Source organism: Streptomyces sp. NPDC001070 (assembly GCF_053598835.1).
This window is the reverse complement of sequence record NZ_JBSFLB010000044.1, coordinates 1-53,313: the sequence shown is the minus strand read 5'-3', so window position 1 is coordinate 53,313 and position 53,313 is coordinate 1. Positions and strand designations below refer to the sequence as shown.

Genomic DNA, 53,313 nt, shown 5'->3' with positions numbered 1-53,313 from the left:
GCGTTCGAGCTCAAGGACCCCGGCCACCCCGCCAGCATCGTGGCCCGGCGCTTCAAGGACGCGCTCACCGACTTCTTCCGCACGGAGGCCCGGCGCGGCGGCGCGCGGGATCCCGAGCTGCTGGCCCGCCAGCTCACCATCGCCTTCGACGGATCCAGCTCCCGTACCGTGGTCCAGGACCAGCCCCTGGGCGGACTGGCCGTGGCCACCGCCACGGCCCTGCTGGACGCTGCGGGAACGGCCTGACAGCTCAGAGCTGCCGGACCGGACGGATCTCGGGGGTCAGCGCAGTGCGACCTCGCCCGCGTGGACGGCCCGCAAGGCGCGCTCGACGGTCTCCTGGTTCTCGCCGACCGGAGCCACGTAGCCGATGACGTCGCGCACGGCGTCCTCCCCGAGCGTCCGGCCGATCACCCACGCGGCGAGGTACTGGGACGCCAGGCAGCCGCCCGCCGTGGCGATGTTGCCCTCGGCGTGGAACGGCGCGTCCAGCACGGTGACGTCGCAGGCCTCGACAAACGGCCGGGTCTTCATGTCGGTGCAGGCCGGCATGTCACCCAGCAACCCGAGGTGCGCCAGCACCAGCGCGCCGGAGCACTGCGACCCGATCAGTTGTCGAGAGGGGTCGAGCGGCAGCATGGAGAGCAATCGGTCGTCGGCGACCACGTCGCGGGTCTTCACCCCGCTGCCGATCAGTACGACGTCGGCCTCGCTCACGAAGTCCATCGGGCGCTGCCCGGTCACCTCGACGCCGTTCATCGACGTGACCACGGGCGTCGGCGTCGTGATGAAGGCCTCCAGGCCATCCTTGCGGCAGCGGTTGATCAGTGCGGAGGCGATGAAGCTGTCCAGCTCGTTGAACCCGTCGAAAGTGACCACTGCGACCTGCATCACAACTCCTCCCACTCTGGCGTCAGATCTCCCGCGCCGGGATCGGGAGACCGGCCCTGCGGGACCGTTCCGGCCGAGGTAGTCCTCCGCCGGGTGGCGGCGGATCTTCACGGTGCCCCCAGTCTACGAGGTACGGCAGAGGGCCGGCGCCCAGCGCCTCCACCGTCGAGCGCCGCCTGGACCAGCTCGGCCGGACCGGCACGTTGCGTTTCCGCTGCGACTTCGCCCGCCCGCTGGGCGGCCGGCCCGTCGCCGTCACCTTCTGGGCCACGGTCCCACCCGCCGACCTGCCGCACATCGGCCATGCCCTCATCCGGCTACCCGACACCCGCGCCTGCCTCGCGCTGAGCGGCCCCCACAACCTCGTCCTGCAGGCCCATCCCCGCTCAGTCGAGGACGTGCTCCATTCCGCGGCCCGTACGAGCTCACCGAGCGGGGAAGCCGAGCCTCAGAACGATCTCGCCGTCGTCGATCTCCCCGGTGGGCTCGAACCCGAACTTCCGGTAGAAGGGCCACGGTTCGCCATCACCGGGCTCGTAACTGGTCAGCAGCTCGGTGGCACCGTCCTCGCGAACCAGGGCGGCGATCTGCGTGAGCGCCTCTCGGCCGATCCCTCGCTTCTGGTACCGCTTGTCGATGAGGAGGCGCCAGATGAAGTGCCGTCCTTTGAAGGGACCAGCCGGCGGTTTCCACGAAAGCATCACGAAGCCGACCGGCTCGTCGCCGCGGTACACGGCGCGGTACCAGGGATTGGCCTCCGGCTTCTTCGCCGCCTCCTTCAGCGACTTGGACACGGAGGCGACGAACTGCTTCTGGTCACGTCGGACGCGGAGGGCGCGAACGGCATCCCGGTTGTCATCGGTGATCTCCCGTAGGTGCACACCTGGGGACTTCATGCCACACCCCTTCCCGGATCCGGCAGGCATCCGGCTGCCGGGTCGTCCCGGGCGACGCGAGAGCCGTCACGGGCGGGCATGCCGATGCGCGCACGCGGTGTCGCGGACGCCAGGTCGGACGTCTTCGCAGCGTATTCGAGACAGGCGATCCGGAGCGGGACTGGCGCGCCGGGCTGTGATCACCTCCGAGGCAGTCCCTTGGTGAGGGCGGCAGCGGCCGTGGGTCGCGAGGTGGATCCGTGTGGTGTTCGGGCGGGTCCATCCAGGGTGTGCCGACGAGTTGCACTCCGGCAGGGGAAGCCACCGCAGTTGCGATGCGCCCTTCGGGAATACGTACGGCTCTCTCACTGCCCGGCAACGCCCGAAAGGGCCCGTCCGCAAGGTGACGGGCCCTCATCGACGCCACCACCGAACTCGTCGTGGCCGGGCGGTGCTGCGACGTCGACGGCAGGCAGCGCTGGCGGCATGTCCTTCACCCGGTCAGCGCTGGGTGCCCGCTTGGCTCAGGTCGATCCAGTCGCCGTTGCCCGCGGTGCGCAGGCGTTCGGCGAGGCCCGCGTCGTCGAACGCCTGCTCGATGTCGTCGCGGGTCTCACTGAAGTGCGCCCATCCGTCGCAGTGGGCGGCGACGACGACCGGTGACCCCAGTACGGAGGCGGCGGCGCCGGCCCGCTGCGCGGTCAGCGTCAGGGGCCGGCCGCGCATCTTGGACGGCACGCGCGCCGCGCCGACGAACAGGACGGCCACGTCGATGGGCGGCATGCGGCGGGCGATCTCGGCCACCACCGCGAGCGAGGCGTTGTCGCCGCTGATGTAGACGGTGGGCAACTCGTCCCCCGTCAGGACGAAGCCGGTGACCTCGCAGTTCACATGGCCCTGCTCGTCGCGTTCACCGTCGTCGGGACCGTGCTGGGCGGGGACGGCGTGAACGGTGACGGTGCCGCCGGCCGGGCGGGGCAGCTCCACGCTGTCCCAGACCGACAGCCCCTGGGCCGGCGCGCCCAGACGCCGCGCGGCGGAGGGTCCGGTCAGCACCAGCGGCGACCCGAGGGCGAAGGCGCGGCCGCGGGTGTCCAGGTTGTCGGGGTGGAGGTCGTGGCTGACCAGGACGGCGTCCACCGGCCCGAGGGCGTCCTCGGTGACGGCGGGCCCGGCGGTCTTGGTGAGGTATCCGTGGTCGCCGGGGTCGTCGAAGGTGGGGTCCGCCACCAGGCGCAGTCCGCCGATGTCGATCACGGTGGTGGGGCCCCCGAGGACGCTGACTGCGCCAGGGCGGCGGGCGGGGCTGATCCGGTCGGTCATGACGGCACCTTCGCTGTTGGACTGGTCGCAGAGGACCCGTCGCCGGGCCCTCGGTGACCTCACCACACCGACCGTGGGACCGGCGGCAGGTGAGCAATGGGATTTTGTGGAAGTTGTTCACCCCGGGCGACTCGGCGGGAACTGCGCACGCCACGGGCCCGTGGAAGACGCGTCCACGAGCGGTTCCTCATGCCGGTCGGTCGGGGGTACCCGAGGCCGGCTCGTGTCCCGCAGCGGTGTGATGCTGCCGGAGGGGCTGAATGGCCGGCGGCCGGCGGTGGCACCGCACCACGGTGGCGGGGGCGCTGCTGGAACTGCCCAGCCCTCGGGGCGGCCCGCCGCGCGTCACCGGTGGAGGCGGCCGACGATCCCGGCGTGTTTCGGGGCCGTCCGCGCTGTCCGCGAGCGGCGTGGCTTCATCGCCGGGGTCGACTCTCTCCAGAGGCCGCGTTGAGGGCCGCGCCTTCGTGGCGCACGGGCCGGCCGCCACCCGCCGGCGGCGGGTGCGCGATCACGCGGCGCTCCGGCGTGCGGCGCTGCGCATGGTGTGGCGTTCGGCAGGCGGCTGCTCGGCCCGTATGTCCGCGAGGAGTGCGGTGATCGCGGTCATGATGTCCTCGGTGGCCTCCTTGAGGACATCGGGCGTGAGCTCCCGGCCCTCGTGGCGGCTGAGGTCGACCGGCGGTCCGGCCACGACGTGGACGGTCTGCCGGGGGACCAGCCACACGCGGCGGTTGCCGCGGCCTCCGCGCGCGTACGGCGGCGCGATCCGGTGGGCGCCCCACTGGGCGACCGGGATGACGGGCGCGCCGGTCGTCAGGGCGATGCGTGCCGCACCGGTCTTGGCGGTCATCGGCCACAGCTGCGGGTCGCGCGTGACGGTGCCTTCCGGGTAGACCGCGACGCACTCCCCCTTGTTGACGGCGTCGATCGCGTTCCGTAGCGCGAGTGCGGCGTCGGCTGTTCCGCGGTGGACGGGGATCTGGCCGGTCTTGCGCAGCACCATGCCGACGAAGGGGATGGTGAAGAGGGAGGCCTTGGCGAGAAGGCGGGGCGGCCTGCCGCTGTTGTACTGGAAGTGCCCGTAGGTGAGCGGGTCGAAGTAGGAGATGTGGTTGACGACGGTGATGAAACCGCCTTCGGCAGGCATGTGTTCGTGCCCGCGCCACCGGCGTTCGACGAGGATGAACAGCACCGGTTTCGCGATGGCCGCGGCCAGCCGGTACCAGAAGCCGTAGGGATTGTGCGATCTGCCGGGCACCCCGGGTCCTCCTTTGCTTGCGCGGCGCGATCGGGCCGCTTGGTCGTGTCGCTCCCCGGTGCATGGCAGACCGGTGGCCTGTCAGGTGCCCGCGTCAGCCCCCGGTTGCCGTGGGATCCAGGCCCACAGGCGGGCGATTGCCGTCGTGCACTCCGTCGGCCGGTCATGGCGCGGGAGGATGCCCACCAGGCACGAAGGCACGGTTCGCGGCAGCCCCGCAGGGGCCTCGTGGACGTTGCGCATGGATTCTCTCGTGGGGGTGGGGATCCGGACTCGCGTTCGCCGCGGCGCGAACCGCCACGGGGCCGACAAACTACTTGACTCCGCAACATCCTAGGCGTCGTGTGGTTCGTCGATCAACTGTCGACCTTCGCGGGTGCGGGGGAGGACTCCCGGATTTGCTTGTAGCGTCAATCAATCGTAGGGTTTAAGCCTCACCTGTTGGGGACCGTCGGACGTGATCGAGCGGAGAAGCGTCTGACGTCAGGTCCAGGGGGACGGGGCGGGCCCGCCGGTCAATCCGGCGGGCCACCCGTATGCGGCGCGCCCGAGAAGTCCCCCGCGTACCGGATCGTGGTGGGCGTCTGCGGCGCGACGGAGGAGAGCTTCGGCGGTGCGACCCAGCGCGGTGGCTCGGGCCCGCCGGCAGGTGGCCGTGGAGCGGGCCCGGGTATCACGCCCGCAGCTGCACGGACATGTGCGAGGACAGTGCGCGGAGGAAGTCGGGCGCGTCGAAGATCGCGCCGGCGGAGGCGACACCGACGGTCGTGGTCCGTCCCGTGAGGATGCGGTCGACCGCCTCCGCGACGAGCGGCGCGGTGACGGCGTAGATGTCCTGCCCCTTCGCCACGGCGCGCCGTTCGCTGCCTCCGGAGCGCACGACGACATCGACGAGGAAGGTCTGCGCCGACCGCCCGTGCTCGTCGGCCGGGGCCGGCGGCGGCGTGTCGGGGGCCGACAAATCCCTGGCCGCCTCGGTCGTCATGTAGGTGCGCACTTCGGGGACGGACAGGTGGCTGGGAACGGTGACCACGTCGGCCATCGTGAACTCCCCGATGACGGCGCGGGGGCCCATCGGGCCGGGAAAGGGCCACGTGAGGGTCGGCGGGGCGTCGTGGCGGTATTCCAGTCGCCCGTTCGAGTAGCGGACGCGTCGCCCGTCCCGTCGCTGCCGGGAGACCGCGCCCGCGGCACGCGTGCCGGCGGTGGGGTGCCAACTGTTCAGCCCGTAGGCGATGTGCACCTCGTCCGCCGCCGTCCAGTCGCCCATCGCGGCGGTGGTCAGCAGGTCCCCGAGGCCGCCGTAGAAGGCCATGGCGGGCACGATCACCGCTCCTGCCGCCTGGGCGCGGTCCGTGAAGTGCGCGAAGGTATCGGCATTGGCCTCGATCTCGGCGGCCACGTCGACGTACGGGATTCCGGCGCGCAGTGCCGCCTCGATCACGGGGGCGGCCGTTGTGGCGAAGGGCCCGGCACAGTTGACCACGGCGGCCGCACCGGCCAGTGCGCGGTCCAGCGAGGCCGGGTCCTCGACCGAAGCCGGGACGGCGTCCAGTCCGGATTCGGATGCCGCGAGTACCTTCAGCTTGTCGGCATCACGCCCGGAGAGAATCGGGACGAACCCGCGATCCAGCAGTTGTGCCACCACGAAGCGCCCGGTGTGTCCGTACGCGCCGAACACCGACACCTTGAGCCCCGAACTCATGAATTCCTCCCCCTCATTGGAATGATCTGCTGCGATCAGCCGGGGATATCCTCGCGAGGGCGGGCACCGGACCGCGAGTGTCTGGAACGCCATGCCCCGTACAATTCCGGACATGGGCACTGTCGCGCTGGCCGTCACCGACGGGATGCTGCACTTCGAACTGTCCGTCGCCTACGAGGTCTTCGGCTCCGCCCCGGTCGACGTGGCGGGCCCCTGGTACGACCTGGCCGTCTGCGGGCCGGGCGCCGTACGGGCCGGCCGGTTCCGGCTGGAGCCCGACCACGGCCTCGACCGGCTCCCGGACGCCGACACCGTGATCGTCCCGGGCTGGGCCGACGTCGACGAGGACCCACCGGCCGAACTGGTCGACGCCGTCCGCGCGGCCCACGAGGCGGGCGCACGCGTGGCCTCCCTGTGCACCGGCGCGTTCGTGCTGGCAGCCGCGGGCCTGCTCGACGGGAGGCGCGCGACCACCCACTGGGCGCACACCGCAGTCCTGGCCGCCCGCTACCCCCGGGTCACGGTGGACCCGGACGTCCTCTACGTGGACAACGGCACCGTGCTCACCTCCGCCGGCAAAGCCGCCGCCATGGACCTGTGCCTGCACATCGTCCGCCTGGACCACGGCTCGTCGGTCACCAACGTTGTGGCCCGACGCCTGGTCGTGCCGCCGCACCGGGACGGCGGCCAGGCCCAGTTCGTCCCCACCCCGGCGCCCGCCCCGGACAGCCACCCGCTCGCCGAACTGTTCCCCTGGGCGATCGAACGGCTGGACCAGCCGCTGACCGTGGAGGACCTGGCCCGCCAGGCACGGATGAGCTCGCGCAACCTGGGCCGCCACTTCCGGTCGGTGACCGGCACCACCCCGCTGCAATGGCTGCTCACTCAGCGGATCCGCCACGCCCAGGAGTTGCTGGAGACCACCGACGACAGCGTCGACACCATCGCGTCGGCCACCGGCATGGGGACCGCCACGACGCTGCGCCGGCACTTCAACCGCACGGTCGGCGTGCCTCCCGACACCTATCGCCGCACCTTTCGCTTGCGGAGCCGCCCCGGCTTGGACGGCAGCGAGCCACACCGCCGACACCCCTGAACCCTGGGGGCGGAGCGTCCGGGATGGGCGCCTTGCTGTCCGTGGCGGTGGCCTCGTTGCGCAGGTCAGGGGCTACCCTGGCGACTTCGGGTCCTGCCCGTACGAGAGGGGGTGTGGTGGGGATGGCCGTCCGGGGTCCTTCGCCGAATACGCCCTCACCACACCGGACTTGCTGGTGCCCAAACCTTCGGGGCTGACGTTCGAGCAGGCGGCGGCCGTGCCGGTGGGGGCGGTGACCGCGCTGCGCGGCATACGGACCGTGGGACGGGCGCAGGCCGGGCAGCGCGTGCTGGTCAACGGGGCCGGTGGCGGCGTGGGCACCTTCGCCCTGCAGATCGCCGCGGCCCTGGACGCCGAGGTCACCGCGGTGTGCAGCGCCGCCAACGCCGACCTGGCGCGCTCATTGGGCGCCGCGCACGTCATCGGCTACGTCCGGCAGGACTTCACCGACGCACGCGCACACTACGACCTGATCCTCGACAACGTGGGCAACCACCCGCTCAGCCGGCTGCGCCGGGCACTCACCCGCGAAGGCACCCTGGTGGCCAACGGCGGTGGCTCGCCCGGCCGCCTGATCGGAGCGGTGGGTTCCATGCTGCGGCTGTTCGCGGCCAACACGTTCGTCCGGCAGCAGCTCCGCGTCATCCTCCCGGCAGCGCCGGCAGGACCCACCCAGGAAGACCTGCTCGCCGTCACCGCGCTCATCGACGCCGGCCGGCTCACCCCGGTGGTCGGCCAGACCTACCCACTGGCTGCTGCGGCCGAGGGCGTACGCCATGTGGAGCGGGGCCACGCCGGCGGCAAGGCCGTGGTCACGGTGGCGTGAGCGCATTTGCCGGTCTGGGTCGACCAGGTCGGAGCCTTGCCCAGGTGCGTACGGGGGTGCGCTTGCGCCCCTACAGCGCTGTGGCGGCGGGGAAGCTCAGTTCGAGCCGCCCGTCCAGCCTGGCGACCCGGATGCGCGACCCGCCCATCCAGTTGGGGAACAGGCTGAGGCTCACGTCGCGGCTGAGCGTTCGCTTGTCGACCGCGCGGGATCTGCCGGCGTGGGAAACGAATTCTCCGCCCTCGGTTCTCAGGCGGGCCTGAGGGACGACGGCCTGCGTGTTGCCGGGTCAAATGGCCATCGGTTGAGGCTGCTTGCCCACGATGGTCAGGAATTCCTCGGTGGTGAGGATGGCGTGCGCGTACGCGGGCGCGTTGACGTCGAAGGTCGCCTTCATCTCGTCCCAGTTGAAGGCGCCGATGGCGTCGCGGATGAGCGTGACGTGGTATCCGAGTTCCTGGCCGAACCGCGCTGTGGTGTCGACACAGGTGTTGGCCTTCATGCCGATGAATACGACCTTCTGAATGCGGTGCTGCTTCAGCAACATGTCCAGGTCGGTGTTGGCGAAGCCGCTCGAGGCCCAGTGCTGGCGCATGACCAGCTCTTCCTCGCGGGGTATGAAGTCGGGGTGCCACTCGGCTCCCCAGCTGCCGACGGCGAAGGTCTGCCCCTGGACGACGCGCTGCTGGGTGGGGGACAGGTGGTCCCACGTACGGTAGTCGTCGGGTGTCGTCTGGTGGTGGGGCACGATGAAGACGCGGAAGCCCAGTTCGCGTGCCGCAGCGAGCATGGCGCGCATGTTGTCGAGCAGGCCGATGCCTTCCGCCACCTCCTTTGCGGACGGCCACAGCTTTCCGCCTTCGGACAGGAAGTCGTTGTACGGGTCGATGATCAGCAGGGCTGTCTCGTCCGGAGGATAGGCGTTCGCTCGGTCGTTCATCGCTTCCTCGCTCCTGTCGCGTCGCGGATGCGCTACGTCTCCGTGTCACGCGGTGGCCGAGTTTCATGACGGCGGCTTGCGGGCTCGATACAGACGTCGATTGGCCGCACAACTTGTCACGACGTGGGTAACGCCCTGCTGCCCGAAGTTAAAGTCTAAACCGGTGCCGGTGAACCCGCTCTCTGCCGGCTGTTCGGGCGATCATGTGTAAAAGCAAATGACCAGGACTGACGCAGTGGAAGTGCCGCAGGCGAATTTCCCTGCCCCATCCCTGGTCGGCAATCCAGGACCACGCGGTGGCGGCCGTCCCCGCCGCGATCGCGGACGGCGCGCTGCGGGTCGGCGAGCAGGCGGTTCTGCCGCTGCACGCTTCCCGGTGGAGCGGGTCGCCGAGGCCCACGCGGCTGTGGAGCAGGGCGCCGTCGGCAAGGTCCTGATCGAGCTGCCCTGATCGTCCCGGACCGATCGAGCCGGGGCGGGATGTCGCCCCCGCCCACTGACGGCGAACGGGAGGGGCCGGCCGAAACCGGCCGTCCGGGTGGTCACCCGGACGGCACTGGACGCGGGCCCGGCGCTCGGGGGCCGCGAGCTCCGCAGGTCGATGCGCACCACCCCTGCACATAGGGGAGTGGCGGTGCTCGGTACGGTGGCCCGGGTGCGGACGTCCCGCGCCTGAAGGCAGATCAGTACTGCCGGCGCGGGCACGACCGGACAGCGGCCGGGCACCGAGGTGATCGGCCCGCCGGGATCGTGTCGGCCCGCCGCGCGGCCGCTGGGGGCGTCACCGCCACCGCGAGCTGGTCGCGATGGCCCGCAGTTGGGCCAGTGTCAGGATCGGCGTGGTGCGGGTCGAGGGGGCGTTCTGGCTCGGTGCCTGCCACTGCATGATGGTGACGTAGAGCCCGTCAGGATGCAGTACGTTCACCGCCTCGTGCCCGGGGTCCGTTCCGGGTGGTGCCTGCCGGGACTGGATCAGGGTGCCGTCGGCCAAGGGTGTCGTGCCGGCGAAGACGTGGCTGCGGATCGCGGTGGTGTCGGTCTGCCGTGAGACGTGCACCTCGAGCAGCGACTTGCCGTGGCCGTCGTCCACCCACAGCTGCCCGGACTGCCGGCCGTTGGGCGGACTCGAATGGGTCAGGCCGGTCGGCAGCAGCGCGGTCAGGGTGGCAAGGGCGCGGTCGGCGGGCAGTGCGCCGGTGAAGGTCGGCTTCGGGGTGGCGGATGCCGTGTCCGTGCCGGTCGTGGCCGAGGCCGCCGGACCGGCGAGCGTGGGGTCGTCTGTCCGCCCGTCGGACAGCAGTCCGGGAACGACCGCCGCGCCGAGCCCGACGAGCGCGAGTACGGCTGCTCCGCTCACGCCGACGGCCGCGGCGCGGCGGCGGCGCCTGCGCCGGCCGTCGCGGACAGCGGCCTGCAGAAATGCCGGGGTGCTGGGCGGCTCCAAGGTCAGGAGGGTGGCGCGGAGGGCTTCGGTGAAGTCTTCTTCGATGGGCATGGCGGGTCACCGCGTTTCGGGGGTCGGTGCGGAGGGCTGGGTAGGTGCCGCGGCACCGGGGTCAGGGGCTGACGAGCTCGGACAGGTCGTGGCCCAGAAGGTCCCGGATCCGGGCGAGCGCGCGCATGCTCTGGTTGCGTACCGCGCCCGGCCGGACCTGGAGGATCGCGGCGGTCTGCTCGACGCTGCGGTCCTCCCAGTAGCGCAGGAGCAGCACGGCCCGGTCCCGGGCGGAGAGCCGGCCGAGAGCGTCGAGCAACGTGACCCGCAGCGTGGCGTCGTGCTCGGTGGCGGCGCCGGAGTCCGGCAGGGTGTCGGTGGGCTGCTCAGAGCTGCTGCGCCGGCGGCGGTAGGACAAGTAGGTCCGTACGAGGACGGTATGGGTGTAGGCCGCTGGGTCGTCCACGTGCGCGATCTTGCGCCAGTTGGCATACATCCGGCCCAGCGTGTCCTGCACCAGGTCCTCCGCCAGGTGTACATCACCGCTGGTGAGCACACACGCAGAGCGGAACAGAGGTGCGAATCGCGCAGTGGCGAACGCCATGAAATCCTCTTCGTACCGGCGCTTCATCCGAGATCCTGTTCGTCGTCCACACTCTGAAGACGCTGTGGCCGCAGGGTTACGTCCCACCCGGAGGAGCAGAAATCCGGCCGCCTCGTGGGAACTTCCCTTCGGCGACGTCGGCGTCGGGCCGGAGTGGGGTCGGGACTGGGACTGGCGCGGTGGCTGTAGCTCCAGTTCCAGTGCGGGCCGCTTCAACCGGTGCGTGCGATTCTCCCGCACCGAGATCGCGTCGGACCGATCGGGCCGGCCACTCGGCCTGCGCCCGCGGTTCCGGACGCGGGGTGCGACGGCCCGATCCGCCGCCGGGCGGAACGACAACGTGCGGGCGGCGCGGAGCCGGCACGGTTGCCTGGTCAGGCGTCCCTCGAAACGAGCCGCACCCGTCCCAGGGCTGAACGGTGACGTACGCACCCGGACAGCTCTCTGACCAGCGGCGACAACCTCGCAAATCGAGACGGCGTTCTCGGCGTCACCGTCCACCCGTGCGGGGACATCCAGGTATGACCTTCCTCGGTGTGGACATCGGCACATCCAGCAGCAAGGGCGTCCTGGTCGACGCCGGCGGCACGGTGATCGCGACCGCGGTGCGCGAGCACGCCGTCTCCCGTCCGAGACCAGGACACGTCGAGATGGACGCCGAGGCGTGGTGGCAGGAGTTCCGCGGCATCACCCGCGACCTGCTGTCCGTCGGCGAGCGGGTTGAGGCGGTCGGCGTCAGCGGCATGGGCCCGTGCGTCACCCTGGCCGACGCCGCGAGCCGGCCGCTGCGCCCGGCCATTCTCTACGGCGTGGACACGCGGGCCGTGACGCAGATCGCCCGGCTCGAGGCCGAACTCGGCCGTCAAGCCGTCCTCGACCGGTGCGGCAGTGTGCTGTCCACGCAGGCGGTGGGGCCGAAGGTCGCTTGGGTGGCCGAGCATGAGCCGGAGGTGTTCACCGCCGCACGGCGGCTGTTCATGCCGGCCTCGTTTCTCGCCCACCGGCTCACCGGCGCCTATGTGCTCGACCATCACTCGGCCAGCCAGTCCGTCCCCTTCTACGACACCAGGGCGCAGGACTGGTACCGCCCTTGGGTGGACGCGGTGTGGCCGCACGCGGACCTGCCCGAGCTGCGCTGGCCCGGTGACCAGGCCGGAACGGTGACGGCCGAGGCGGCAGCGGCGACCGGGCTCTCCCCGGGCACGCCCGTCCTCACCGGAACCATCGACGCCTGGACCGAGGCCGTCAGCGTCGACGCGACACGACCAGGCGACCTGATGCTCATGTACGGCACGACGATGTTCCTCATCGCCACCGTCGCCGGGCAGCCGCGCGTTCCTGAGCTGTGGAGCACCGTCGGGGCCTTCCCCGGCACCCGCTCTCTCGCCGGCGGCATGGCCACCTCCGGGGCGGTCACCGACTGGCTGCGCGGCCTGTTCGGCTCACCCGAGCGCGCCGTCCTGCTGGCGGAGGCCGCGGACAGCGGCATCGGCGCACGCGGTCTCGCGATGCTCCCGTACTTCGCCGGCGAGCGCACCCCGATCGCCGACCCCGACGCTCGCGGGGTGATCGCCGGCCTCACCGTCGAGCACACCCGCGGCGACCTCTACCGGGCCGCGCTGGAGGCCACCGCCCACGGCGTACGCCACAACATCGAGGCCATGCGACACGCAGGCGCCGAAGTCGAGCGGGTCGTCGCAGTCGGCGGAGGCACGCAGGGCAGGCTCTGGACACAGATCGTCTCCGACGTCACCGGGCTGCCCCAGGACATCCCCAGCATCACCGTCGGCGCCGGCTACGGCGCCGCCCGGCTTGCCGCCCAACTCGCCGACGAAGCGGCAACCGCGACGTGGAACCCCGTACGCGAGCAGCGCGTACCGGACCCGGCCGCGACGTCCGCGTACGACCGGCTGCACAGCCTGTACCGGGGCCTGTATCCGGCGACACGCGACACGGTCCACGCCCTCGCTCGGCTCCAGCGTGAAGCCGAAGGAGCGGCGAGCGCCGAGCGGGACAGCTGACCTTCGGCGGCCTGGGTTCGCCAGGGGGAGCTCAACGGGGCCACTGCGGGGGCCTGCGCGTGGTGCCGCCGCGATGAGCCGGATCTTTGGTCCCGAGCCCGCCGCGGAGACGGCCATCGAACGGCGGCCACCGATGTTCCGGAGACGTGAGACTTGCCTCTCACGAAATGTGAGAGGAAACTCTCACGTCATGGACCTCGGCAATCGTTTGGGCGACATCGAGATCACTGATCCGCAGACGATGCGGGCGCTGGCGCATCCAGTGCGGCTGGCGATCCTTGAACGCCTGCAGCGGCACGGGCCGGCGACGGCGACGCAACTCGCGCCCGACGTGGGAGCGACCCCGTCGGTGACCAGCTGGCATCTGCGGCATCTGGCGAGCTTCGGGCTGGTCCGCGATGCCGAGCCAGGCCCGGATCGCCGGCAGCGGCGGTGGGAGGCGGTGGCGCGCGGCTTCCGGTTCGAGGCGCCGAGGGATCCAGACGACGAGGAGGGCATGTCGGCCGCGCGGGTCCTGTCCCGGGAGATGTTCCTGCGCTCCGGAGACCTGGCGAACCGGTGGGCTGCCGAGGTCGAGCCCGAGCTCGAACCGGCGTGGCGGCGGCTTGCGGGGCTGGCCAACACCCGCGTCGTCGTCTCCGCCGACGAACTCGCCGCCATCGAGGACGCGATCGAACTCGTCCTCGCGCCCTACGTGACGCGTGACGAGGCCGCGCGTCCGGCCGACGGCCGCGGCGTCCGGCTGCTGCGGTACGTCCTGCCCGAGGGCGCCGAGGATCAGACCGGCGGCACGTCATGAGCGCCACGGACCGGGCATTACCCGTATCGCTCTGGCGCGACAGGCGGTTCCGGCGCTTCTGGGCCGGCCAGTCGATCTCACAGTTCGGCGACCGGATCACCGAACTGGCCCTGCCACTGATCGCGGTGGGCGCGCTGCACGCTTCGGCGAACGAGGTGGCCTGGCTGACCGCGCTCATCTGGACGCCGAACCTGCTCGCGATCGTCCTCGGTGCCTGGGTCGACCACCGCATCCACAAGCGGCGCCTGATGGTTCTCGCCGACCTGGTCCGCGCCGCAGTGCTCGTCTCCCTCCCGGCCGCCTGTCTGCTGGGGGCAGTGACCCTGGGCCAGTTGTATGCCGTCGCTGTGCTGACGGGCGCTGCCGGGGTGCTGTTCAACACCGCCTATCCGCCGTTCTTCGCCCACCTGGTGCCCCGGTCGTCCTACGTCGACGCGAACAGCAAGCTCAGCGCCAGCCGGTCCGCGTCATACGTTGCCGGCCCGGCGATCGGCGGTGCTCTGGTCCAGGCGTTGACCGCTCCCGTCGCCGTCGTCGTCGACGCCCTGACGTACCTGGCGTCCGCGGTTCTGGTCGGTCGGGTTTCGATCGCCGAACCTCCAGCCGCCCACGACCAAGCGGCACCCCCGCTGCTGCGGCGTGCCAGGGAGGGACTGGTGTTCGTCGTCCGTCACCCGGTGCTGAGGGCGAGCCTCGGGTGCGCGGCGACCGTCAACTTCTTCACCTTCGTCGCGGGCAGTGGACTGATCGTCCTGTTCGCCAACCGGAACCTCGGACTGACCGCGGGAGTCATCGGCATGGCGTTCGGGATCGGCGCCACCGGCTCGCTCCTCGGCGCGGTGATCGCCCCGAAGATCTCGCGACGGTTCGGAGTCGGTCGCAGCATCGCCGTGGGCGCTGTGTCGTTCCCGGCACCGATCGCCATCGCCGCTGCTGCGGGCGGCCCTCTCTGGGCGCGCGCCGGATCCTTGGCCGTGACCGAGTTCCTCTCCGGCGTCGGCGTCATGCTGTTCGACGTCAACCTCAACTCCCTTCAGGCGGCCGTGATCCCCGATGGCATGCGCAGCCGCGTCGCGGGCGCCTACGGCACGATCAATTACGGCCTACGCCCTGTGGGCGCCGTCCTCGGAGGCCTCCTCGCCACCCTCATCGGCCTCCGGGCGACCCTCCTCATCGCCGCTGTCGGCGGAGCGCTGTCGCTGCTCTGGCTGCTGCCCTCGCCGATACCACGCGTCCGCTCCCTGACTTCCGGCGATCCGGTGGCTCCGGACAGGGACTCGGACTCGAAGGCAGGCGACGTTCCGTCGCCGGCGTCGCGATAGGATCGCCGGCCGTAACTCGGCAAAAGCGGCACCAGATCGACTGATTCACCTTTCCGGGTCGGTGGCCTGACGGCGGGCGAGAATTATGCCCCCGAGCTTGCTCTCGGCTGAGGTGAGAGTTCTGTGTGTCTCGACGGCGAAGCCGGCATCGTTGAGCCACGCAAACATCCGGTCGTGCTGCCGACGATGGACATAGACGTTCATCGGGTGCCCGCCGTAGCCCTGAGTCTTCAACTGCGACTCGTCACCGACGTGGAAGCCGAGTAGCAGTGGCCCGCCGGGCCGAAGCACTCGCCGGAATTGCGCGAAGACCGAGCCGATCTCGTCGTCGGGGATGTGGATCAGCGAGTACCAGGCGACCAGGCCGGTCACCGAGGCGTCGGCGAGGGCGAGGTCCGTCATGGAGCCGAGATCGAACCGGAGGCCGGGGTGATCACGCCGGGCCACCTCGATCATTCCGGACGACAGGTCGATCCCGAACGCGTCCACGCCCAGTTGACACAGGTGAGCCGTGATCCTCCCCGTCCCGCATCCCACGTCCGCAACCGGGCCCCCGCCCTGGGCGCGCACGATGTCGGCGAACAACGCCAGGACAGCGCGTTCCTCGGGCGCTTCATCCAGAAGGTGACGTGTCAGGTCTGCATAACCAGCAGCGACGGTGTCGTATGACGTCCGCGTGTCTTCCAGCCAGCCGTCAGTGTCCGGTCCCGTTCCCACGACCGCAGGCTACCCAACAGCCCAAGCGGGATGGCCCCTTGGTTCGGAGAAGGATGGACGACATCAACCGATGACGGTCTTCCCCGTGGTCGTCGGGACCGGACGAGCCACCCAGGCATTTCTCTCCGTACTGCTCGCTCGGCACCTCTTCGAGATCCAGCGGGTTGTGGTCGTGCACCACTCCTTCTGCGGTGGCAGTGCCGTTACCGGCGAAGGCGTGAGTGCGCGAGCCTTCGCGTCGACGGCACCGATGACGACTGCGGGCGACGTCGCATCCTCGTGCTCGGGTTCGTGGAAGGGCGTGTCGGTATCCAGCTCCCATGTGCCGCGCCGGTCGGCCTGGTATGCGGCCCTGCCTGCCGGCGCCCCGTCCATCACCAGACGTCGCATGGCCGGATCGTTGTTCTCGAACATCGGCGGCCGCCCGCTCTCGAGTGCCTGTATGTGGATGCGCTCGTGGACCGCCACGCCATGGGAGGCGGCGGCGTCCCGCCACGGTGGGAAGCCGCCGCCCACCCTCCGTCCCAGCCCTTGCTTCATCTATCGAATGTCGATAGGTTTCCATCGTAATTCGATGGAGGGATGGGTCGTGGGAAAGCTGACAGTACGTGCGCTGCGCGCCGTGCTCGTGGTGGTGCTCGCCGGCACCGTGTTCGTGCAGGCAGGGATGGTGTGGGCGTTGATCGCCGACCCGGAGGACGGGTCGCTTCCGCTGACCCCGCTGCGCGTGATCACGATCCTGGGCATGGTGTCGGTCCAGGTCGCCCTGGTCTGCGTATGGCGGCTGGTGTCGATGGTGCGACGCGGAACCGTGTTCTCCCACGCCGCTTTCCGGTACGTGGACGGCGTGATCGGCGCGATCGTGGCGGCTGCTCTCGTGTGGTTCGCGGTCACGGCCATCAATGCGCCCGGCCAGCGGGACGACCCGGGCGTCACCGTCATCATGGGCGGGATCGGCCTGGCCATCCTGGGGGTGGCGCTCATCGTGCTCGTGCTGCGGATGCTGCTCGCCCAGGCCGTCGCGCGCGACGTCGAAGCGGCGCGGATGCAGGCCGAGTTGGACGAGGTGATCTGATGCCGATCGCCGTCGACATCGACGTGATGCTGGCCAGGCGGAAGATGTCCGTGGGCGAGCTCGCGGACCGCGTAGGGATCACGCCCGCCAACCTGGCGGTACTCAAGAACGGCCGCGCCAAGGCGGTGCGCTTCGCGACGCTCGCCGCGCTCTGCGAGGTGCTCGAGTGCCAGCCTGGCGACCTGCTGCACTGGGAGGCCGAGGACGGCGCGGGCGGATGACGTGCCCCAGGGCGGGCGTGAAAACGGACCATCTCGCCCCAAGAGACCGGTGAAAAAAGTCTCTGGCTCCCGCCTGGCGAAGCCTCGGTCCGCGAGGATGGTCTGCCCTGCGTGAACGAGGCGGTGGTGGCGTTCCAGCAGCGCGGTCATCGCCTCCCGCTCGCCGACTTGGTGTCGGCCAGGCACCGGGTCACCGGCACGCCTCGGCGGCGTCCGGCAGGCAGAGCCGGAGGTCCCGGAAGAGCACGGAGCCGCGACTACGGCGCCGGGGCCGGCAGTCACGCCGCTGAGGTTGGACTCGTGATGCCGGATCGACAGGAGTGGGCGAAGCCATCGGTGAGCGGGACGGCGGGCAACACACCGTTGTGCAGGCGCCGTACCGGTGATGTAGTGATCACGGCGCGCAGGCCGCCCGCCAGCGCCGCGCGGTTCCCCGCAGCGCGCCGGGGGAGCCCCGGTGCCTACTCCTGGAGGGCGTAGCGGAAGACCCGCGAGTCCCGCACCTGGAAACCGAGCCGCTCGTACAGCCGGTTCGCGGCCTGCCGTGACGGGCGCGAGGTGAGGTCCACCGTGCGGACTCTCGCCGCGTCCGCCAGGCGCAGCGCCTCCTCCGTGAGGGCGGCGCCGACGCCGTACCCCCGGGCGGCCTCGTCGACCACCACGTCCTCGATCCAGGCCCGCAGCCCGGTCGGAAGGGGGAACATCACCAGCGTGAGCGTCCCGACGACCCGGCCGTCGACCCGGGCGACCAGCACCGTGCTGGCGTCGGCGGCGAGGACCCGCTGCAGGGAGTCGTGGTCCAGCGGGGCGGCACTGCTCGACAGCTGGGGCAGGAGGCGGGCGAACGCCTCGACCATCTCGTCGTCCGCCTCGCGGACGACCGCAACCTCAACGCTCATGATCCCCACTCTATTCAGTGCGTCACGGCACCGGGCCGCATCAGGCGTGCCCGGGGCGCGGCCCCACAGGGGGCTGCCGCGACCAGTCTTCGGAGCAGCCGGGCGGCAGGCCACCACTGCTGGTCCAGACGGTGGACGGGTCTCCCGGCAGCCCCGCCGCCTGGCCGGGGGACGCCACCTGGATCTGCCTGCTGCTGAGTACCCGGCGGGAATCCCAAGGCGCCGGGGCATATCAGGAAGTTGATGCCTGCAGTTCGGAAAGCTGGGCGGCGGGCCAACGGAATTGGCCGTGAAGGTCGGTTTCAGGTAGCGCGTGCGGGTCTGCGAAGTAGGCGCCACGGTCACCGTGTTCCCCTTCGAGACGTCGAAGGTGTATGGCGTCGCCGGTGCGATGATCCACCGGTCGTGGCGGTTCGTACTGCCTTCGATGTCGATGGTCTGGCGACGCATGTTCCACTCCGCGACGGGCGGCAGGTCCAGCACCAGCCGGCGGACGTCGGCGGACGCGCCGAGGTCTGCCTCCAACTGTTGGGGAGGCGCGTTGTTGGGGCTTTCCCGGCAGGACCTGCTGTCCCCGGCGACGGTGGTTGGAGGGGACAGGGTTCTGCGTGAAGCTGCCGGCAGTCACCATCCTGTGCCGTGCCGGGTTCGTGCTGCCGATCGGGGGTCGACTGGGAGCAGGCGAAACGACGACCCATGAGGCGCCAGGCCCTTCAGCAGAGCGGTCGGCACGGGGTCCTCCGGCTCCAGCGCGCAGGCGCCGGGCGCAGCCTGTCCAGCCGATCGGTATTCACGGAGGTATACGCGGGTGCATACTGCGTGTATGGCTGACACCACCGTGAAGATCGACACTGAGACGCGGGACCGCTTCGCGGCCCTGGCCGCGGCCCGTGGCCTGAGCGTGCGCGCCTACCTTGCCGAGCTGGCCCTCGCGGAGGAGAACCAGGCGAAGCTGGGCAGGGCAACCGATGCCTTCCGCGCGGCCGTGAGGCGTCCCGGCTTCGCCGAGGGCTTCGACCGTGACTTCGGAGGTGCGCCCGCACGGGCCCCGCACCGGGCGGCCTGACCCTTGGACCTGCTGATCGACCACCGCTGGCTCCTGGAGCGCCAGGAAGACCTGCTCGGGAAGGACCTCGGGGTCCGGGACTACTCCGGCCTCGTCGCCGCCGTGGCGCGCCACCGCGTGAACACCCCGAGCCTCGACGTCGACGCGCCCGACGCCTACTGGCGGGCGGCCGCGCTGCTGGACACGATCGTGCTGCAGCGACCCCTGCCCGCCCGCAACGAGCTGTACGCCTACGGCGTCGCCGTCGCCTACATCCAGGCCTCGGGCGAGACGGTGGACGCCTCCTACGAGCAGTGGCGCGACCTCATCACAGACCTCCGCTCCCTGCGCCTGACCGTCTTCGACGCCGCCGACCGACTCCGCTCCTGGCGGACCCCGCCGCAGTGACTGCCGCCGTGGCCCCGCCTCTTGCGTGGCGGCGCCACGGCGGGGGCGCGTGGCAAGCCGGCCCGTGGCACCGGACTCCCGGCTCCATGCATGCCCAGTGGGCCACCATGCGAATGCGAGGTACTCCGTCGCCGCCCGATTCCGTGGCACCCGCGTCCGCGACCGCCGGCCGGGTCGGGCCGACTGGGCGGCGGACCCCGTCTCGGGAGACCGCGGTCAGGTGTCGAGAGCCCTCAAAGTCGCGTGGACCAGGGGCAGCAGTTCCGCCAAATCCACCGTCGCGAGCTCGTCCAGCGTCCCCGCGCCCCGGGCCAGCAGTACCCCGAGGAATGCGGCGGCCGCCACTTCGGCCCGCAGCTGCGGCCGGTCCAGTCCGTCGCGGGCGAACCGCTCGCGCAGCGGGTCGACCAGGCGGAGGTGGAGCTGGGCGCGGGCGGCGTCCTGCACGGTGGGGTCGGCGTGGGCGTGGACGGCCGACCAGAAGACGGGGCCGGCGCTACGCCGGTTCCTGCGTTCGAAGAGAGCGCGGAGGCGTTCGGGGTCGAGCAGGTCCGGCGGGGGCGCGTCGCCCATCTCCGCCCGCAGCACGGCGATGTACAAGGCGCTCTTGTTGCCGAAGTACCGTGCGATCAGGGCCGGGTCGACGCCCGCGCGCTCCCCGATGTCGCGGGTGGTGGTGCGGTCGAAGCCCCGCTCGCCGAAGAGTTCGCCCGCCGCCTGCAGCAGCAGTTCGCGGCTGCGCACGGAGTCCCGCCTGCGGGACGGCGTGCCGTCGGTCACCGCACCACCTCCTGCACTTCGTCGTCGCCCGGCGTCCGAGGCGCAATGGCCGCGCCCGGTAGGGGGGTTGCGACCGCGCCACGTCGACGTCGCGGCGGCAGGACCGCGGTCACGACGATCATGGCCAACCATACCGCGCAGGCCAGCAGGGCGGCCGTCCGGTAGCCGTCGCCCGTGGGCAGCGCGTGGCCTGCGGCGGTGTGGGCCTGCAGGACGGTGGCGCTCAGCACGCTTCCGGTGGAGTAGCCGACATAGCGCAGCACCTGGTTGAAGCTCATCGCGCTGCCTGTCTCGTGCGCGGGCACGGAGCCCACGATGAGCCCGGGCAGCAACGCGAACAGCCAGCTGATGCCGAAGCCGGCCACCGCCATGACGGCGAACAGCTCCCACAGCCGGCCGTGAGCCAGGGCGAAGGCCAGCACGGCGGCCAGGGAGACCGCGCACCCGACCGGCAGCACCAGGGCGATTCCGGCCCGTCGAGCCAGCAGCGGCACGATCCGGCCGGCGGCCATGCTGGCGAGGGAGTACGGCAGCAGTACCAGCCCTGTGACGGCCACGGAGGCACCGAACCCGTAGCCGGCCTCGCGCGGCGTCTGCACGAACCTGGTGACCGACGACAGCAGAAGGTACATCCCGAGACCGGCCACCAGCGCCGTCACACTGGCGGTCAGCACATTGCGGTCCCTGATCAACCGCAGGTCGACCAGCGGCTGCGAGGTCCGCAGCTCGTGCACGACCCATGTCCCGAGCAGCAGTGCGGAGATCCCGGCCAGGGCGAGCAGCCGCCCCGAGGTCCAGCCCCAGAGCTCGGCCTCGCTCAGCGCGAGCAGCAGCCCGGCGAGCGCGGCGCCGAGCAGCAGCGCACCGGGAACGTCCAGGCGCGGTGCGGCACGGCGCGGTGACGGCGGCAGGACCACGACGGCGGCGGTCAGCGCGGCGGCACTGACCGCCGCTCCGAACCAGAAGCCGGCGTACAGCCCGAAGGACTGGGCGATCAACCCGGTGACCGGGTAGCCCAGGCCGACCCCGGCGACGGTGGTGATCGACAGCATCGCCACCGCCGGGCGCGCCCGCTCCGACGGCAGGGCGTCCCGGGCGGTGGCGATGGCCAGCGGGATGAGGCCAAGGCCCAGGCCCTGCAGCGCCCGTCCGGCCACCAGACAGCCGATGCCCAGCGGCAGCGCCGCCAGGACGCAACCGGTCAGCACCGCCATCAGTGCGCCGAGGATCACCGCGCGGCGGCGCGGTCCGTCGCCCAGCCGGCCCATCACCGGTGTGACCACCGCCCCCACGAGGAGGGTGACGGTCAGCGACCACTGCGCGCCGTTCAGGGAGACGTGCTCCTCGGCGGCGATGGTGGGCACCAGCGGGGCGCCGAGGCTGCTGACCACGGCGACCAGCATGCCGAGCGATATCAGTACCGGGACCAGAGCGCGCTGCCGCCCGGACCGCGGCTCTCCCGTTGGTGGGCTCTCCACGACTCTCCCTGGATGTCATCAAATGATGTCATCAAGTGTAGTCATCGAGTGATGGCATCTATTCCACGGGCCGGGCTCACAGGGCCCCGCCCGTACAGGTGTCCGGTGTGGGGGCTTCGCGTGCGCTCAAGGGTCCAAGTTCCGGACCGCGGTGCGTCGCCGGCAACTGCGTCGCCGTCAACCGGTCTTCAGGGCCCTCGCCGGAGGGGCTTGACGAAACCGCACGGGGGCTCGTCGTCGGGGTGCGGGTGGCGCGAGGTACGGGCGGGGGTCCGCGGGCCGGGTCGGCGTTCGGGTGGCATGCACGGGCCGGCCTCGGTGTGGGTGCCGCCGCTGCCGGGACGGTTTTCCCGGCTTCTGATACCGCTTGGCGCGTCGCAAATACCGCGGCTTCGCGTGCTACCCGGCGGTGACGAGTCCGATGAGCAGCAGGGCGATGTCGTCCATGCGGGGGGCGGTCTGCCGTGCGTGGTCGATCAGGGCCGTGGCGAGCTGGTCCATGGGCTGGGGCGGGGTCTGGGCGAGCTGGGCGGCGAGGGCGGCCATGGCGTCGTCCAGATCGCCCCCGGGGGTCTCGACGAGTCCGTCGGTGTACAGGGCCAGAACGGTGCCGGGCTCCAGCGGGATCTCGGTGGTGGGATAGTCCGCTTCCGGGTCGATGCCGAGCAGCAGCCCCGGCGGCACACGGAGGACCTCCGTGTGCCCGTCCGGGTGCCGCAGAACCGGCGGGGGGTGCCCAGCGCTGGCCAGGACGGCCCGGCGGTGTGCGAGGTCGAGCTGGGCGTACAGGCAGCTGACGAAGCGGCCCGGGTCCAGGTCGACCAGCCGGCGGTTGGCCTGGGCGAGCGCCTGCGCGGGCGTCGCCCCGCTGGCGGCGTGGGAGCGGATGGAGAGGCGGCAACGGCCCATGAGTGCGGCGGCGGTGACGTTGTGCCCCTGGACGTCGCCGATGACGGCGGCCGCGGTGGTGTCGTCCACCCGCACCAGGTCGTAGAAGTCGCCGCCGATGTCCATGCCGCGGACCGCGGTCAGATAACGGGCGGCCACATCCAGTCCGGGAAGGTCCGGCAGCGAGTCGGGAAGCATGGCGGCCTGCAGGGTCTGCGCCAGCTCCTTGCTGGTGTCGTACAGGCGGGCCCGTTCCAGCGCCTGTGCGATCAGTCCCGCGAGCGCGGTCAGGACGGTCCGCTGATTGCCGGAGAAGCGGTGGGGCCGGTCGAAGGCGAGCACGCACAAGCCCACCGGGCGTCCGGAGGCGATCAGCGGCAGATAGGCCCAGGCATGCAGACCGTCCTGGCGGGGGGCGAGCGGGTAGGCGCGGACCACCTCCTCGAAGGTGGCGAAGAAGTTCGGCACGCCGCCGGCGAGGGTGCCGACCGTGGCCGGGGAGGTCACTGTCGCTCCGTCGAAGAGCCCCGGGGGATAGGGGTTGTAACCCCGGCAGCCGATGAGGCGCAGCCTGCCGTCCTCGATCACGAACAGGGCCAGGGTGCCGGCGTGGAAGGCCGGCAGCATCTCGTCGGCAACCAGGTCGACCACGTCACCCACACCGACGGCCTCGGAGAGGGCGGCGGCCAGGTGCAGCACCTGATAGAGCTCGCCCAAGGGGATCGGCTCGGCCTCGGGCACCCCCGTCCCGGCGGGCGCTGCCGTGGAGGTGCGGCCGGGATCGGCCGGCACGATGCGGACGCTCACCCCGGAACCGTCGGGGTAGAGCTCGAATGCGAGCCACCGGTCCGGCGGGACCATGGCGGTGAAGAATCCCGGCTGCCGACTGACCACGGCGGCACGGAAACGGTCCTCGAAGGCCGGGTCGGTGGACCAGGGCAAGGCCTGCCAGGGGCGCCTGCCGAGCAGATCGGGGATGCTGCCGCCCAGCAGATCGGCGGCCGTGGCGCTGAGGTAGGTGAATCTGCCCTCGAGGTCGAGGGTGCAACTGCCTCCCGGCAGGCGTTCGGCGAAGTGCGCTGCGGCCTGCGCCTCGGCCGGCTCCCACGTACGGGTGGGTGGCCGGGGCAGCGTGCGCGGCAGCGCCGCGGGAGTGACCGGGCTGCCGTCGTCGGCGGCGTCCCGCAGGAACCGCCCCAGGCGCCTACAGACGGAGCCCACCAGATCGGGGTCCGGGTCGGCAAGTTCGGCGGTGTCGCAGCAGGGCCAGAACAGCAGCAGCGCGCCCCAGGCGGTGGCGCCGGTGAGGATCGGCGCCGCGGCCACCGCGAAGTGGTACGGCAGGGCGATCGCCGTGCGCGGGTAGCGACGGGCCAGCTCCTGGGGGTGGCCCAGCCACACCAGCCGTCGCTCGCGCACCGCCTCCGCTACCGGAACAGGACTCGCCAGCCCCACCCCAAGCCAGGGCGCCAGATACTCCGCGGGCATGCCGGTGGTCACCTCGAGCCGCAGCGCCTGCCCGTCGGGCGCCAGCAGGAAGACCGCTCCCGCGTGCGCGCCCGTGTCGCGCACGGCGAGGTCCAGCAGCCGGTCCAACTCCGCCCGGAGTGCCGACCTGCCGGCGTCGGGAGGGGCGGCCCCGTACGCCTGAGCGACGCCGTCGTCCCGTGCAGGGCGCATAGCACAACCGTACGTCCGGACCGGCTCCCCCTGCCCGCAGGGCGCGGCCGCCGGTCCGGCTCCTCGCCGGCCTGCCGTGGGGACAGCCGCCGCGCCGGCCCCGCCCCGGGCCGCGATGTGCAGTATTCGGGTCTCAACCAGCTCCTTTTCCCTCTTTGGGAAGAGGAGCACGAAACTTTGGAATGCGTGCACCGGGAGGCGCTGCGAGTGGCGCTGGGTTTCGACCAGGGAGCACCGCCCGAGTGGTCTCTCGTCTCCGATGCCGCCTTGGTACTGCTCCGCCATGCCGCTGTCGCAACGCCGATTCTTTTGATCGTCGACGACCTCCAGCGGATGGATGGGCGAGCGCGGCAGTGCTGGGATTCGTAGCGCGCCGGCTTCAGGGAAGCCGCCTCGGGTTCCTGGCCGCTGCCGGCAAGGAAGGCCGCGGTTACTTCGGAGGCGGCAGATATGCCGAACACGAGGTCGCGCCGTTGGACGCGCAGACGTCGCGGCTTCTGGTCGACTCACGTCATCCGGACCTTGCCGGGCCCGTCGCGGAGTGCGTGCTCACCGCCGCCCAGGGCAATCCGCTGGCTCTGGTGGAACTGCCGGCGCCGCTGAGCGGACCGCAGCGTTCGGGACTGGAGCGCCTGCCTGACCCGCTGCCTCTCAGCCGGCGTCTTGGCGAGGCTTTCGGCTCGCGTGTGGCGGACCTGCCCGGGGACACGCGTCGTCTGCTGCTGGTGGCCGCCCTGGAGGGGGCCGGCGATCTGGCGTTCTGCAGTCCGCCGCACTGAGGCTCGCTGTCGCGCGGCTCTGGCGATCTTCGAGGAACTACGTGCCCGGCCATGGGCGGACCGCGCACAACGCGTGCTCCAGGCAAGCGGATGGATGGCCAAGCGCGCCGACGGCACGGACGCCGTCAGGCTCACCCCGCAGGAACGGGAGATCGCCCACCTCGCGGCCTCGGACCTGACCGACAAGCAGATCGCCGAGCGGCTCTGTCTCTCCCCCCGCACCGTGGGGGGTCACCTGGGCAGGGCCTTCCCCAAACCGGGGATCACCTCCAGGGCCGCGCTCCGCGATGCCCCGACCACCTTGGACCGGCGGTAACCGCGGGGGCACGTCGTCCCCCATGGCCTGCATGTAGGGGCAAGGGGCCGTGCGCCACGAGGCAAGGAGCCAGAGCCGGCTCACACCTACGGTCGAAGTGTCCCAGCGGGGGTGACCGTGAGGAAGTGACGCCGATGACGGACATCGAACAGTTCGAGGAGGAGCGGGACGACGAGCGGCCGGTACGGCACCTGGCCGTCGCGGGCGTCCTGGCGTGGATTCCCGCGGTCATCGCGCTGTGCGCGCTGTGTGCGACCCTGCCGTTGTACAGCCATCCGAGCTTCGCGTGCGGCCTCGCGCCGCTGGTCACCGCGGCGGCCGTGACGGCTGTGCTGAGCCGTCTGAAGAACAGCTACCGTCACCGGGCGGCGCTGGCGCGTGCGGTGTCCGACACCGTGCAACGGGTTCTGCTGCGGCCTCTTCCCGGGCGTATCGGTGCTCTGCGGCTGGCCTCGGTCTACCGTGCCTTTGGGGGTGTGGGGCAGGTCGGCGGCGACCTTTATGCGGTCGCGCGGACGAACGGGGCGACCCGGCTGATCATCGGTGATGTGTGTGGCAAGGGCCTGCCCACGTTCGGTGACGTCGCGGCCGTGCTCGGGGCCTTCCGTGAATGGGCCCCGCGCACCGCCACCCTGGTCGAATTGTCGGCGCGTTTGGAGGAGAGCTTCCTGCGCCACCTGGCGGAGAGCGACGACACAGCACGCGCGAGGGACGAGCGCTTCGTGACGGTGCTGCTGCTGGAGGTGCCGGACGGCGAGCGGTTCGCCCGTATGGTCAACCACGGTCATCCGCCACCCATTCGGGCTCACCGGGGGTCCGTGGCCCTCGTATCGGGCTGCCCCTCACCGCCGCTGGGCCTGCACGGTCTGAGGGATATCGGCGCGATCGAGGAGCGCTTCGAACTCGCTCCGGGAGACGGGCTGTTGCTGTACACCGACGGGCTCATCGAGGCTCGCGACGCCGCTGGGCGCTGCTATCCACTCCTGGACCGTGCGACGGCATGGAGGTGGATTCGGCAGGGCGTGGCGTACCACGAATGCCTGCCGGAAGCGCTTGGGGAGATTCTCCAGGACCTCGTCGCTCACGCCGGAGCCCTGCCGGAGGACGACCTCGCGATGGTTGCGCTGACGCGGGTCGACGGGGGACCGGCTGCCACTGCGCTTCCCCGGCCGGCCGGGGAAGCACGCGGCGAAGACAGCGGATACCTGCAGAATTGATCGATTGCCGACTGTCGAGGGACCCCTGTCCGCGTTGCCGCTGACACCAACTGGGAGCTCACATGGTGCAGCGGCGGGCAGGACTGAGCGTCTGCCGCCACATGGGTGGCAGCTCGCGCCGTCGATTCATCTGGGCACGCCGGCCTTCTTGCGTAGGAAGGCCGGCGCGCCGGGCGTCCTGTGTCGCCGACGCGGTCGTGCGGTTGTATTTCTCACCAGCGGCTCGTCGCCAGAAAGCGCGATATCCCCATTGCGCACTGCGTCACTTGGCCGGCGAGTTCCTCCACCCGGTCGGTGGTCAGTCTTCGCGTCGGCCCGCCGAGGGTCACCGCGGCTATGACGGTGCCGTCCGCAGCGTAGACAGGTGCTGCCAGCGTGTTCAGGCCGAGCTCTTGCTCTTCGCTGGTGAACGTCCAGCCCTGCAGGCGAATCTGCTCCAGTTGGATTCGCAGGATTTCGGGTTCGACGACTGTCCTTGGCGTGAAGCACGTCAGCCCCTCGTCCAGTACGAGCTTGAGGGCGCTCGGTTCGTAGGCCATGAAGACCTTGCCGGCAGCACTGCCGTGCAAAGGCCGCATTTGGCCGACGTAACCGGAATGCGCAGGGGTGTGGATGGAACTCGCCCAGGCCAGTGTGACGTGGTGGCCGCCCCGGCGGATCTGCAGAGCGCAGCATTCGCCGGTGCGGTCTCGTAGCGCTTCCACTGAAGGCCTGGCCGCCCTCAGGAGGTCCGAGGCCGCGTCGGCCGAGGCCGACCACCGGATCACGCGCAGACCGACGCTGTAGAAGACGCCTTCGCGCTGCAGCAGGTTCTCGTCGACCAATGTGTGCAAGATCCCCTCCACGGTCGATGAGGGAACACCGGTCATACGGACGATTTCCCATGCGAGCAAGCGCGGAGTGTCCACGGAGAAACAGTCCAGAATCTGTGACGAGTCCCGGAGAATTTGTGCAGCGGCGTTTGCGGCCCCTGTTCGACAGGTCGTCATGTCCGCCTCCTCGTGTATCGTGGTGCCGTTACGAGGTGTTGGTCGCGAAAGTCTTCTTGCCATCGGCTCCAGTGGCTGTGCGCGACGAACCGGATCCCCGTGGTTGGGCATGGGGCCACCTGAGCTGTCGGCTCCTGGCCGGACTCGGATATGCCCCGTCCGGTCTGGGCGGCGGCCCACACCGGGATTGTGGTCACAACGCCGGAGTCCTTGTTCTCGTGGCACCTTGCCGCATATCGACCCGAGTTGCCCACATCGACCCGGAGCTCATGGTCGCGGTAGCGAGCTGGGCTCGGCGGGCCATACACCCAGGTTGCCCCCCTGCCTTCCGTATATACCCTGCAAAAAGTTCTTATAATGTTTTCTTTGGCGTGCTGCTTGGGCGGCGAGTTGTGCACGCCAGACTCCGGCGAACCTTTGACACCGGATGAGTTGTCGGGGACTGCGCAGATAGGCAAGAGGTCATGCGCCGGCAGGCAAGGAGCCGGCCAGGTCCGAACTTACGGTCAGGAGCGAGCGGCCCGACGTGTGTGGGTCCGGTGATCGTGAAGGGCGACGCAGATGACGGAGACGGAAGAGCTTGAGAACGAGTGGAGCGGCGGACGGTCGGTTCCTCATCCGACTGTGGCGGGCGTTTGCCGCGGTGCTGCCGGGACGTTGGGTGAGCCATGGCGGACTTGGTGACGCGGCTGGTGCCGGATGAGTTGTGGGTTCTGTTTCGGCGAGTGGTACCGCCCACTGAGGTGGAGCGCCCGCAGGGCGGGGGCAGGCGTCGCACGGGTGACCGCGAGACGCTGGCTGCGATCATTTTCGTGGCCACGTCCGGGTGCCCGTGGCGGCAGCTTCCGCCGGTGTTCGGCCCGGCCTGGCCCACGGTCTACCGGCGTTTCGCCCAATGGAGCGGGAATCAGGTCTGGGCCCGGCTCCACGAGGTCATGCTCCATGAGCCGGGTGCCCGAGGTGAGCTCGACTGGCCGTGCTACGCGATCGACTCGGTCGATGTCCGGGCGGCACAGGGAGCGAGTGACCGGTCCGGCTCCGACCGGCCGCCGCAGGCGCACGCCCGTCCATGAACCCGTGCCGGGCGGCGACCTCGGGGAACGCTTCGAACCGGCGGCAGGTGGGGTGCCGCCGCGCTTCCCCGGCCGGTGCTCGGCGCGGGCAACGGCTGCAGTGGTTGGGCGTTGGCGATGCCCTGATGCGGCCGATGCCCGTTGTAGAACTCCTCGAACTCCCGTAGCGCCTGCAGGAGGTGGCGCTGGTTCCAGATGACGGTGCGGTCCAGAAGTGTTTCCTTACCGCCTGCTCATGAGGGAGACGACGCGGCCCATACGGGTGCGACAGGTCAGAGGTGCGCGAGTTTCTCCGGGTTGAGGACCCTGCGGTACTCGGTGATCAGGCCGTCCTTGATCTGCACCGTGTCAACGTAGTGAACGCGGCCTTCCCGGTGGACCAGGAGGGCCGGCTCGCCGCCGGCCTCGACGATGTCGATACGGTCCGGACGCCAGGTCTCCCTGCGGGCGCGTGCGGACTTGAGGACGTCGTACGACCGGCGCGCGGCCACCGTGACCAACCAGGCCCACAGAACTGAGCCTGTGTCAGTTCGGCAAGGTGGGCACCCTGTTGCTGGGCGCACGCGGCCCCGGTCGCAAGGGCCGGCGGTGGAGCCTGTCGCTGGAGGATCGGGTTCCGCTGGTCGAGGCGTACTGGCGGGCGGCAGGTTCTTGATCTCGCAAGGAGCGAGCATATACTCGTTTCGCGTTCGGTTCCGGTGCCCGGCCCTGACGGGTGGCCCGCGCCGGCTTCAACTGCCGTGCACGCGGCACAGGTTCTCAGGTGATCTGGATATTCATGCGCGTACTCACGTCCAACGTCCCGTTGACCGGCCACTTCCTGCCACTGCTCCCGCTTCTCCCGGGCGTTTCGGAGGCAGGGGCACACTGCTGCTTCGTCTCCGCAGCCACCATGGCCAGTACCGTCGAGGCGGAGGCTTTTGAGTTCATCCCTGGCGGCCCGGCTGTGGACGAGACGATCGCCGAAGTGACCCGTCGTACCGGCCTCAACCTGCTCACCCATGGGCCACCGGCGCGCGTCGCGGGGGTCTTCGCCGGGGCGCGCGTCGACATGTCCGGTGCCCGGCACGATGACCGCCGGGATTCCGCGGGCCGCCGCCCTGAAGGTGGTGCCGGAATCGCTGTGGTGCACCACGACGGACACTCCGCCGAGCAACTCCCCGGTGGACATGAAGGTGACCGGTTCGCCCCGGCCCGGCTCGCGTTCGAAGTCGTCGGCCAGGACGCCTCCCGATGCGGCGACTTGGTGCACCTCCAGGGTGCTCAGGGACTTGAGCAGCGAGGGAAGCGCGGCTGCCGCCCCGGAGACGTGGCTGAGACTGATAAGTACACGGGGCGTGTTGTCGGGGCCCTGATGGGTTCCGGCCGCAGCGCGACGCGTGCGTGGGGTGGCAGCGCGCCGCCACGCTGCAGGCTGGAGGACAGGTGTCCAGCAGCCAGCGGCCTGCAGCTGCCGGCCGAGCCCGCGTTCACCGCGGCGGCACATCGCCAACGCGGCGAGATCGCCGCGATGCCCTCGGCTTCACAGGTGGCTGAGCATGCGACCCTTCGCGATCAGGCCGCCGCCCGTGCACAACATCCACGACACGCTCACGGGACGAACTCAGGCATGGGGACTCACCACACGTTGACGATGTGATCGCCCAGCGCATCCTCACCAGTAGACGCGGCTGATCCCGGACCGACGTCCGGGTTCCCGACAGCAGGTTCACCGCCCGACCGCCGTCTTCTCCGGCATGACAGCGCTCAGGGCTGTCATGCCTCCACGTGGGGGGCCGGCCTCAGAGCGGTGCAAGCCCAACTGTGAAGTATCCAATCTTAGCCCGGAACGGATGAGAGTCCATGACCTTTTCCTTGACTGAGCTGGACCCGCACGATCCGTATTGGAACAAGCGCGGTGCGTTCTACGTACCGTCCGGAAAGGGCCCGACGGTGTGGGCCGCGGGAGATGTTTACACGATCAAGGCCACAGGCGCGCAGACCAACGGCGGGCTGGGCTTTATCGAGGCCACGGTTCCCGCGGGCGGCGGCCCCATCGCACATGCTCACCCCGAGCAGGAAGAGACGTTCTACATCCTCGACGGCGAACTGGAGTTCCTGGACGGCGACCACGTCTTCACGGCCGTGGCAGGTGACTTCATCCACATCCCCCGAGGGGTTCGTCACCGTTTCACGAACAAGCGCAACCACGCCGCCAAGATGATCTTCATTTTCACGCCTCCTGGCCTGGAACAGGTCATCGCCGATCACGCGCTTCCCGCCAGACCCGGTGAGGCGCCGCCGTCGGTACTCGACGACGACCAACTTGCGCGATTCGACACCATGTCCCGGCTCGCGAAATCGATCGTCCTTCCTGAGCCGTCCTGATCCACGTGCCACCTCCTCCGCCCTGGTCACGACGCGTCAACGAGGGCGGATGGTCGTCGCCATGAACGGCAACATCCCCCCGAAGGCCGGCCCGGACCTCCTGGTCCGCGCCCGAGCCTCCAAGAGAACTCACCGCTATCGCACAGAGGAGAACCAAGCATGCTTGAAGGATTCGAACACGGCTACGCCGAAGTGAACGGCACCCGGCTGCACTATGTCATCGGGGGCGAGGGGGAGCCGCTCGTCATCATGGACGGATGGCCGCGCACCGTGCACGGCCTCCACAAGATCCTTCCCCTGCTGGCGAAGCGCTTCCGCGTCATCGCCGTGGAGTACCGCGGCATGGGCGAGTCGGACAAGCCCGCCGGCGGATACGACAAGAAGAACATGGCGAAGGACGTGTACGAGCTCGTTCGCGGCCTCGGCTATGAGAAGGTGAACATGGCCGGTGGGGACATCGGGGCGATGGTCGCGTACAGCTTCGCCGCGAACTACCCGCACGCCACGAAGAAGCTGGCCATCTGGGAAGGGGGACCCTTCTCCCAGATATTCATCGATTTCATCAGCCCCTTCCCCAAGCCGGAGGAGCCGAACCCGTGGTGGTACCCGCTGAGTCAGGTCGACGGCCTGCCCGTCCAGCTGCTTTCGGGCCGGTTCCGGCACATCATTGACTGGTCGACCGAGCATCTGGCGCTTCACCCGGAGCGGATCAGCGAGGAGAGCCGAGCCCTGTACGCCGCGGCGTATGACGCACCCGACGCGGTGGCCGCGGCCTTCGGCGTCTACCGGACGTTCCACCAGGACCTGGCCGACAACAACTCATACGCGCCGCTGACCATGCCGGTCCTGGGACTCGGCGGCCAGTATGTCGCCGTGGTGCAGGCGATGATGGAAGGCAAGGCCACCGACATCCGGTACGGCACCATCGAGGACAGTGGCCACTACATCGCAGAGGAGCAGCCGGAGGCGCTTGCCGTCGAGCTGGAAAAGTTCTTCGGCTGACGATCGCCCTCCTGACACGGCTGCGATACCGCCTCACCAACTTCGGGACCGAGTTCGGCGAGGCGTGCGGGCGATCGAAAGCAGGCCCGGGGCCCGGCAAGAAGGCCGGGCCCCGGCAGGGCAACGCATGCTGGCTCTTCGAAATCGGTGGGGGTTTGAGCACTGGACGGGGTTCCGCTGCGGACTCTGACTGATGGATGCCCGCAGCTCTCGTAGATCATGTTGTTGTCGAAGCAACCCCGGCAGCCAGCGCTTACGCACCCGCTGCGCGACCACCCGTCGAGCCCGTGGACACCTCGATGCCCGCTAATTTCGTTGAGCCCGCACCCTGCAATCGTGTTGGCTAGCGGCACCGGACTGTCAGTACCGCAGGTATCCGCTTGGCTGTAGCAGGGAGTCAAACGTGCAGGACATTGTCGTCGACCCCGTTGCCCACAATCGGGCAGCCTGGGACAAGTATGTCCAAGAGGGCAACGAGTGGTCGAGGCCGGTGAGTGCTGAGGATGTCGAGCGCGCCCGCAGGGGCGACTGGTCGATTGTTCTCATCGGGCGTGAGCCAGTCGACCGCTCCTGGCTGCCGACGGACCTGACCGGCAAGGACGTGTTGTGCCTGGCCTCCGGCGGTGGCCAGCAGGGTCCGATCCTCGCCGCCGCAGGGGCGCGGGTCACCGTATTCGACAACTCACCCCGCCAGCTCGGCCAGGACCAGATGGTGGCGGCGCGCGACGGACTCGAGCTGCGCACCGTCCTAGGCGACATGCGCGACCTCAGCGCCTTCGGTGACGCAACATTCGACGTCGTCTTCCATCCGGTCTCTAACCTATTCGTACCAGACTTGGCACCGGTGTGGCGTGAGTGCTTCCGCATCCTGCGACCGGGCGGAACTCTGCTCGTGGGCTTCCTCAACCCTGACGTGTACTTGTTCGACCACGAGGCGCTCGACGAGCGCGGCGAGCTGATCGTCGTGCACAAGCTGCCCTACAGCGATGTCACGCAGTACTCTGCCGAGGAACGCGCCACGAAGTTCGGCGCGGATGCCCCTCTTGAATACAGCCACACCCTCACCGACCAGATCGGCGGGCAACTCGCCGCGGGGTTCGTCCTCACCGGCTTCGCGGAAGCGCCGCACCAATCCAACGCATCCGCTCCATACATGTCGAACTATTTTGCGACGCTGGCGGTCAAGCCGGGCTGACCCAGCCGTGGGGCCGGCCGAGACGGCCGTGCCTGAATGGCCAAGTCCTTGTGCGGCAGTGCCACCGTCGGACGGGCGCCTGTTCCGGCCACAGGGCGCGCGACGTTCCCTGCGGGGCGTGGCAGGACCCGGCAGCCGCCACGCCCCACCCCGTTCCGCAGAGGTTTCCCCGTCCGGTGGAGCGCCAGGTTCCTCGGCAAGCAACACCCCGAATTTTCTGAACAACAGTCCGTGATGGAACTCGTTGCGCCCGAGGTCGAATGTGAAAAGGTGAACGACAATGATGGAATTCTGCGATTCCATTGTCCGGACCAGGATTTCCGTCGGGCGTGGGAGTGTCTCCGGGGGCTGACCACCGAGAGGTGGTGAGCGCCGCGCTGCGGCGGAAGTACCCACCGTGAACGTGCTCATCTGGTGCCCTGGCAAGCAGGCTGGCCGCCGTTGGGCGAGTATGGATTGCGAATCTTCCGGAAAGCGGCTTGCCGGGTTTATTCCGCGGGCCATCTGAGATATCATTTCTGACCGTGGCGGGTACCAGTCGGAGCGGAGTTCCTGCCGGGATCGGTCTTGATGAGACAGCGGCATCGCCATGATCTGGGAAATACTGGTCCTGGGTTTCGTACTCAGTCTCGACAATTTCCGGGTATCGATCGCGCTCGGCACCGTCCCATTCGGTCTGAAGCGCGCGGTGCAGGTTGCGCTGACCTTCGGGCTGTGGGACGCGATCATGCCCCTGGTCGGGCTGTTGATCGGTCGCCGGATCGGTCAGTCCGTCGGGGACGTCGCCGACTTGGTGGGCGCGGCTGCGCTCGGCGGCTACGGTCTCTACCTGGTCATCTCGGCCCTTCGGAACCCCGAGCCGGATGAGTTGTACCACCCGTGGGCGCTGTTCGGCATTCCGTTGACACTCAGCCTGGACAACCTCTTCGCCGGGGCGAGCCTGGGGGTCCTGGGACTCTCGCCCTGGTTCTCGGCCGCCGTCTTCGGAGTCATGACGGCGGTGATGTCGCTGGTCGGGCTGCGACTCGGACGGGCCGCGGCGCGCTTCATCCGGATCCGCTCGGACCTCCTGAGCGGGGTCACCTTGATCATCGCCGCTGTGGCGCTGCCGTTGTGGCTCGGTGGCTAGTCCGCTCCACCCGGGAGGCGGACCGGCCGGCGAAACCCGTGCGGGCGGGGAGTCAGCGGACGATTGCCGGCCCGCGAGCCGGCGTTGGCGGCCCCGACCGCCTGGGCGACCAGGTCGTGGTCGGGCGACAGGTAGCAGACCGGGTCGGTGCGGGCGGCGTCGCCAGTGAGCAGGAAGGCCTGGCAGCGGCACCCGCCGAAGTCCAGCTCCCGGCGGGCGCAGCTCCGGCAGGGTTCCGGCATCCAGTCGGTCCCCCGGAACGCGGTCATCACCGGGGACTCGGCCCAGATCCGCTCCAGCGGCTCCTCCCGTACGCTGGCCCGCGGAAGCGGCAGGGACTGGGCGGCCGGGCAGGGCAGGACGTCCCCGTTGGGCGTCACGGTCAGCTGCCGGGAGGCCCAGCCGCCCATGCAGGGCTTCGGGTAGCGGCTGTAGTAGTCGGGGATGACGTAGATGACGTCCATGCGGTCCCGCAACCGCTCCCGGGCGGCCCGCACGACGACCTCGGCCGCCTCGAGCTGGGCCCGGCTCGGCAGCAGCGCGTCACGGTTTCGCCAGGCCCAGCCGTAGTACTGGGTGTTGGCCAGCTCCACCCGGTCGGCGCCCACCTCCTCGGCCAGCCCGAGCACGTCGGCGACGTGATCGATGTTGTACCGGTGGAGCACCACGTTCACGGTCAGTGGCCAGCCCAGCTCCTTGACCACGCCCATCGCCTCGATCTTGCGCTGGAAGGACGGGACCCCGGCGATCCGGTCGGACATGGCGGGCTCGTGGGCCTGGATGCTGATCTGCACGTGGTCCAGGCCGGCGGCCCGCAGCTGCTCGGCCTTTCGACGGGACAGCCCGAGGGCGCTGGTGATGAGGTTGGTGTAGAGGCCCAGGTCGTGGGCGTGCGCCACGATCTCCACCAGGTCGCGCCGCAGCAGCGGTTCCCCGCCGGACAGGTGGCACTGCAGCACCCCCAGGTCACCGGCCTCGGTCAGCACCCGCCGCCACTCGTCGGTGGCCAGCTCGTCCCGGTAGTCGGCCATGTTCAGTGGGTTGGAGCAGTACGCGCAGGCCAGCGGGCAGCGGTAGGTGAGCTCGGCGAGCAACCCGAACGGGCTATCCATCGTCGAGCTCCATCCAGCGCCGGGCGACGAGCCGGGTCAAGAACTGGCGCACCTCGTCCGCGGGGACGGTCCGGTAGCGGGCTCCCAGCTCGGCCACGATCTCGGCCACGGTGTGCTGACCGTCGCACAGTTCGAGGATGGCCGCGCCGCTGCCGTTCAGAACCACCACCGTCTCGGGGTGCAGCAGGACCTTGCGCTGCCTGGTCCGGCAGAAGGTCAGGCGGACATGGCGCGACAACCGGGGCCGGTCCGAGCCGGACACCGCGACGCCGGGTCCGGTCCTGGTTCCGCTCCGGGGCGTTCCGGTATGGGTCGGGTTCATGGTGGTCACTCCCGGTAGGCCTGGTCGATGGCGTCCATCAGGCTCCACAGGACGTCGCACTTGAACGACAGGGCGTCGACGGCGCGCGCTTGGGACTCGGTGGAGAGGCAGTGCGCGGTGACCACTTCGAGCGCGTGCTCGCAGTCGCGGGGAGCCTGTTCCAGGCGGGTGCGGAAGTAGGCGAGACCCTCGGGGTCGATCCACGGGTACCAGCGCTCGAATGCGGCCAGCCGCGCAGCCATCAGGTCGGGTGCGAACAGCTCGGTGAGCGAGGACGCCACCGCCTCCACCCACGGGCGGCTCCGGGCGAAGTTCACGTAGGCGTCGACGGCGAACCGCACCCCGGGTACCAGGTGCCGGTGGTCCAGGACCTCCTCGCGGGTCAGCCCGGCGGCCTCGCCGAGGCGCAGCCAAGCCTCGATGCCGCCCTCGCCGGCGGCGGTGCCGTCGTGGTCCACGATCCGCCGGATCCAGCGGCGGCGGACCTCGAGGTCGGGGCAGTTGGAAAGGATCGCGGCGTCCTTGCGGGGGATGTTCTCCTGGTAGTAGAAGCGGTTGGCCACCCAGCCTCGGATCTGGCGATCGCTCAGCCGGCCCGCGTTCATCCGGACGTGGAACGGGTGCTGGTCGTGGTATCGCCGCGAGTGGGCCCTCAACGTCTCGACGAAGCCGTCGGCGCCGGTTCTCGTGGTTGCTGTCGTCACGGCTCTACACCTGGACCTCGAGGCCGTCCATGGCCACTTCCACGCCGCTCTCCTGCAAGGTACGCCGCTCGGGTGTGTCCTCCAGCAGGATCGGGTTGGTGTTGTTGATGTGCACGTAGATCGTCCGCCCCGCGCCCAGCGACGGGAGTTGCGCGAGGCTGCCGTCCGGGCCGTCGACGGGCAGGTGGCCCATCTCCCGGGCCGTCTTGCCGGCCAGCCCGAGCCGCACGAGCTCGTCGTCGCGCCAGCAGGTCCCGTCGATCAGCAGGCATCCGCAGCCCTCGATCTCCGCGCGCAGCGCCGGTGTCAGCGATTGCACCGCCGGCAGGTAGACGAGCGTCCCCCCGCCGCGCTCGTCCGTCAGCCGGTAGCCGACGACGCGGCCCTGGTCCGCCTCGGCTCCGAACCGGGCGCGTTTGGCGGTGGGCACGTCGAACGCGCGGCAGGACAGTCCGTCCGCCAGGGCCAGGTCGGTGCCGGGCATCACCGCCCGCCACTCGACGGGGCAGTAGCGCTCGAGCGTGCGCAGGATTCCCGAGCCGTCACACAGGGTCTTGTGCGCCGCCGGTGTGGTGTACACCCGCAGGGCGCGGGCCTCGCGCAACAGAAGCAGGCCCAGTGTGTGGTCCAGTTCGGCGTCGGTGAGCAGCACCGCCTCCAGCGGCGTCGTCCGGTCGCCTCGCGGGTGCAGGCCCGGGAAGGCCTCGAACTGGGCGCGGAGGTCGGGTGAGGCGTTGACGAGGAACCACCGGCGGCGGTCGGCGGTGACGGCGATCGACGACTGGGTGCGCGGGGAGCAGGCCCCGGAGCGGACCGCGGCGCACACCGGGCAGCCGCAGTTCCACTGCGGGGAGCCGCCCCCCGCCGCTGAGCCCAGCACTCGCACCAACACGCCGGCACTCCGTTCGTCGAAGGTCCGGGTCCGTCGACGGCCCGGCCGTCTGTGGGTGTCCGAAAGCCGCAGCGGGGGCGCCGGACGTGGTCCGGCGTGCCCCGCGTCGGCTAGTCCTCCAGCCGGGCGACGTACATCGTCACCTCGGCCGCGACTGCGATCTCCTCGAACTCGGGTGTCTCCCACACAGCGAGCTGGGATTCCATGAATCCACCTCCTCTCTGCCCGGATACGGCAGGCTCCGGTCGCGCGCTACGACCATTCGGGGAGGGCGAAGGTGATCAGGGCGCTTCCGTGCCCCGCGCCGAGCATGCCGGGGAGGAATCCCTCGGCCCACCCGCCCCAACCGACCGGCACGGCGATGTACTGCCTGTCGTCGACCATGTAGGTGGTCGGGCTGCTGTGGTGGCCGCTTCCGCACTGGAACTGCCACAGCCCCTGTCCGGTGCGCGCGTCGAGCGCGTTGAACTCGCCGGAGGGCTCACCGGCGAACACCAGGTCACCGCCGGTGGCCAGAACCGAGGCGCACATCGGGAGTTCGTTGCGCCAGCGCCACTTCTCCTCGCCGGCGGCGTCGAACGCGCTGATGGACCCCGCCATGTCCTCGATGTCCACCTGAACGCCCGCGCCCCAGTACGGGATGCTCTCCTTGAACTCCCGGCGCCGCCGGGTGGCCGTGGCGCCGGTGTCCTGGACGGGCACGTAGAAGAGCTCGGACTTCGGGCTGTAGGCCGCATGGGTCCATTCCTTGGCGCCGGCCGGACCCGGGTAGAAGTGGACGGGTTCTCCTTCCTTGTCCGGGTACAACTTGGCCGTCACCCGGCCGTCCCTCGTGATGGCACCCCATGTGATGCGGTCCACGTAGGGGGTGATCCCGACCCTCGCGCCGTTCGTGCGGTCGAGCACGAAGAAGTAGCCGTTCTTGTCGAAGTGCCCGAGCAGTTTGCGCCCGTCCTGCTCGAACAGGATGCACTCGGCGATGCTGTCGTAGTCCCACACGTCGTGCGGGGTGCACTGGTAGTGCCAGCGGATCTGACCGCTGTCGACGTCGACGGCGATGACGCAGTCGGTGAAGAGGTTGTCGCCCTCGCGGACAGCTCCGTCGAAGTCGGGCGCCGGGTTGCCGGTGCCGACGTACAGCAGGTTCGTCTCGGGGTCGAAGGTGCCGGTGACCCAGCAGTTCGCCCCACCGCGCGCCCAGGCCTCGCCGGTGGCGGGCCAGGTCTCCGAGCCCGGCTCCCCGGGCTTGGGCACCGTGTAGCACCGCCACTGGTGCTCGCCGGTCTCGAGGTCGAACGCGTCGAGGTGGCCGCGTACGCCGAACTCGCCGCCGGAACTGCCGACGATGCACATGTTCTTCACGATCAGCGGGGCGAGTGTGGCGCTCTCGCCGGCCCGGACATCACCGTAGGTCTTGTCCCAGACCCGCTTGCCGGTGGTGGCGTCGAGTGCGAGCAGGCGGGCGTTCGGCGTGACGGAGAAGACCTTCCCCTGTGCCACGGCGACCCCGCGGTTCACGTTCCCGCAGCACAAGGACACGTCGAAGGGGACCGCGTGCTTGTACCGCCAGATCTCCACACCGGTCTTCGCGTCGAGGGCCCAGACCCAGCCGTCCCAGCCGGAGAGGAACATGACCCCGTCGACGACGATCGGGGCGGCCTCGAACGAGTAGGTCGACGCGCCCGCGATCAGGCCGGTCGTGCCGGCCTGGAAGACCCATGCGGGGACGACGTGCTTGACGCTTTCCGTGTTGATCTGGTCCAGCGGGCTGTACCGCTGCCCGTTGTAGGCGCCGTAGTAGGTGAGCCAGTTGTGTGGTTCCTCGCGGGCGTTGAGTATGCGCTGGTAGTCGACGTCGGCCACCACCGGCGGCGCTACGTCGCCGCCCGCGACCTTGCCGCTCAGCAACCCCTGGTCGACGGCCTCACCCGCGTCCACGTAGTCGACGGACATCTGCTCCTCCTCCTTCTTCCTACGGGCGTGGTTGCTCGGGGCGGTCGAGGCGAGCCTCCGGCGGAGCGTCTCCCAGGACGACGATGGCCCCGGTCAACCCCCGGCCCTCGTCGTTGCCCGTGGGCGAGCAGTACCAGTAGTAGCCCGGTCCGTCGAGGTTGAGGGTCGCCCGTCCACGCGAATGGTTCACCAACCAGATGAACTTCCGGTCGCCGTTGCTCGGCAGGAGCGCGCAGTGCGTGTTGAGATCGTCATTGAGGAGCTCGAGCTCGATATCGCCTCCATGAGGCATGACCAGAATAGAGGGATCCCAGGTCAGCTCATCCGGGTGGATCCGAATGGTGGCCTGCATGGTGCCGTCCGGTTTCTCGGCGGCATACCCGATGCTCCCGGTTCCCAGCACCTGACCCAGCGCTGCTTTGTTCTGTTCGGCCAACCCGATCTTGTCCAGCAGGTCGGATCGCTCCTGCATGGTCGTCATCCGGGCTTCACTCTCCTCATGCCGAATAGCTGTTTCCATTTCGCGGCGGCCGCGCTGACGGCGGTGCATCGCGACCGGTCGCAGACCTTCCTCCGAAAATTCTCCGAATTGACGCCGAATTCATTGCTGTCATGTCGGCGGCCGGCGTCCGGCTGCAATCGGTGGTCAAGGGGCGCGTCGCGCCGGATTGAATCACGTTGAAAAGCGGAGAATTCGCTACCCAATAAGCACGCTACGCCGGATGAATCACACCGACAAGGGTGGGCGCGAGTGCGGGCCGGCTCGTGCCGTTCGTCCGCGACCGGCTACCGTTCGTCCCCGATATGCCACCGCTGGGATCAAGCGAGGTCGTACCGATCGAGGCTCATGACCCTGTCCCACGCGGCGACGAAGTCCTTCACGAACTTCTCCCGTCCGTCGTCGCTCGCGTAGACCTCCGCGACGGCACGCAGTTCGGAGTTCGAGCCGAAGACGAGGTCGACGCGGCTGCCGGTCCACCTGACCTCGCCGGTGGCCCGGTCGCGCCCCACGAAGGTTTCGGCGGCCGCGGATGCCGGTTCCCATTCCGTGCCCGTGTCGAGCAGGTTCACGAAGAAGTCGTTGGTCAGCGACCCGGGCTCCGAGGTGAAGACGCCGAGCGGCGACTGCCGGTGGTTGGCACCGAGCACCCGCAGGCCACCCACCAGGACGGTCATCTCGGGCGCGCTCAGGTTCAGCAGGTTCGCGCGGTCGACCAGCAGGTGCTCCGACGGCACCGGGTTGCCCTTGCCGCGGTAGTTGCGGAACCCGTCCGCGGTCGGCTCGAGGGGAGCGAAGGACTCCGCATCGGTCCACTCCTGCGTGGCGTCCGTGCGTCCCGGAACGAAGGGGACCCGGAGGTCGTAGCCGGCGGTCTCGGCGGCCCGCTCGACGGCGGCGGCCCCGCCGAGCACGATGAGGTCGGCCAGGGAGATCTTCTTGTCCCCGGTCTGGGAGGTGTTGAAGGACTCCTGGATCCCCTCCAGGGTGCGCAGCACCTGTGCCAGCGTGTCGGGGTCGTTGACCTCCCATCCTCGCTGCGGCTCGAGGCGGATGCGCGCGCCGTTCGCCCCGCCGCGCTTGTCGCTGACGCGGAACGTCGAGGCCGACGCCCACGCGGTCGATACGAGCTGGGAGACCGACAGCCCGCAGGCGAGGACCTGGCTCTTGAGCGCGGCGATGTCCGCCGCCCCGACGAGCTCGTGGTCCACGGCGGGGACCGGGTCCTGCCAGAGCAGCGCCTCCTGGGGGACCAGCGGTCCGAGGTAGCGCTGGACCGGGCCCATGTCGAGATGTGTCAGCTTGAACCAGACCCGGGCGAACGCGTCCGCGAGCTGGTCCGGGTTCTCCAGGAAGCGGCGCGAGATCGACTCGTAGACCGGGTCCATCCGCAGCGCGAGGTCCGTCGTCAGTATGGTCGGGGCGTGTGTCGTCGACGGGTCGTGGGCATCCGGCACGGTGCCGGCCCCGCCGCCGTCTTCCGGGATCCACTGCCACAGACCCGCGGGGCTCAGCTCCAGATCCCACTCGTAGCCGAACAGGGTCTCGAGGAAGCTGTTGTCCCATCGCGTCGGGGTGGGTGTCCACGTACCCTCAAGCCCGCTGGAGATGGTGTCCGGGCCCTTACCGGTGCCGTAGCTGTTCCGCCAGCCCAGACCCTGTTCCTCGAGGGGCGCTCCCTCGGGCTCGGGGCCGAGGTAGGCGTCCGGGGCGGCCGCGCCGTGGGTCTTGCCGAACGTGTGGCCGCCCGCGATCAGCGCGACGGTCTCCTCGTCGTTCATCCCCATGCGCCGGGACGTCTCGCGGATGTCCCGGGCCGAGGTGAGCGGGTCCGGGACGGTGTTCGGTCCCTCCGGGTTGACGTAAATGAGGCCCATCTGGTCGGCGGCCAGAGGGCTCTGCAGCTCCCGGACGCCACCATGGCGCTCGTCGCCGAGCCAGGCGTGCTCGGGACCCCAGTAGATGTCCTCGTCGGGTTCCCAGACGTCGGCCCGGCCGCCGGCAAAGCCGAAGGTCGTGAAGCCCATCGTCTCCAGGGCGCGGTTGCCCGCGAAGATCATCAGGTCGGCCCAGGAGATCTTGCGGCCGTACTTCTTCTTCACCGGCCAGAGCAGTCGGCGCGCCTTGTCCAGGTTGCGATTGTCCGGCCAGCTGTTCAGCGGCGCGAAACGCTGCATACCGGCGCCCGCGCCACCTCGGCCGTCGTCGATGCGGTACGTCCCTGCGCAATGCCACACCATCCGGACCACGAGCGGCCCGTAATGGCCGAAGTCGGCCGGCCACCAGTCCTGCGACGTCGTCAGCACCCGGTCGACGTCCCGCGCCAGGTCGTCGAGGTCGAGCGTCCGGAACTCCGCGGCATAGTCGAAGTCCCCTCCCATGGGGTCGGCCACGGCGGGGTGTTTCCGGAGGATCGTCAGATCGAGCCGGTGCGGCCACCAGTCGCGGTTGCTCGCGCCCGCAGTCGGATGGCCGCGGTGCCCGGCCGAGACGGAGAGGCCGAGGCCGCCCGCGCCTCCGACGTTCATCTCGCCGCCAACGGCGTCCGCACTGCCAGACACGGGAACTTCCTTCCGACAACAGAGTTGTCCTGCCGCAGTCAGATGTCCAGCGCGCGGCGCACGGCCGGCGCGTTCCGCCGGGAAACCGGCACCATCTCGTTCGTCCGGTCATCCATGACCAACGACAGCTCGCCCTTGAGCCCGCGCTCGATCTCCCGGATGCGGCTCAGGTTGACCACATACCGGCGGTGCACCCGCAGGAAGCCGACATCCGCCAGCTCGCCTTCGAGCTTGTCCAGGCTCAAAGAGGCGGCTCGCAATCGCCCCTGATCGGTGGAGAGCCACACGTCGTTTCCCCGCGACTCAGCGAAGGAGACTTCCGGCAGTTGCAGCAGCACCATCCGGTTGCCGCGCATCGCGACCAGCCGGCGCGGCTGCATCCGAGGGTGCGCCGACATCTCCGCCGGGGACAGCTGCGCCCCGTCGGACGCACCGAACGAGACCAGGTTCCCGATGAGGTGTCCGGATGAGAAGACGGGTCGGATGCTGATCGATGTGGGCTCGTCGGCGAGGTGGGCGAAGATCTGTGTCGAGCCGACCCAGTCAGGATTGTGGGCTGCCTGCCTGGCGGCAAACCGGGCTGCTGTGATCAATTCCGGCAGCCCGGGGTTCCAACGCAGCGTGGGGTCGACCGCCGGAGTGCATGCCGGGACCCCCAGGAGCACGCTTGCCATGTCGTCGGCGATCACCACCTTGCCCGCGGTGTCCACCGCCGCCAGCGCCGCACTGGAGCGTGCCCTGGCCTGGGTGTAGGCCGCGACCAACTCGGCTCCGCTGTCCCGGGCGCGCCTCTTCAGCGGGTACTGGGTCATGGTGACCGCGTTCGCCAGCCAGCTTTCCGCGGATGCGGGAAGCCGGGTGCGCCAGCAGGAGATGTTCAGGACCGCGATCGGTTCCCTGGTCACCACGTCCCGCACCGCGATACCCGCGCAGGCCCAGTTGTGGAACGCCTGGCACCAGTGCTCCGCGCCCCTGATCGGTACCGGCCCGTGCGCCTCGAGCGCCGTGCCCATGCCGTTGGTGCCGACCGCGCACTCGGACCAGCAGAACCAGGGCGCCAAATTGCAGTCGGCGGCTCTGGCGAGCGTGCCTTGATCACCCCATTCGGCCAGGATCCGGCCGGTGGCATCGGTGACGGTGATGACGCCACCGAGGCTGCCCACTTCGTGTGCCACGGAGGCGGCACGAAAGCCCAGCTCAGGGAGGACGACGTCGTGCTCGGGCGTATGGTCCAGCTCCGCGACGGCCAGCGGAGCCTGTGTGAGGTGAGGATCGACCCGGTATTGCTCTCGGCAGCGATGCCAGGAGATCGCCACCAGGGGCCGGACACCCGGGACGTGATCATCACCCTGCACGAACCGTTCCCACGCCGCGAGCACGGTGCCGCCGCCCGGGTTCGCCGGGATGGGCTCAAGCCGATGTACATCCCTCATGGTTCAGAACCGCCCTTGGTTCATCCCCAGCGCCCGACGGCGTACGCAAGCTCCGCGCCGATCGCCGCTCGTCGCGGCGGGCCCTGCAGCGGACCGGGCACTGTGTCGCGCGTCTTCCTGCTTCGCCACCCGTTCCAGGCTGTGTCACAGACCTGCACTGTCCACCGTAGTACCGCAGGCCGCGTGTGGGCGGTGCGGCGTTGACTCTGCCCCGCCTCCCGCCGCACCGGACCCCGGTCCGCCCCGGGGCTGCCTGTGGCGGGCGGCAGAGGCCTCTCTTGGTACGAAGGCCGTCCTAATGGAACAATTTTTCCCAAATGGGACTTATCGCCTTGCAGAGCAATCTCAGGGCGGGAGCCGTCGCAAGGTCCCGCTCCCGGCCTTTGGAGGGGACTGCGTGCAACCGGTTCGGCTGAGCGGAAGCTTCGTCTTCCTGCTTCTCAGCGTGGTGCTGGTGTCGGGCGTGCGACTGGCGTTGGCAGCCGCTGACCTGCACGTCATGGGGATAGCGGAGTACGCCGTGCTGATCCCGGTTGTGGCCAGTGCACTGCTGTCGGTGCGGCAGACCATGATCGTCGGGTTGTTCAACCTGGCCGCTGCCATCGGGCTCTACGGAGTCCTCCTTCGGGACATGGGACGGGCCAACCAGGTCACCGTCATCACGGCACTGGCGATGGCGCTGGTCATCAGCCTGGCCGTCTGCCGTATCCGCATTGCGGGGGAGTGGCGCGTCAGGCGGCTCATGATCGCGCGCGAGCGGCTCGCGCTGCTCAGCGAGGCCACCAGTCGCGTGGGAAGTACCCTCGATTCGGCTCGAACCGCTGAGGAGTTGGCCGAGGTCGCAGTGCACCGCTTCGCAGACCGGGCCACCGTGGACCTCTTCGAGAGCGTCCTCCAGGGCGAGGAACCCGTCCTGGAAGCCGGCATGGGCGACCTCACGCTGCGCCGCGCGGCCCAGTCGGGCCCGGCCGTATCCCCGGGGGATGCGCGGCCGGGGGAGAGCGTCCTCTACCGGGAGGGCGCGGCACCGACCTTGGGGCTGATCACGGGCGAGCCCAGGTTGCTGGAGATCGCCGGGACCGCCGGTGTCGCCCCCGGGATTGCCGGTCCGGGTGAAGCTGACGCGCACGGGCCGTACTCCGCCCTGGCGATCCCCCTTCGCGCGCGCGGCGTGACCCTCGGTGCCGCGCTGTTCACCCGCTCCAGGGACCGGGAGCCCTTCGATGCCGACGACCTGCTCCTGGCGCAGGAGATCGGGGCGCGCGCCGCGGTGTGCCTGGACAACGCCCGCCGCTTCACCCGCGAGCACAACATCTCCCTCGCGCTTCAGCGAAGCCTTCTGCCGCAGGTCGCGTCCAGGCAGCCGGCGGTGGAAGCGGCCACGCGCTACATGCCCGCGGGCCTGTGCGCGGGCGTGGGTGGCGACTGGTACGACGTCATCCCGCTCTCGGGGGCACGAGTCGCGCTGGTGGTGGGCGACGTCGTCGGCCACGGCGTCCACGCCTCGGCACGGATGGGTCGGCTGCGTGCCGCCGTACGGACCCTCGCCGACATCGACCTGCCGCCCGACGAACTGCTGACCCACCTCGACGATGTCGTCACCCCGTACCGGATGGCGGACATCGGCGACGCCCAGGACACCGGCCGTGACACCGGACCGGGCGCCGGTGAGATCGTGGCGACGTGTCTCTACATGATCTACGACCCCGTCTCACGCCGCTGCACGGCCGCCCGGGCCGGCCATCCGCCACCCGCTGTCATTCGGCCGGGATCGAACGCCGAGTACCTCGACATCCCCGCCGGGCCTCCGCTGGGTGTGGGCGGACTGCCCTTCGAGACGGCCGAAGTGGAACTGCCCGCAGGCACCCGGCTCGCCTTGTACACCGACGGCCTCATCGAGTCCCCCGAACACAGCCTTGACGAAGGACTCGAGCACCTCCAGAAGGCCCTGTCCGAGCCGATCCCCTCTCTGGAGGACATGTGCGACCACATCCTGGGCACGATGGTCGGTGAGGGGTCCCGGGACGACGTCGCCCTGGTCGTGGCGCGCACCCGGGAACTCGACGGCACGCATGCCGCCGCGTGGAACCTGACGGACGATCTCGCCGACGTCGCCCGTGCCCGCGACCTCGTCTCGTCGCGGCTCGCAGGCTGGGACCTGGGTGAATTGGCGTTCACCACGGAACTGGTCATCAGCGAGCTGGTCACCAATGCCATCCGCTACGGCTCGGGCCCCGTGCAACTGCGCCTCATCCGCGAGGGCGCCTTGATCTGCGAGGTGTCCGACGGCAGCAACACCGCCCCCCATTTGCGTCGAGCCCGGATGTTCGACGAGGGCGGGCGTGGGCTGTTCATCGTCGCGCAGCTCGCGGAACGCTGGGGCACCAGGCAACGGCCCGATGGGAAGACCATTTGGGCCGAACTCGCCCTCCCGCACGCGTACGCCCACGAGACCGCGGGGTGAGTCGGTGCGCGGCGGTCGCCCACTCTGTCCGCGGGCACCGGGGACGGTCCCCTGGGGGCCCGCTCGGGCCGTGCCGGGTCAGGCGGATCGCGCTTCTGGTCGGCTGCCCGGCGATGAGCAGCTCGGGCGATCCGGCCTGAGGAGCTACTGACCGCAGGTGCCACTCGTGCACGACTGAAGCCGGCCGGCAGCCGCGCAATTTGCCCAAGCCGCCGGGACGAGGGGCGCCGTGCCGCGCCCCACCCGTCTCCTTGCGCTCCTTGCCGCCAAGCAAATAGGAGCATATGCTCGTAATGGCCGCCGAGTCCGCGGCCGTCCGCTGCCGCCGTGACCGCACGGCTGTCGGTCATGCATCAGGAATCGAAGGGACGTCCGACATGAGTGATCTCGTCACCGCTGCCATCGAGGCGCACGGGGGCTTGGCACGCTACAACCGGTTCAGTTCGGTCACCGCGCATCTCCGCGTCGGAGGTTCGCTGTGGGGACTGAAGGGGCAGGAGGGGATTTTGAGTCATACGGCTGTCTGGCTCGACCTGCACCAGCAGCGTGTGAGTCACTATCCCTTCACCGCACCCCACCTGCGGACGTCTCTTACCCCGCAGCGAGTGGGCGTCGAGAGCTTCGCGGGGGAGGTGACGGCCGAGCGATTCGACCCTCGCGCCTCGTTCCCGGCCGACGTGCGTGCTGCCTGGGACGATCTGCAGGTTGCCTACTTCGCCGGGTATGCGATGTGGACGTACCTGACGGCCCCGTTCACGTTCGCCTCGCCAGGATTTCGGGCTGTGGAACTGTCTCCCGTCATGGAGGAGGGGGAGACGTGGAGGCGCCTGAAGGTCACTTTCCCCGACCACATCGCGACGCATTGCAGGGACCAGATCTTCTACTTCGACTCGGACGGGCTGCTGCGGAGGCATGACTACACGCCCGAGGTCATCAACGCCGGGCCTGCCGCACACTACGTTGCCGAGTACAAGGAGTTCGACGGGATCATGGTGCCGACCCGGCGGCGCGTCTACCGGCGCGGAGAGGACGGCGCGGTGTCCCGGGACGTGGAACTCGTCACCATCGACGTCGAGAGCGCCCTGTTCATCTGACACGTACCCCGCGTCCCGACGACGCTGCCTGCGCGAGGTGCTCCTGCGCACGGACAGCCTGACCGGGTGCCGCCGGAGCCCGATCGATCTGCGGCGTTCAGGCGCCTGCCGACGGGACCGCGCCACCGCCCCGTGACGGCGATCTGTGCGCCCTACGGACGCCGCGCAGCGCCGCAGCTGTGCCGCGAGCGTGCATCCGACCGTACGGGGAACCCCTGCCTCCGACCGTTGGCGCCATGCCGTGCACCGGCAGCCCCGCGAGGCCGCACACCGTAGGGGCGCCCATACGGTGTGCGGCCTGGCGGGGTTCTGCGTCTCCTTCGGCGTGCACCTCGCCGGCTTCTTCCATGCCGAACGCCCGCGGCCTGAGCGAGCTGCTCCACCTGCGGTACCGCTGACCCTCACCACCGGTTTCTCCGCGGTCTCCGGCAGGGTCGCCGCCGTCATCGCAGGGCCCGTGCCCGGTGCTGTGCCCGGACCCTTCCGTTGGTCTTCACTCGTGCCCTGCCGCGGTCGGCGACCGCGTTCACCGCCAGGTACCCCGGTCGGGTAAGTGTGCCGGCGGCGACCCTGCTGCCGTTCACCGGCGGCGCCACCATCGGCCCTCATGTCCGGCTCGGGCAGCGGGGGCTGAGTGGGGGCTGCCGTCGACCTGACCTACCGCCGGTGCCCGCGCGCTCACTCCCTGGACGCGCTAGCCCTTTCGGGTCGGGGCTGCGACGCTCGTTGCGGTGAGCTGCCGGCTGCCGCCGCGGCCTTGCGGCTGCCCCTGAGACGAGCGGCTGCGGCCGCTGATCAGCGCTGCAACGACCCTGCCGTGATCGGGTGCCCGATCCTGTCCTGTCGTGCCGAGCTCAACGGGATGCGCCCCTGCCCCCAGGGAATGGGCCAGGCCACCACAACGCACCGTGCAACTGGTGCAGGTGCTGTGGAAGGCCACGTGTTCACCCGGATCGGCGATCCGGGTGAACACGTGGAAGAGGCCGCTTCCTCCGCCCGGTCAGGATCGGGGTCTACCCGGTCTTCCTCTTCCCCCGTGGACGCTCCCCGGGGCGATCGCGCAATGCGGAGCAGACCCCGGCCGGGGCGGCGTCGAGCGCGAGGCGGTCGGGCTCGGCACGACTGCCTATCGGCGTGTCCTGGAGCTGGTGGTGGCGCGGTAGGGGGCGAGGAACGGGATGAGTGCCGCCAGCAGATCCTGAGGGGCCTCCTCGGCGACCCAGTGGCCGCTGCCGGGGATGACCAGGGACTGAACGTCGTCGGCCGCGAGCTTCATCGTGGTCGTGACCCCCTGTCCGACGCTTTCGGCTCCACCGATCGCGAGGACGGGGATGGTCAGGTGTCGCTTCACACGTTCGGCGTTCTGCACGAACGTGGTGTCGAGGTCGCGGTACCAGCCGAAGCTGCCTCCCAGGGCGTGGCGATGAGAGGTGAGGGACTCTACGTAGTACTGGACGGCGTAGGCCGGCAGCTTTCGCGCGGCCTTCGTGTCGAGCTGCCAGCCGAAGTAGACGTCTTCCCGGCCCTCGACGAGAAGCTCGTTGACGTCGTCGAGCCGGTTGAAGGGGAAGTGCCAGAGCATGTTGTTGGCCGCGGCCGGGCCGAGGAGGGGCGGTGAAGCCGTCACACCGGGAATGATGGCTTCCGCCACGGCGAGCCGGTCGACGCGGTGACGGTGGTCGGCCGCGAGCGCGTAGCCGATCGGCATGCCGGTGTCATGGCCGACCACGGCGAACCGTTCGTGCCCCAGGGTGTCCATCAGTGCGGCCAGATCGTTCGCAAGGGTGGCGGTGTCGTAGCCGTCGCGGGGCTTGTCGGTCAGCCCGATGCCGCGCTGGTCCACGGCGATGACCGTGTAGTTCCGCGCGAGCACCGGCATGATCATGCGCCAGGCGTACCAGTTCTGCGGCCAGCCGTGTATCAGGAGCAGGGGCGGCCCGTCGCCGCCGATGACGGCGTGCTGACGTATTCCACCGGCATGGATGAGCCGGCTTGCGAATGTCTGCCGAAACCCCGCGGGGAGCCATGGGACGCCGGATACCGAGCCGAAGTCCCTCGGCGTCTGCCGGGGAGTGGCAGCGGCGGGCAGAGCCGAAGCACCGGTGAGTGCGACACCGGCGGCGACAGCGGCCGCGCCGCCGACAAAGGCGCGGCGGGAAACCCGGGATGAGGGCTGGTCCTCGTGTGACGGCGGCGTAGCGGCCGGATCTGACGGGTTGCGCGGTTCGATGGGGGGCGTGTTCATGCCCGGTTCCTTTCGTGATGTTGCTCCGGGTGCAGCGGCGCGGCGCCAGGGCCCGGCGCGCTCGGATCGGTGCTGATGCGCGGAAGTCGCGAGGTGCTCCAAGGGAGGCACGGGTGGACCACGCGGGTGGTCACCCGACCGCGCGAGCTCCTCTGCGCGCCAGGCGTCTGCTGCGGTGGGCCTCTGGACTGCAGCCCTCCAGAATTACGAGGATATGCGCGTATTTCGAGTCTGGCAAGAAGCCGGTCGCCCCGTGAGGCGCTCCGCCTCCGGGGTGTGCGGGCGTGGCCTTCCGTTTGAGAGTAGGTGCTCGTATGATGGGAAGAAACTTTGGAGGAGAAGATGGAGGCTGCGGTGTCGAGGGCGGATGAGTGCAACAACCTCACGCTGCGAAAGGCGTCGCGGTATCTCGGCGCGACCTACGACAAGGCCCTGGCGCCGCTCGGTCTGCGGGGCACGCAGTTCAGCATCCTGCAGCAGCTCAGCCTGCGCGAAGAGATGACGATCAGCGGCCTCGCCGACGTGATCGCCATGGACCGCACGACGATGGCTTCCAACCTCAAGCCGCTCGCGCGTGAGGGGCTGGTCACCATCGAAACGTCGGCCACCGACCGCCGGGCGCGAAGCGTGGCGATCACGCCGGACGGCCTGGCGCGGTTCAAGTCGGCGCTTCCCCTCTGGGAGGGCGTGCAAGCCGAGTTCGAGGAGAAGTTCGGCTCCGGGCCGGCGGCCCAGATGCGCACCCTTCTCAGGGCGGTCCTCGAAACGGGCTTCGATCCCTGGGCCGAGTGAGTGCTGCGGCCATGCCGTGCATCGCTGTCGCGTGTGCGGCCGTGGGCACTCGGGACGGGCGCCGCCGGGTAGGCGGGCCCGTGCGGAATGCGGACGCCCCGTTCGGGGCGTAGCGCCGCCGGATCGTGGTGACCGGCCGGGAGCCTCGGTGGTGCCGGGTCCAGGGCGCCGACGTTCCTTGTCGCGGGAACCTGTTGCCTTTACCCAGATAAGAGCATATGCTCGTATCTGACTGCGGGCGGGTTTCCGAGTTGCCGTCATCGGCCCTCCGATGTCGGAGAAGCCTCTGAAAACGACGACCCGCGGCGGAATCCAAGAGTGCGGTCAGCGCACAGCCCAGCAGCCTCCCAGGTCTTCGGCCTCTCAGAAGAGGCCGGCCTCTTGCCCAGCCGAACCTGCCTCCGGCTGTCGCAGTCCCGGGAGTGCGCTGACCCTCGCATCGTGAAAGGGAGTCACACCATGACCATCGTGAAGGCAGCTGCCGTGCAGATCAGCCCCGTTCTCTACAGCCGTGCCGGCACGGTCGGGAAGGTGGTGGAGAAGATCCGTGAACTGGGTGAGAAGGGTGTCCAGTTCGCGGTCTTCCCCGAGACCGTCATCCCGTACTACCCCTACTTCTCCTTCGTGCAGCCGCCCTACGCCATGGCCAAGGAGCACCTTCGGCTCATGGACGAGGCTGTGACCGTACCGTCCGCCGAGACCGATGCGATCGGCGCGGCGGCCCGCGAAGCGGGGATGGTCGTCTCGATCGGTGTCAACGAGCGTGACGGCGGATCCCTCTACAACACGCAGTTGCTGTTCGATGCCGATGGCACGCTGATCCAGCGCCGCCGCAAGATCACGCCGACGTACCACGAGAGGATGGTCTGGGGCCAGGGCGACGGCTCCGGGCTGCGCGCGGTGGACAGCACCGTCGGTCGTATCGGTCAGCTCGCCTGCTGGGAGCACTACCAGCCGCTCGCCCGCTACGCCCTGATCGCCGACGGCGAGCAGATCCACGCCGCGATGTTCCCCGGTGCGTTCGGCGGCCCGCTGTTCGCCGGACAGATGGAGGTGACCATCCGTCAGCACGCGCTGGAATCGGCGGCCTTCGTGGTCAACGCCACCGCCTGGCTGGACTCCGACCAGCAGGCTCAGCTCGCGGCGGACACCGGCGCCCCGGTCGGCGTGTTCTCCCAGGGATTCTTCACCGCCATCGTCGACCCCGAGGGCAGCCTCATCGGCGAGCCGCTCACCTCGGGTGAGGGAGAGGTGATCGCCGATCTGGACCTCGCGCTGATCGATCGGCGCAAGCGCCTGATGGACGCCCGCGGCCACTACAGCCGCCCCGAGTTCCTCAACCTGCAGATCGACCGCACCCCGGCCGCGTCCCTGATCGACCGCGGCACCCACGCGCAGGCCCGGCCCGGACGCACACTCAACGACGATCACACCGCTGACGTCTGAACAGGTGATCTCGACAACATGCGCGTATTGATGTTCAACGTCCCGATGACCGGCCACTTTCTGCCCCTGCTGCCGCTCGCCCGGGCGTTGCGCAGGCAGGGGCATGCCGTGGCCTTCGTCTCCGCGGCCACCATGGCCGGCGCGGTCGAGGCGGAGGGTTTTGAATTCATCCCCGCAGGCCCGACGGTGGACCAGACGATCGCCGAAGTGACCCGCCGTACCGGCGTCGACCTGCTCACCGAACCGTCGCCGGCAGCCGCCGCGGAGTTCTTCGCCGGTGTACGTGTCGACCTCTCCGCGGACGCGGCGCTTGCCGGGGCGCGTGAGTGGGCGCCGGACCTGGTCGTCGCGGAGCACTGCGACTTCGTGGGGCCGCTCGTCGCCGCCGCGCTCAAGGTGCCGTCCGCGGTGATGGGTATCGATCCGGCGCTGGAACCCGAGGCACTGGACACCCTCGCTCTGACGGCGCACTCCCGGTACATCGACCGGGGTCTGCGGGCGCCGGCTCACGCTCCCTCCGGTGATCTGCTCCTGGACGTCTGTCCTCCCAGCCTGCAGCGCGACGGTGCGCTGCCGCCCCTGGAACGCGTTGCGCTGCGGCCGGAACCGCATCAGGGCCCCGAAGGCACGCCCCGGGCCGACCGGGTCCCCGGTACCGGCCGGCCCCGTGTGCTCGTCAGCCTCAGCACTGTCGTCAGTGCGGCATCGGCGCTTCCCTCGCTGCTCAAGTCGCTCAGCGCCCTGGACGTCGACCTGGTGGCCACCACGGGCGGCGGACCGGTCGACGACTTCGGGCTGGAGCCGGGGCGGGTCGAACTGGTCTCCTTCGTGCCCGCCGCGGAGCTGCTCGACGGGGTGTCCGTCGTGGTGCACCACGGTGGTTCCGGTACCACCTTCGGGGCGGCGGCTCGTGGAATCCCGGCCGTTGTGGTGCCGGGCACCGCGGGGCAGCAGCGCCAGGCGTTTCGTCTTCAGGCGGCGGGAGCGGGACTGGCACTGCCGATTGGCGGACAGGCTCCGGAGTCGGTCACGGCTGCGGTCAGCCGGCTCCTCGCCGAACCCGGGTTCACCGCGGCGGCACAACGCCTGCGCCACGAGATCGCCGCGATGCCCCCGGCTTCGCAGGTTGCCGAGCACCTCGCAGCGTCCTTCTCCCTTTAGCAGGTAGTGTCATGTTCGTCGACACTGCCGGTGAGCGGGCCCCGGCACCTCCGCGAAAGGGGCCTGGACGCTGTGACCACGCGCGCTGTCGCCGTGCGTGCGGAGGTCTCGCATCCCACGATATTCCGGCACTTCGGCGAGCACGGGTTCGACACGTGCCTGCAACACAAGAGGTGCCCTGCCGCACGCGGGTGATCTCCCGGGGCATGCTCGCAGAGAGTGTGGAGAGGTCGCCCGCACAGAGGTCCCGAACTTCGCCGAGTTCGATGCGTACGGCGG

49 protein-coding genes and 4 pseudogenes are annotated in these 53,313 nt (G+C 70.0%); 26 read left to right on the top strand and 27 right to left on the bottom strand.

Annotated elements, in window-relative coordinates; translation table 11 throughout:
* Positions 1-246 (top strand): annotated as a pseudogene (locus ACWDAS_RS36805) (TetR/AcrR family transcriptional regulator); the annotation flags it as partial.
* Between the two features lie 36 nt (positions 247-282).
* Here ACWDAS_RS36805 and ACWDAS_RS36800 read toward each other — a convergent pair.
* The 5 genes from ACWDAS_RS36800 to ACWDAS_RS36780 all read right to left on the bottom strand — a co-directional run bounded on the left by ACWDAS_RS36800 (position 283) and on the right by ACWDAS_RS36780 (position 6,055).
* A complete protein-coding gene (locus ACWDAS_RS36800; protein WP_450399631.1) occupies positions 283-891 on the bottom strand; it encodes an AraC family transcriptional regulator in 609 nt (202 codons plus the stop codon).
* A gap of 425 nt (positions 892-1,316) precedes the next feature.
* Positions 1,317-1,787 carry a GNAT family N-acetyltransferase gene (locus tag ACWDAS_RS36795; protein ID WP_450399629.1) on the bottom strand — a complete coding sequence of 157 codons (471 nt, stop codon included), beginning with the start codon at positions 1,785-1,787 and terminating at the stop codon, positions 1,317-1,319.
* 480 nt (positions 1,788-2,267) lie between these two features.
* The gene (locus tag ACWDAS_RS36790) at positions 2,268-3,089 is read right to left on the bottom strand and encodes an MBL fold metallo-hydrolase (RefSeq protein WP_450399626.1); all 822 of its coding nucleotides are present in this window, start codon (positions 3,087-3,089) and stop codon (positions 2,268-2,270) included.
* 511 nt (positions 3,090-3,600) lie between these two features.
* A complete protein-coding gene (locus ACWDAS_RS36785) occupies positions 3,601-4,350 on the bottom strand; it encodes a lysophospholipid acyltransferase family protein (protein ID WP_450399623.1) in 750 nt (249 codons plus the stop codon).
* A 673-nt stretch (positions 4,351-5,023) separates the two neighbouring features.
* A complete protein-coding gene (locus ACWDAS_RS36780; RefSeq protein ID WP_450399622.1) occupies positions 5,024-6,055 on the bottom strand; it encodes a saccharopine dehydrogenase family protein in 1,032 nt (343 codons plus the stop codon).
* Between the two features lie 112 nt (positions 6,056-6,167).
* On the opposite strand from ACWDAS_RS36780, the gene ACWDAS_RS36775 reads away from it, so the two are divergent.
* The gene (locus ACWDAS_RS36775) at positions 6,168-7,151 is read left to right on the top strand and encodes a helix-turn-helix domain-containing protein (RefSeq protein ID WP_450399620.1); all 984 of its coding nucleotides are present in this window, start codon (positions 6,168-6,170) and stop codon (positions 7,149-7,151) included.
* 58 nt (positions 7,152-7,209) lie between these two features.
* Positions 7,210-7,977, top strand: a pseudogene (locus ACWDAS_RS36770) (NAD(P)-dependent alcohol dehydrogenase); the annotation flags it as partial.
* Between the two features lie 289 nt (positions 7,978-8,266).
* Here the strand turns inward: ACWDAS_RS36770 and ACWDAS_RS36765 are convergent.
* The 3 genes from ACWDAS_RS36765 to ACWDAS_RS36755 form a co-directional block, all read right to left on the bottom strand.
* Entirely contained in the window at positions 8,267-8,917 is a 651-nt protein-coding gene (locus tag ACWDAS_RS36765) for a cysteine hydrolase family protein (RefSeq protein WP_450399617.1), read from the bottom strand.
* A gap of 781 nt (positions 8,918-9,698) precedes the next feature.
* Positions 9,699-10,412, bottom strand: coding sequence for a hypothetical protein (locus tag ACWDAS_RS36760; protein WP_450399616.1), 714 nt, complete (start codon positions 10,410-10,412; stop codon positions 9,699-9,701).
* Positions 10,413-10,473: 61 nt separating this feature from the next.
* A complete protein-coding gene (locus ACWDAS_RS36755) occupies positions 10,474-10,983 on the bottom strand; it encodes a SigE family RNA polymerase sigma factor (protein WP_450399613.1) in 510 nt (169 codons plus the stop codon).
* Positions 10,984-11,477: 494 nt separating this feature from the next.
* Here ACWDAS_RS36755 and ACWDAS_RS36750 point away from each other — a divergent pair, with 494 nt between their 5' ends.
* The 3 genes from ACWDAS_RS36750 to ACWDAS_RS36740 all read left to right on the top strand — a co-directional run bounded on the left by ACWDAS_RS36750 (position 11,478) and on the right by ACWDAS_RS36740 (position 15,098).
* The gene (locus ACWDAS_RS36750) at positions 11,478-12,977 is read left to right on the top strand and encodes an FGGY-family carbohydrate kinase (RefSeq protein WP_450399611.1); all 1,500 of its coding nucleotides are present in this window, start codon (positions 11,478-11,480) and stop codon (positions 12,975-12,977) included.
* Between the two features lie 190 nt (positions 12,978-13,167).
* Positions 13,168-13,776 carry an ArsR/SmtB family transcription factor gene (locus ACWDAS_RS36745; protein WP_450399609.1) on the top strand — a complete coding sequence of 203 codons (609 nt, stop codon included), beginning with the start codon at positions 13,168-13,170 and terminating at the stop codon, positions 13,774-13,776.
* Positions 13,773-15,098 (top strand): MFS transporter, encoded by a 1,326-nt coding sequence (locus ACWDAS_RS36740; protein WP_450399607.1) that lies wholly within the window; start codon positions 13,773-13,775, stop codon positions 15,096-15,098. Before ACWDAS_RS36745 ends, ACWDAS_RS36740 begins: the two co-directional genes overlap by 4 nt.
* A 45-nt stretch (positions 15,099-15,143) precedes the next feature.
* Here the strand turns inward: ACWDAS_RS36740 and ACWDAS_RS36735 are convergent, their stop codons facing one another.
* Both ACWDAS_RS36735 and ACWDAS_RS36730 read right to left on the bottom strand, forming a co-directional pair.
* Positions 15,144-15,815 carry a class I SAM-dependent methyltransferase gene (locus ACWDAS_RS36735; protein ID WP_450399605.1) on the bottom strand — a complete coding sequence of 224 codons (672 nt, stop codon included), beginning with the start codon at positions 15,813-15,815 and terminating at the stop codon, positions 15,144-15,146.
* 63 nt (positions 15,816-15,878) lie between these two features.
* Positions 15,879-16,355, bottom strand: coding sequence for a hypothetical protein (locus ACWDAS_RS36730; protein WP_450399604.1), 477 nt, complete (start codon positions 16,353-16,355; stop codon positions 15,879-15,881).
* Between the two features lie 49 nt (positions 16,356-16,404).
* On the opposite strand from ACWDAS_RS36730, the gene ACWDAS_RS36725 reads away from it, so the two are divergent.
* Both ACWDAS_RS36725 and ACWDAS_RS36720 read left to right on the top strand, forming a co-directional pair.
* Complete coding sequence (locus tag ACWDAS_RS36725; RefSeq protein ID WP_450399640.1) at positions 16,405-16,890, top strand: DUF2975 domain-containing protein; 486 nt, start codon at positions 16,405-16,407, stop codon at positions 16,888-16,890.
* On the top strand, positions 16,890-17,111 hold the full coding sequence (locus ACWDAS_RS36720) for a helix-turn-helix domain-containing protein (RefSeq protein WP_450399602.1): 222 nt from the start codon (positions 16,890-16,892) through the stop codon (positions 17,109-17,111). The genes ACWDAS_RS36725 and ACWDAS_RS36720 overlap by 1 nt, the downstream gene beginning before the upstream one ends.
* A gap of 461 nt (positions 17,112-17,572) precedes the next feature.
* Here ACWDAS_RS36720 and ACWDAS_RS36715 read toward each other — a convergent pair whose 3' ends face one another.
* Positions 17,573-18,079, bottom strand: a complete 507-nt coding sequence (locus tag ACWDAS_RS36715; RefSeq protein WP_450399638.1) for a GNAT family N-acetyltransferase — start codon at positions 18,077-18,079, stop codon at positions 17,573-17,575.
* 754 nt (positions 18,080-18,833) lie between these two features.
* Here ACWDAS_RS36715 and ACWDAS_RS36710 point away from each other — a divergent pair.
* Together ACWDAS_RS36710 and ACWDAS_RS36705 are read left to right on the top strand one after the other, a co-directional pair.
* Complete coding sequence (locus ACWDAS_RS36710; protein ID WP_450399600.1) at positions 18,834-19,076, top strand: antitoxin MazE7; 243 nt, start codon at positions 18,834-18,836, stop codon at positions 19,074-19,076.
* Positions 19,077-19,079: 3 nt separating this feature from the next.
* Positions 19,080-19,463: a toxin Doc gene (locus ACWDAS_RS36705; protein ID WP_450399598.1), complete on the top strand. Its 384-nt coding sequence runs from the start codon at positions 19,080-19,082 to the stop codon at positions 19,461-19,463.
* 216 nt (positions 19,464-19,679) lie between these two features.
* Here ACWDAS_RS36705 and ACWDAS_RS36700 read toward each other — a convergent pair whose 3' ends face one another.
* From ACWDAS_RS36700 to ACWDAS_RS36690, 3 genes are all read right to left on the bottom strand, one after another.
* Complete coding sequence (locus ACWDAS_RS36700) at positions 19,680-20,243, bottom strand: TetR family transcriptional regulator (protein WP_450399595.1); 564 nt, start codon at positions 20,241-20,243, stop codon at positions 19,680-19,682.
* Positions 20,240-21,721 carry an MFS transporter gene (locus tag ACWDAS_RS36695; protein WP_450399592.1) on the bottom strand — a complete coding sequence of 494 codons (1,482 nt, stop codon included), beginning with the start codon at positions 21,719-21,721 and terminating at the stop codon, positions 20,240-20,242. The genes ACWDAS_RS36700 and ACWDAS_RS36695 overlap by 4 nt, the downstream gene beginning before the upstream one ends.
* Positions 21,722-22,120: 399 nt before the next feature.
* On the bottom strand, positions 22,121-24,289 hold the full coding sequence (locus tag ACWDAS_RS36690) for a SpoIIE family protein phosphatase (RefSeq protein WP_450399590.1): 2,169 nt from the start codon (positions 24,287-24,289) through the stop codon (positions 22,121-22,123).
* A 353-nt stretch (positions 24,290-24,642) separates the two neighbouring features.
* Between ACWDAS_RS36690 and ACWDAS_RS36685 the strand changes: the two genes are divergently transcribed.
* The 3 genes from ACWDAS_RS36685 (at position 24,643) to ACWDAS_RS36675 (ending at position 26,601) form a co-directional block, all read left to right on the top strand.
* Positions 24,643-25,068, top strand: coding sequence for a hypothetical protein (locus ACWDAS_RS36685; RefSeq protein WP_450399587.1), 426 nt, complete (start codon positions 24,643-24,645; stop codon positions 25,066-25,068).
* 94 nt (positions 25,069-25,162) lie between these two features.
* On the top strand, positions 25,163-25,384 hold the full coding sequence (locus ACWDAS_RS36680; protein WP_450399584.1) for a response regulator transcription factor: 222 nt from the start codon (positions 25,163-25,165) through the stop codon (positions 25,382-25,384).
* Between the two features lie 134 nt (positions 25,385-25,518).
* A complete protein-coding gene (locus tag ACWDAS_RS36675) occupies positions 25,519-26,601 on the top strand; it encodes a PP2C family protein-serine/threonine phosphatase (protein ID WP_450399583.1) in 1,083 nt (360 codons plus the stop codon).
* 212 nt (positions 26,602-26,813) lie between these two features.
* Here the strand turns inward: ACWDAS_RS36675 and ACWDAS_RS36670 are convergent, their stop codons facing one another.
* The gene (locus ACWDAS_RS36670; RefSeq protein ID WP_450399581.1) at positions 26,814-27,590 is read right to left on the bottom strand and encodes an IclR family transcriptional regulator; all 777 of its coding nucleotides are present in this window, start codon (positions 27,588-27,590) and stop codon (positions 26,814-26,816) included.
* A gap of 668 nt (positions 27,591-28,258) precedes the next feature.
* On the opposite strand from ACWDAS_RS36670, the gene ACWDAS_RS36665 reads away from it, so the two are divergent.
* On the top strand, positions 28,259-28,663 hold the full coding sequence (locus tag ACWDAS_RS36665; protein WP_450399578.1) for a transposase: 405 nt from the start codon (positions 28,259-28,261) through the stop codon (positions 28,661-28,663).
* Between the two features lie 80 nt (positions 28,664-28,743).
* On the opposite strand, the pseudogene ACWDAS_RS36660 reads toward ACWDAS_RS36665, so the two are convergent.
* Both ACWDAS_RS36660 and ACWDAS_RS36655 read right to left on the bottom strand, forming a co-directional pair.
* Positions 28,744-28,887: pseudogene (locus ACWDAS_RS36660) on the bottom strand (integrase core domain-containing protein); the annotation flags it as partial.
* A 48-nt stretch (positions 28,888-28,935) separates the two neighbouring features.
* Positions 28,936-29,154 (bottom strand): hypothetical protein, encoded by a 219-nt coding sequence (locus ACWDAS_RS36655; protein ID WP_450399575.1) that lies wholly within the window; start codon positions 29,152-29,154, stop codon positions 28,936-28,938.
* A 23-nt stretch (positions 29,155-29,177) separates the two neighbouring features.
* On the opposite strand from ACWDAS_RS36655, the pseudogene ACWDAS_RS36650 reads away from it, so the two are divergent.
* The 6 genes and pseudogenes from ACWDAS_RS36650 to ACWDAS_RS36625 form a co-directional block, all read left to right on the top strand.
* Positions 29,178-29,303: pseudogene (locus ACWDAS_RS36650) on the top strand (IS5/IS1182 family transposase); the annotation flags it as partial.
* 123 nt (positions 29,304-29,426) lie between these two features.
* Positions 29,427-30,302, top strand: a complete 876-nt coding sequence (locus ACWDAS_RS36645) for a hypothetical protein (RefSeq protein ID WP_450399572.1) — start codon at positions 29,427-29,429, stop codon at positions 30,300-30,302.
* A gap of 203 nt (positions 30,303-30,505) precedes the next feature.
* Positions 30,506-31,030, top strand: a complete 525-nt coding sequence (locus ACWDAS_RS36640) for a cupin domain-containing protein (RefSeq protein ID WP_450399570.1) — start codon at positions 30,506-30,508, stop codon at positions 31,028-31,030.
* A 159-nt stretch (positions 31,031-31,189) separates the two neighbouring features.
* On the top strand, positions 31,190-32,032 hold the full coding sequence (locus ACWDAS_RS36635) for an alpha/beta fold hydrolase (RefSeq protein WP_450399567.1): 843 nt from the start codon (positions 31,190-31,192) through the stop codon (positions 32,030-32,032).
* 403 nt (positions 32,033-32,435) lie between these two features.
* Positions 32,436-33,227: a class I SAM-dependent methyltransferase gene (locus tag ACWDAS_RS36630; protein WP_450399565.1), complete on the top strand. Its 792-nt coding sequence runs from the start codon at positions 32,436-32,438 to the stop codon at positions 33,225-33,227.
* Between the two features lie 589 nt (positions 33,228-33,816).
* Positions 33,817-34,356 carry a manganese efflux pump MntP gene (locus ACWDAS_RS36625; RefSeq protein ID WP_450399564.1) on the top strand — a complete coding sequence of 180 codons (540 nt, stop codon included), beginning with the start codon at positions 33,817-33,819 and terminating at the stop codon, positions 34,354-34,356.
* Here ACWDAS_RS36625 and pqqE read toward each other — a convergent pair.
* The 9 genes from pqqE to ACWDAS_RS36580 form a co-directional block, all read right to left on the bottom strand.
* Entirely contained in the window at positions 34,353-35,468 is a 1,116-nt protein-coding gene (gene pqqE / locus ACWDAS_RS36620) for a pyrroloquinoline quinone biosynthesis protein PqqE (protein ID WP_450399562.1), read from the bottom strand. The two genes, ACWDAS_RS36625 and pqqE, sit on opposite strands and share 4 nt — an antisense overlap.
* Positions 35,461-35,790, bottom strand: coding sequence for a pyrroloquinoline quinone biosynthesis peptide chaperone PqqD (gene pqqD / locus ACWDAS_RS36615; protein WP_450399560.1), 330 nt, complete (start codon positions 35,788-35,790; stop codon positions 35,461-35,463). The genes pqqE and pqqD overlap by 8 nt, the downstream gene beginning before the upstream one ends.
* 5 nt (positions 35,791-35,795) lie before the next feature.
* On the bottom strand, positions 35,796-36,494 hold the full coding sequence (pqqC, locus tag ACWDAS_RS36610) for a pyrroloquinoline-quinone synthase PqqC (protein WP_450399557.1): 699 nt from the start codon (positions 36,492-36,494) through the stop codon (positions 35,796-35,798).
* 4 nt (positions 36,495-36,498) lie between these two features.
* Positions 36,499-37,386, bottom strand: a complete 888-nt coding sequence (gene pqqB / locus ACWDAS_RS36605) for a pyrroloquinoline quinone biosynthesis protein PqqB (protein ID WP_450399555.1) — start codon at positions 37,384-37,386, stop codon at positions 36,499-36,501.
* Between the two features lie 110 nt (positions 37,387-37,496).
* The gene (gene pqqA, locus ACWDAS_RS36600) at positions 37,497-37,592 is read right to left on the bottom strand and encodes a pyrroloquinoline quinone precursor peptide PqqA (protein WP_329374523.1); all 96 of its coding nucleotides are present in this window, start codon (positions 37,590-37,592) and stop codon (positions 37,497-37,499) included.
* 46 nt (positions 37,593-37,638) lie between these two features.
* Positions 37,639-39,339: a PQQ-dependent dehydrogenase, methanol/ethanol family gene (locus tag ACWDAS_RS36595; protein ID WP_450399552.1), complete on the bottom strand. Its 1,701-nt coding sequence runs from the start codon at positions 39,337-39,339 to the stop codon at positions 37,639-37,641.
* Positions 39,340-39,358: 19 nt separating this feature from the next.
* Positions 39,359-39,820: an MSMEG_3727 family PQQ-associated protein gene (locus ACWDAS_RS36590; protein ID WP_450399550.1), complete on the bottom strand. Its 462-nt coding sequence runs from the start codon at positions 39,818-39,820 to the stop codon at positions 39,359-39,361.
* Between the two features lie 338 nt (positions 39,821-40,158).
* Positions 40,159-42,366 carry a catalase/peroxidase HPI gene (katG, locus tag ACWDAS_RS36585; RefSeq protein ID WP_450399635.1) on the bottom strand — a complete coding sequence of 736 codons (2,208 nt, stop codon included), beginning with the start codon at positions 42,364-42,366 and terminating at the stop codon, positions 40,159-40,161.
* Positions 42,367-42,437: 71 nt separating this feature from the next.
* Positions 42,438-43,832, bottom strand: a complete 1,395-nt coding sequence (locus ACWDAS_RS36580) for a LytTR family transcriptional regulator DNA-binding domain-containing protein (protein WP_450399547.1) — start codon at positions 43,830-43,832, stop codon at positions 42,438-42,440.
* 397 nt (positions 43,833-44,229) lie between these two features.
* On the opposite strand from ACWDAS_RS36580, the gene ACWDAS_RS36575 reads away from it, so the two are divergent.
* Together ACWDAS_RS36575 and ACWDAS_RS36570 are read left to right on the top strand one after the other, a co-directional pair.
* Complete coding sequence (locus tag ACWDAS_RS36575; RefSeq protein WP_450399544.1) at positions 44,230-46,296, top strand: ATP-binding SpoIIE family protein phosphatase; 2,067 nt, start codon at positions 44,230-44,232, stop codon at positions 46,294-46,296.
* A gap of 377 nt (positions 46,297-46,673) precedes the next feature.
* Positions 46,674-47,390: a hypothetical protein gene (locus tag ACWDAS_RS36570; RefSeq protein WP_450399542.1), complete on the top strand. Its 717-nt coding sequence runs from the start codon at positions 46,674-46,676 to the stop codon at positions 47,388-47,390.
* A gap of 1,126 nt (positions 47,391-48,516) precedes the next feature.
* Here the strand turns inward: ACWDAS_RS36570 and ACWDAS_RS36565 are convergent.
* Positions 48,517-49,479, bottom strand: coding sequence for an alpha/beta fold hydrolase (locus ACWDAS_RS36565; protein ID WP_450399634.1), 963 nt, complete (start codon positions 49,477-49,479; stop codon positions 48,517-48,519).
* Positions 49,480-49,965: 486 nt separating this feature from the next.
* On the opposite strand from ACWDAS_RS36565, the gene ACWDAS_RS36560 reads away from it, so the two are divergent.
* The 4 genes from ACWDAS_RS36560 to ACWDAS_RS36545 all read left to right on the top strand — a co-directional run bounded on the left by ACWDAS_RS36560 (position 49,966) and on the right by ACWDAS_RS36545 (position 53,229).
* On the top strand, positions 49,966-50,427 hold the full coding sequence (locus ACWDAS_RS36560) for a MarR family winged helix-turn-helix transcriptional regulator (RefSeq protein ID WP_450399539.1): 462 nt from the start codon (positions 49,966-49,968) through the stop codon (positions 50,425-50,427).
* A gap of 459 nt (positions 50,428-50,886) precedes the next feature.
* Positions 50,887-51,873: a nitrilase-related carbon-nitrogen hydrolase gene (locus tag ACWDAS_RS36555; protein ID WP_450399537.1), complete on the top strand. Its 987-nt coding sequence runs from the start codon at positions 50,887-50,889 to the stop codon at positions 51,871-51,873.
* An 18-nt stretch (positions 51,874-51,891) separates the two neighbouring features.
* Entirely contained in the window at positions 51,892-53,034 is a 1,143-nt protein-coding gene (locus ACWDAS_RS36550) for a glycosyltransferase (RefSeq protein ID WP_450399534.1), read from the top strand.
* A 6-nt stretch (positions 53,035-53,040) separates the two neighbouring features.
* The gene (locus ACWDAS_RS36545) at positions 53,041-53,229 is read left to right on the top strand and encodes a helix-turn-helix domain-containing protein (protein ID WP_450399530.1); all 189 of its coding nucleotides are present in this window, start codon (positions 53,041-53,043) and stop codon (positions 53,227-53,229) included.
* The last annotated feature ends 84 nt before the right edge of the window (positions 53,230-53,313 follow it).

Bases quoted from the DNA above. Each gene is read 5' to 3' on its own strand.
- ACWDAS_RS36800 (WP_450399631.1), bottom strand. From the start codon at position 891: ATGCAGGTCGCAGTGGTCACTTTCGACGGGTTCAACGAGCTGGACAGC.
- ACWDAS_RS36795 (WP_450399629.1), bottom strand. From the start codon at position 1,787: ATGAAGTCCCCAGGTGTGCACCTACGGGAGATCACCGATGACAACCGG.
- ACWDAS_RS36790 (WP_450399626.1), bottom strand. From the start codon at position 3,089: ATGACCGACCGGATCAGCCCCGCCCGCCGCCCTGGCGCAGTCAGCGTC.
- ACWDAS_RS36780 (WP_450399622.1), bottom strand. From the start codon at position 6,055: ATGAGTTCGGGGCTCAAGGTGTCGGTGTTCGGCGCGTACGGACACACC.
- ACWDAS_RS36775 (WP_450399620.1), top strand. From the start codon at position 6,168: ATGGGCACTGTCGCGCTGGCCGTCACCGACGGGATGCTGCACTTCGAA.
- ACWDAS_RS36765 (WP_450399617.1), bottom strand. From the start codon at position 8,917: ATGAACGACCGAGCGAACGCCTATCCTCCGGACGAGACAGCCCTGCTG.
- ACWDAS_RS36760 (WP_450399616.1), bottom strand. From the start codon at position 10,412: ATGCCCATCGAAGAAGACTTCACCGAAGCCCTCCGCGCCACCCTCCTG.
- ACWDAS_RS36755 (WP_450399613.1), bottom strand. From the start codon at position 10,983: ATGAAGCGCCGGTACGAAGAGGATTTCATGGCGTTCGCCACTGCGCGA.
- ACWDAS_RS36750 (WP_450399611.1), top strand. From the start codon at position 11,478: ATGACCTTCCTCGGTGTGGACATCGGCACATCCAGCAGCAAGGGCGTC.
- ACWDAS_RS36745 (WP_450399609.1), top strand. From the start codon at position 13,168: ATGGACCTCGGCAATCGTTTGGGCGACATCGAGATCACTGATCCGCAG.
- ACWDAS_RS36740 (WP_450399607.1), top strand. From the start codon at position 13,773: ATGAGCGCCACGGACCGGGCATTACCCGTATCGCTCTGGCGCGACAGG.
- ACWDAS_RS36730 (WP_450399604.1), bottom strand. From the start codon at position 16,355: ATGAAGCAAGGGCTGGGACGGAGGGTGGGCGGCGGCTTCCCACCGTGG.
- ACWDAS_RS36720 (WP_450399602.1), top strand. From the start codon at position 16,890: ATGCCGATCGCCGTCGACATCGACGTGATGCTGGCCAGGCGGAAGATG.
- ACWDAS_RS36710 (WP_450399600.1), top strand. From the start codon at position 18,834: ATGGCTGACACCACCGTGAAGATCGACACTGAGACGCGGGACCGCTTC.
- ACWDAS_RS36690 (WP_450399590.1), bottom strand. From the start codon at position 24,289: ATGCGCCCTGCACGGGACGACGGCGTCGCTCAGGCGTACGGGGCCGCC.
- ACWDAS_RS36680 (WP_450399584.1), top strand. From the start codon at position 25,163: ATGGCCAAGCGCGCCGACGGCACGGACGCCGTCAGGCTCACCCCGCAG.
- ACWDAS_RS36675 (WP_450399583.1), top strand. From the start codon at position 25,519: ATGACGGACATCGAACAGTTCGAGGAGGAGCGGGACGACGAGCGGCCG.
- ACWDAS_RS36670 (WP_450399581.1), bottom strand. From the start codon at position 27,590: ATGACGACCTGTCGAACAGGGGCCGCAAACGCCGCTGCACAAATTCTC.
- ACWDAS_RS36665 (WP_450399578.1), top strand. From the start codon at position 28,259: ATGGCGGACTTGGTGACGCGGCTGGTGCCGGATGAGTTGTGGGTTCTG.
- ACWDAS_RS36640 (WP_450399570.1), top strand. From the start codon at position 30,506: ATGACCTTTTCCTTGACTGAGCTGGACCCGCACGATCCGTATTGGAAC.
- ACWDAS_RS36635 (WP_450399567.1), top strand. From the start codon at position 31,190: ATGCTTGAAGGATTCGAACACGGCTACGCCGAAGTGAACGGCACCCGG.
- ACWDAS_RS36625 (WP_450399564.1), top strand. From the start codon at position 33,817: ATGATCTGGGAAATACTGGTCCTGGGTTTCGTACTCAGTCTCGACAAT.
- pqqE (WP_450399562.1), bottom strand. From the start codon at position 35,468: ATGGATAGCCCGTTCGGGTTGCTCGCCGAGCTCACCTACCGCTGCCCG.
- pqqD (WP_450399560.1), bottom strand. From the start codon at position 35,790: ATGAACCCGACCCATACCGGAACGCCCCGGAGCGGAACCAGGACCGGA.
- pqqA (WP_329374523.1), bottom strand. From the start codon at position 37,592: ATGGAATCCCAGCTCGCTGTGTGGGAGACACCCGAGTTCGAGGAGATC.
- ACWDAS_RS36595 (WP_450399552.1), bottom strand. From the start codon at position 39,339: ATGTCCGTCGACTACGTGGACGCGGGTGAGGCCGTCGACCAGGGGTTG.
- ACWDAS_RS36590 (WP_450399550.1), bottom strand. From the start codon at position 39,820: ATGACGACCATGCAGGAGCGATCCGACCTGCTGGACAAGATCGGGTTG.
- katG (WP_450399635.1), bottom strand. From the start codon at position 42,366: ATGAACGTCGGAGGCGCGGGCGGCCTCGGCCTCTCCGTCTCGGCCGGG.
- ACWDAS_RS36580 (WP_450399547.1), bottom strand. From the start codon at position 43,832: ATGAGGGATGTACATCGGCTTGAGCCCATCCCGGCGAACCCGGGCGGC.
- ACWDAS_RS36570 (WP_450399542.1), top strand. From the start codon at position 46,674: ATGAGTGATCTCGTCACCGCTGCCATCGAGGCGCACGGGGGCTTGGCA.
- ACWDAS_RS36555 (WP_450399537.1), top strand. From the start codon at position 50,887: ATGACCATCGTGAAGGCAGCTGCCGTGCAGATCAGCCCCGTTCTCTAC.
- ACWDAS_RS36550 (WP_450399534.1), top strand. From the start codon at position 51,892: ATGCGCGTATTGATGTTCAACGTCCCGATGACCGGCCACTTTCTGCCC.